Origin of the sequence: Citrobacter sp. Ce119 (genome assembly GCF_030334525.1) — a bacterium.
Lineage (GTDB): Bacteria > Pseudomonadota > Gammaproteobacteria > Enterobacterales > Enterobacteriaceae > Citrobacter > Citrobacter europaeus.
On sequence record NZ_JAOWDR010000057.1, the window covers coordinates 152725 to 210395 of the forward strand.

Annotated in this window: 49 protein-coding genes (1 of these 49 running past the window's edge); 20 read left to right on the plus strand and 29 right to left on the minus strand. The window is 52.2% G+C overall.

Annotated features, from left to right (window positions below):
- The first annotated feature begins 912 nt into the window (after positions 1-912).
- The 9 genes from tdcA to OGV80_RS16440 all read left to right on the plus strand — a co-directional run bounded on the left by tdcA (position 913) and on the right by OGV80_RS16440 (position 12764).
- Positions 913-1851: a transcriptional regulator TdcA gene (gene tdcA, locus OGV80_RS16400; protein ID WP_047408417.1), complete on the plus strand. Its 939-nt coding sequence runs from the start codon at positions 913-915 to the stop codon at positions 1849-1851.
- A 98-nt stretch (positions 1852-1949) separates the two neighbouring features.
- Complete coding sequence (tdcB, locus tag OGV80_RS16405; protein WP_003828594.1) at positions 1950-2939, plus strand: bifunctional threonine ammonia-lyase/L-serine ammonia-lyase TdcB; 990 nt, start codon at positions 1950-1952, stop codon at positions 2937-2939.
- Positions 2940-2961: 22 nt separating this feature from the next.
- Positions 2962-4293 carry a threonine/serine transporter TdcC gene (gene tdcC, locus OGV80_RS16410; protein WP_286515327.1) on the plus strand — a complete coding sequence of 444 codons (1332 nt, stop codon included), beginning with the start codon at positions 2962-2964 and terminating at the stop codon, positions 4291-4293.
- 31 nt (positions 4294-4324) lie between these two features.
- Entirely contained in the window at positions 4325-5533 is a 1209-nt protein-coding gene (gene tdcD, locus OGV80_RS16415) for a propionate kinase (protein ID WP_286515329.1), read from the plus strand.
- A gap of 28 nt (positions 5534-5561) precedes the next feature.
- A complete protein-coding gene (pflB, locus tag OGV80_RS16420) occupies positions 5562-7856 on the plus strand; it encodes a formate C-acetyltransferase (protein ID WP_286515331.1) in 2295 nt (764 codons plus the stop codon).
- A gap of 13 nt (positions 7857-7869) precedes the next feature.
- On the plus strand, positions 7870-8265 hold the full coding sequence (locus OGV80_RS16425; RefSeq protein WP_003828585.1) for an enamine/imine deaminase: 396 nt from the start codon (positions 7870-7872) through the stop codon (positions 8263-8265).
- A gap of 87 nt (positions 8266-8352) precedes the next feature.
- Complete coding sequence (gene tdcG, locus OGV80_RS16430) at positions 8353-9717, plus strand: L-serine ammonia-lyase (RefSeq protein WP_080626060.1); 1365 nt, start codon at positions 8353-8355, stop codon at positions 9715-9717.
- Positions 9718-10097: 380 nt separating this feature from the next.
- Positions 10098-11429 (plus strand): SLC5/6 family protein, encoded by a 1332-nt coding sequence (locus tag OGV80_RS16435; RefSeq protein WP_080626061.1) that lies wholly within the window; start codon positions 10098-10100, stop codon positions 11427-11429.
- A 24-nt stretch (positions 11430-11453) separates the two neighbouring features.
- Entirely contained in the window at positions 11454-12764 is a 1311-nt protein-coding gene (locus OGV80_RS16440) for an L-cysteine desulfidase family protein (protein WP_047408433.1), read from the plus strand.
- A 54-nt stretch (positions 12765-12818) separates the two neighbouring features.
- Here the strand turns inward: OGV80_RS16440 and OGV80_RS16445 are convergent, their stop codons facing one another.
- Together OGV80_RS16445 and OGV80_RS16450 are read right to left on the minus strand one after the other, a co-directional pair.
- A complete protein-coding gene (locus OGV80_RS16445) occupies positions 12819-12968 on the minus strand; it encodes a protein YhaL (protein WP_087052412.1) in 150 nt (49 codons plus the stop codon).
- 26 nt (positions 12969-12994) lie between these two features.
- A complete protein-coding gene (locus OGV80_RS16450) occupies positions 12995-13696 on the minus strand; it encodes a pirin family protein (protein ID WP_043017746.1) in 702 nt (233 codons plus the stop codon).
- Between the two features lie 104 nt (positions 13697-13800).
- Between OGV80_RS16450 and yhaJ the strand changes: the two genes are divergently transcribed.
- A complete protein-coding gene (yhaJ, locus tag OGV80_RS16455; RefSeq protein WP_043017745.1) occupies positions 13801-14697 on the plus strand; it encodes a DNA-binding transcriptional regulator YhaJ in 897 nt (298 codons plus the stop codon).
- 108 nt (positions 14698-14805) lie between these two features.
- On the opposite strand, the gene OGV80_RS16460 is transcribed toward yhaJ, so the two are convergent.
- From OGV80_RS16460 to OGV80_RS16510, 11 genes are all read right to left on the minus strand, one after another.
- Positions 14806-15171 carry a DUF805 domain-containing protein gene (locus OGV80_RS16460; protein WP_043017744.1) on the minus strand — a complete coding sequence of 122 codons (366 nt, stop codon included), beginning with the start codon at positions 15169-15171 and terminating at the stop codon, positions 14806-14808.
- Between the two features lie 406 nt (positions 15172-15577).
- Positions 15578-16564, minus strand: a complete 987-nt coding sequence (gene yqjG / locus OGV80_RS16465) for a glutathionyl-hydroquinone reductase YqjG (RefSeq protein WP_286515338.1) — start codon at positions 16562-16564, stop codon at positions 15578-15580.
- Between the two features lie 68 nt (positions 16565-16632).
- Positions 16633-17025 (minus strand): DoxX family protein, encoded by a 393-nt coding sequence (locus OGV80_RS16470; protein ID WP_047408436.1) that lies wholly within the window; start codon positions 17023-17025, stop codon positions 16633-16635.
- A 174-nt stretch (positions 17026-17199) separates the two neighbouring features.
- Complete coding sequence (locus tag OGV80_RS16475; protein WP_003024845.1) at positions 17200-17499, minus strand: YqjK-like family protein; 300 nt, start codon at positions 17497-17499, stop codon at positions 17200-17202.
- On the minus strand, positions 17499-17894 hold the full coding sequence (locus OGV80_RS16480) for a phage holin family protein (protein ID WP_043017741.1): 396 nt from the start codon (positions 17892-17894) through the stop codon (positions 17499-17501). The genes OGV80_RS16475 and OGV80_RS16480 overlap by 1 nt, the downstream gene beginning before the upstream one ends.
- Positions 17895-17896: 2 nt before the next feature.
- Entirely contained in the window at positions 17897-18202 is a 306-nt protein-coding gene (locus tag OGV80_RS16485) for an ElaB/YgaM/YqjD family protein (RefSeq protein ID WP_003024832.1), read from the minus strand.
- Positions 18203-18235: 33 nt separating this feature from the next.
- Entirely contained in the window at positions 18236-18604 is a 369-nt protein-coding gene (locus tag OGV80_RS16490; protein ID WP_043017740.1) for a DUF1090 domain-containing protein, read from the minus strand.
- A gap of 147 nt (positions 18605-18751) precedes the next feature.
- The gene (gene mzrA / locus OGV80_RS16495; protein ID WP_029139667.1) at positions 18752-19120 is read right to left on the minus strand and encodes an EnvZ/OmpR regulon moderator MzrA; all 369 of its coding nucleotides are present in this window, start codon (positions 19118-19120) and stop codon (positions 18752-18754) included.
- A gap of 18 nt (positions 19121-19138) precedes the next feature.
- On the minus strand, positions 19139-19801 hold the full coding sequence (yqjA, locus tag OGV80_RS16500) for a DedA family general envelope maintenance protein YqjA (RefSeq protein ID WP_003024820.1): 663 nt from the start codon (positions 19799-19801) through the stop codon (positions 19139-19141).
- A 348-nt stretch (positions 19802-20149) separates the two neighbouring features.
- Positions 20150-20926 carry a transcriptional regulator ExuR gene (exuR, locus tag OGV80_RS16505; protein WP_006687952.1) on the minus strand — a complete coding sequence of 259 codons (777 nt, stop codon included), beginning with the start codon at positions 20924-20926 and terminating at the stop codon, positions 20150-20152.
- Between the two features lie 134 nt (positions 20927-21060).
- Positions 21061-22362, minus strand: a complete 1302-nt coding sequence (locus OGV80_RS16510) for an MFS transporter (protein ID WP_047408439.1) — start codon at positions 22360-22362, stop codon at positions 21061-21063.
- Positions 22363-22835: 473 nt separating this feature from the next.
- Here OGV80_RS16510 and uxaC point away from each other — a divergent pair, with 473 nt between their 5' ends.
- From uxaC to OGV80_RS16525, 3 genes are all read left to right on the plus strand, one after another.
- On the plus strand, positions 22836-24248 hold the full coding sequence (gene uxaC, locus OGV80_RS16515) for a glucuronate isomerase (RefSeq protein WP_047408441.1): 1413 nt from the start codon (positions 22836-22838) through the stop codon (positions 24246-24248).
- Between the two features lie 161 nt (positions 24249-24409).
- Entirely contained in the window at positions 24410-25897 is a 1488-nt protein-coding gene (locus OGV80_RS16520; protein ID WP_047408444.1) for a UxaA family hydrolase, read from the plus strand.
- A gap of 108 nt (positions 25898-26005) precedes the next feature.
- Positions 26006-26560, plus strand: coding sequence for a YgjV family protein (locus OGV80_RS16525; protein WP_043017735.1), 555 nt, complete (start codon positions 26006-26008; stop codon positions 26558-26560).
- 16 nt (positions 26561-26576) lie between these two features.
- Here OGV80_RS16525 and sstT read toward each other — a convergent pair whose 3' ends face one another.
- The 4 genes from sstT to OGV80_RS16545 all read right to left on the minus strand — a co-directional run bounded on the left by sstT (position 26577) and on the right by OGV80_RS16545 (position 30874).
- Positions 26577-27821: a serine/threonine transporter SstT gene (gene sstT, locus OGV80_RS16530; RefSeq protein WP_080626064.1), complete on the minus strand. Its 1245-nt coding sequence runs from the start codon at positions 27819-27821 to the stop codon at positions 26577-26579.
- Positions 27822-28062: 241 nt separating this feature from the next.
- Complete coding sequence (locus OGV80_RS16535) at positions 28063-29031, minus strand: TerC family protein (protein WP_043018010.1); 969 nt, start codon at positions 29029-29031, stop codon at positions 28063-28065.
- A gap of 271 nt (positions 29032-29302) precedes the next feature.
- Positions 29303-30301 (minus strand): Gfo/Idh/MocA family protein, encoded by a 999-nt coding sequence (locus OGV80_RS16540; RefSeq protein ID WP_087052414.1) that lies wholly within the window; start codon positions 30299-30301, stop codon positions 29303-29305.
- 72 nt (positions 30302-30373) lie between these two features.
- Positions 30374-30874, minus strand: a complete 501-nt coding sequence (locus tag OGV80_RS16545; RefSeq protein WP_016154609.1) for a M48 metallopeptidase family protein — start codon at positions 30872-30874, stop codon at positions 30374-30376.
- 202 nt (positions 30875-31076) lie between these two features.
- On the opposite strand from OGV80_RS16545, the gene rlmG reads away from it, so the two are divergent.
- The gene (gene rlmG / locus OGV80_RS16550; RefSeq protein WP_043017732.1) at positions 31077-32213 is read left to right on the plus strand and encodes a 23S rRNA (guanine(1835)-N(2))-methyltransferase RlmG; all 1137 of its coding nucleotides are present in this window, start codon (positions 31077-31079) and stop codon (positions 32211-32213) included.
- A gap of 53 nt (positions 32214-32266) precedes the next feature.
- On the opposite strand, the gene OGV80_RS16555 is transcribed toward rlmG, so the two are convergent.
- The 7 genes from OGV80_RS16555 to ebgR all read right to left on the minus strand — a co-directional run bounded on the left by OGV80_RS16555 (position 32267) and on the right by ebgR (position 44380).
- Positions 32267-34285: an oxidoreductase gene (locus OGV80_RS16555; protein WP_043017731.1), complete on the minus strand. Its 2019-nt coding sequence runs from the start codon at positions 34283-34285 to the stop codon at positions 32267-32269.
- A gap of 228 nt (positions 34286-34513) precedes the next feature.
- On the minus strand, positions 34514-36865 hold the full coding sequence (gene ygjK / locus OGV80_RS16560; protein ID WP_087052415.1) for an alpha-glucosidase: 2352 nt from the start codon (positions 36863-36865) through the stop codon (positions 34514-34516).
- A gap of 16 nt (positions 36866-36881) precedes the next feature.
- Positions 36882-37943, minus strand: a complete 1062-nt coding sequence (gene ygjJ, locus OGV80_RS16565) for a protein YgjJ (protein ID WP_087052416.1) — start codon at positions 37941-37943, stop codon at positions 36882-36884.
- A 208-nt stretch (positions 37944-38151) separates the two neighbouring features.
- Positions 38152-39585, minus strand: coding sequence for an amino acid permease (locus OGV80_RS16570; RefSeq protein ID WP_043017728.1), 1434 nt, complete (start codon positions 39583-39585; stop codon positions 38152-38154).
- Between the two features lie 65 nt (positions 39586-39650).
- Positions 39651-40100, minus strand: coding sequence for a beta-galactosidase subunit beta (locus tag OGV80_RS16575; RefSeq protein ID WP_003828536.1), 450 nt, complete (start codon positions 40098-40100; stop codon positions 39651-39653).
- On the minus strand, positions 40097-43189 hold the full coding sequence (gene ebgA, locus OGV80_RS16580; protein ID WP_087052417.1) for a beta-galactosidase subunit alpha: 3093 nt from the start codon (positions 43187-43189) through the stop codon (positions 40097-40099). The genes OGV80_RS16575 and ebgA overlap by 4 nt, the downstream gene beginning before the upstream one ends.
- A gap of 207 nt (positions 43190-43396) precedes the next feature.
- Positions 43397-44380 carry a transcriptional regulator EbgR gene (ebgR, locus tag OGV80_RS16585; RefSeq protein ID WP_043017726.1) on the minus strand — a complete coding sequence of 328 codons (984 nt, stop codon included), beginning with the start codon at positions 44378-44380 and terminating at the stop codon, positions 43397-43399.
- Positions 44381-44589: 209 nt separating this feature from the next.
- Between ebgR and OGV80_RS16590 the strand changes: the two genes are divergently transcribed.
- Positions 44590-44922 carry a tRNA-binding protein gene (locus tag OGV80_RS16590; RefSeq protein ID WP_043017725.1) on the plus strand — a complete coding sequence of 111 codons (333 nt, stop codon included), beginning with the start codon at positions 44590-44592 and terminating at the stop codon, positions 44920-44922.
- Between the two features lie 77 nt (positions 44923-44999).
- Here the strand turns inward: OGV80_RS16590 and ygjG are convergent, their stop codons facing one another.
- A complete protein-coding gene (ygjG, locus tag OGV80_RS16595; RefSeq protein ID WP_167373420.1) occupies positions 45000-46379 on the minus strand; it encodes a putrescine aminotransferase in 1380 nt (459 codons plus the stop codon).
- Between the two features lie 430 nt (positions 46380-46809).
- Between ygjG and OGV80_RS16600 the strand changes: the two genes are divergently transcribed.
- Positions 46810-48330 carry a methyl-accepting chemotaxis protein gene (locus OGV80_RS16600; protein WP_087052418.1) on the plus strand — a complete coding sequence of 507 codons (1521 nt, stop codon included), beginning with the start codon at positions 46810-46812 and terminating at the stop codon, positions 48328-48330.
- 53 nt (positions 48331-48383) lie between these two features.
- On the opposite strand, the gene OGV80_RS16605 is transcribed toward OGV80_RS16600, so the two are convergent.
- Complete coding sequence (locus tag OGV80_RS16605) at positions 48384-49055, minus strand: PadR family transcriptional regulator (RefSeq protein WP_167373421.1); 672 nt, start codon at positions 49053-49055, stop codon at positions 48384-48386.
- Between the two features lie 236 nt (positions 49056-49291).
- Here OGV80_RS16605 and OGV80_RS16610 point away from each other — a divergent pair, with 236 nt between their 5' ends.
- Positions 49292-50065 carry a siderophore-interacting protein gene (locus OGV80_RS16610; RefSeq protein ID WP_043017721.1) on the plus strand — a complete coding sequence of 258 codons (774 nt, stop codon included), beginning with the start codon at positions 49292-49294 and terminating at the stop codon, positions 50063-50065.
- On the opposite strand, the gene OGV80_RS16615 is transcribed toward OGV80_RS16610, so the two are convergent.
- Positions 50066-50914, minus strand: a complete 849-nt coding sequence (locus OGV80_RS16615; protein WP_043017720.1) for a helix-turn-helix domain-containing protein — start codon at positions 50912-50914, stop codon at positions 50066-50068.
- A gap of 67 nt (positions 50915-50981) precedes the next feature.
- On the opposite strand from OGV80_RS16615, the gene cfa reads away from it, so the two are divergent.
- Positions 50982-52136 (plus strand): cyclopropane fatty acyl phospholipid synthase, encoded by a 1155-nt coding sequence (gene cfa / locus OGV80_RS16620; RefSeq protein ID WP_043017719.1) that lies wholly within the window; start codon positions 50982-50984, stop codon positions 52134-52136.
- Between the two features lie 93 nt (positions 52137-52229).
- On the opposite strand, the gene OGV80_RS16625 is transcribed toward cfa, so the two are convergent.
- Positions 52230-53888 carry a glycerone kinase gene (locus tag OGV80_RS16625; protein WP_075145604.1) on the minus strand — a complete coding sequence of 553 codons (1659 nt, stop codon included), beginning with the start codon at positions 53886-53888 and terminating at the stop codon, positions 52230-52232.
- 562 nt (positions 53889-54450) lie between these two features.
- Between OGV80_RS16625 and OGV80_RS16630 the strand changes: the two genes are divergently transcribed.
- A complete protein-coding gene (locus OGV80_RS16630) occupies positions 54451-55548 on the plus strand; it encodes a glycerol dehydrogenase (protein WP_047408484.1) in 1098 nt (365 codons plus the stop codon).
- A gap of 91 nt (positions 55549-55639) precedes the next feature.
- Positions 55640-57565 carry a dihydroxyacetone kinase operon transcriptional regulator DhaR gene (dhaR, locus tag OGV80_RS16635; protein ID WP_286515345.1) on the plus strand — a complete coding sequence of 642 codons (1926 nt, stop codon included), beginning with the start codon at positions 55640-55642 and terminating at the stop codon, positions 57563-57565.
- On the opposite strand, the gene OGV80_RS16640 is transcribed toward dhaR, so the two are convergent.
- Positions 57543-57671, minus strand: partial view of a cob(I)yrinic acid a,c-diamide adenosyltransferase gene (locus OGV80_RS16640; protein WP_087052421.1) — the final stretch only. 402 nt of this gene lie beyond the right edge of the window; the window shows 129 of its 531 coding nt (coding positions 403-531); its start codon lies off the right edge, out of view; it ends in the stop codon at positions 57543-57545. The two genes, dhaR and OGV80_RS16640, sit on opposite strands and share 23 nt — an antisense overlap.

The window sequence follows — 57671 nt, forward strand, 5'->3', positions numbered from 1 at the left end:
TGTCCACGACGCTATGCTCAAAAGAACGCGGCTTATCGATCAGCTTCACTCTTTATAAAACCCCGCTTCGGCGGGTTTTTTGCTGTATGAGCTGGTTGTCATGCCTGATGGCGCTACGCTTATCAGGCCTACTGGGATGGGTGGAACTGGTTTGGTAGGCCGGATAAGGTGTTTACGCCGCCATCCGGCAAATATTTTCCTGATAGTATTGCGATTGGTTTACCCCGAATCTGGCGTTTTATTTTCCATTCATCTAATCTTTATTTAGTTCTTATTTATGTTGCTGGCTTCTTTTATAAGAGGAAATGTCTCTCGGGATATTTCTTGTTTTGTGATGGACAACACAAAACGCTATGCGATACGTTTTTTCCGAGAATAATCACGCGCAATCGATCGCTATCACAAAATTAGTTGCTGACAAAGTGCGCAAAACAAGTGTTATAATAATGTTACGTATGGTGATGGTTTGTTTTCATTGTTTTAAATATTGATAAATGTAATGTTTCTTTACAAACAAATAAGGTCGAAAAACGTGATGCATAACGTTATTTAATCACTATAAACAATAAAATCAAATTATTTTTGATAAATTGCTTATTAAATTTAAGCACCGTTTTGCCTGATAATTACTCTGTAATTGATTGAAATATAGCCTTTCATGGATTTAAGAAATAGCAGGGAAAATGATGTCGTTATAGCCATAAAAAATCGTTATCCCCCCATCTTTTTTTGATTAAAGTCAGGATAAAGTGAGATCAATATTTCATATCTATATGATTATTAAGTGATTTCAATTTTCATAATAGTCTTACAAAATGTAAGTCAAGGGGATTTGTGAGTGGTAGCACATATCCTTGTTCGCTTAATTTGGTACACTTCCTGCCGTCAACAAAGTAATTAGCGTAGGTCGATATGAATACTATTACACTCCCTAAAACACAGCACTTAGTGGTCTTTCAGGAAGTCATTAGAAGTGGTTCTATCGGCTCAGCTGCAAAAGAATTAGGTTTAACTCAACCGGCTGTCAGCAAAATCATTAATGATGTAGAAGCTTATTTCGGTATTGAGTTAGTTGTACGTAAAAATACTGGTGTGACATTAACTCAGGCAGGTCAGGTGATGCTCTCATGGTCTGAATCTATTACCCGTGAAATGAAAAACATGGTTGATGAGATGAACAGCATGACGAGCAACGCGGTCGTTGATGTGTCGTTTGGCTTTCCTTCACTGATTGCCTTCACCATCATGTCCGGCATGATTAAAAAATTCAAAGAAGTGTTCCCGAAAGCGCAGGTTTCTATGTATGAAGCTCAGCTCTCCTCCTTCTTACCGGCGATTCGTGACGGACGTCTGGACTTCGCCATCGGTACGCTGAGTGATGAGATGAAACTGCACGATCTGCACGTTGAGCCGCTCTTTGAGTCAGACTTTATCCTGGTCGCCAGCAAGTCCCGAACATGCACCGGCATCACCTCGCTGAGCGCGTTGAAAAACGAACAGTGGGTGTTGCCACAAACGAATATGGGTTACTACAGCGAACTTCTTACCACGTTACAGAATAATGGCATCAGCAGTGAAAACATCGTTAATACAGACTCCGTCGTTACGATTTATAATCTTGTTCTCAGTGCTGATTTCTTAACAGTAATTCCCTGCGATATGACCACACCGTTTGGCTCAAACCAGTTTATTACTATCCCGGTAGAAGAAACCTTACCCGTCGCGCGTTATGCCGCCGTATGGTCGAAAAATTATCGAATTAAAAAAGCAGCATCTATTTTGGTGGAATTAGCCAAAGAATATTCATCATATAATTGTCGGAGACGAAGGCAATTAATTGAAATTGATTAAAGATTGAATTTGTTTTAACACGAAATCAACGCCATCTGTCTATATCTGACAATGGTCACGGCTATCTATTTACTTTAATACCCTAGTAAGAGGTTCTAATGCACATTACATACGATCTCCCAGTTGCAATTGAAGATATCCTCGAAGCGAAAAAAAGACTGGCGGGGAAAATTTATAAAACGGGAATGCCTCGCTCTAACTATTTTAGTGAACGTTGCAAAGGGGAAATTTTCCTCAAGTTTGAAAACATGCAGCGTACCGGTTCATTTAAAATCCGTGGCGCGTTTAACAAGCTCAGTTCATTAACCGAAGCTGAAAGATGTAAGGGTGTGGTGGCTTGCTCTGCAGGTAACCATGCGCAAGGCGTTTCTCTCTCCTGCGCTATGCTCGGAATCGACGGCAAAGTGGTGATGCCGAAAGGCGCGCCGAAGTCTAAAGTTGCTGCAACCTGTGATTATTCCGCAGAAGTTGTGCTGCATGGCGACAACTTCAACGACACCATCGCTAAGGTTAGCGAGATTGTGGAAACGGAAGGCCGTATCTTTATTCCGCCATATGATGACCCGAAAGTCATTGCAGGTCAGGGGACTATTGGTCTGGAAATTCTGGAAGATCTGTACGATGTCGATAACGTGATTGTGCCAATTGGCGGTGGCGGACTGATTGCTGGTATTGCGGTGGCAATTAAGTCTATTAACCCGACCATTAAAATTATTGGCGTGCAGTCTGAAAACGTTCACGGCATGGCGGCTTCTTTCCACGCTGGAGAAATAACCACGCACCGAACGACCGGCACCCTGGCGGATGGTTGTGACGTTTCCCGCCCGGGTACTTTAACGTATGAAATTGTTCGTGAGTTGGTGGATGACATTGTCCTGGTCAGCGAAGATGAAATTCGCAACAGCATGGTGGCATTAATTCAGCGAAATAAAGTTGTGACTGAAGGTGCCGGCGCACTGGCATGCGCAGCATTATTAAGCGGGAAATTAGATAGCTATATCCAGAACAGAAAAACAGTCAGCATTATTTCTGGCGGTAATATCGACCTTTCTCGTGTATCTCAAATTACTGGTTTAGTTGACGCTTAATATACTTCGTTGAGGATAGGATATGAGTACTACTGATAGCATTGTATCCAGCCAGACAAAACAGTCGTCCTGGCGCAAATCGGACACCACCTGGACACTGGGTTTATTTGGTACAGCCATCGGCGCAGGGGTGCTGTTCTTCCCTATCCGCGCAGGTTTTGGCGGACTGATCCCCATTCTGATCATGCTGGTGCTGGCATACCCCATTGCCTTCTATTGCCACCGTGCGCTGGCACGCCTGTGTCTTTCCGGTTCTAATCCTTCCGGTAACATCACAGAAACGGTTGAAGAGCACTTTGGTAAAACGGGCGGCGTGGTTATCACGTTCCTCTACTTCTTTGCGATTTGTCCGCTGCTGTGGATTTATGGCGTCACCATTACCAACACCTTTATGACCTTCTGGGAAAACCAGTTGCAGATGCCCGCGTTAAACCGTGGCTTCGTGGCGCTGTTCTTGTTGTTGCTGATGGCATTCGTCATCTGGTTTGGTAAAGATCTGATGGTTAAAGTGATGAGCTACCTGGTATGGCCGTTTATTGCCAGCCTGGTGCTTATTTCTCTGTCTCTGATCCCTTACTGGAACTCTGCGGTTATCGATCAGGTTGATCTCAGCAATATCGCACTGACTGGCCATGACGGCATCCTGGTTACCGTGTGGCTGGGTATTTCCATCATGGTGTTCTCTTTCAACTTCTCGCCAATCGTTTCTTCTTTCGTAGTCTCTAAACGCGAAGAGTATGAGAAAGATTATGGTCGCGAATTCACCGAGCAGAAATGTTCCAAAATCATCTCTCGCGCCAGTATGCTGATGGTTGCGGTGGTAATGTTCTTCGCCTTTAGCTGCCTGTTCACGCTGTCTCCGGCAAACATGGCGGATGCGAAAGCGCAAAACATTCCAGTGCTGTCTTACCTGGCGAACCACTTCGCTTCACTGTCCGGTACGAAGTCTACCTTCGCCACCATTCTGGAATACGGTGCTTCAATCATCGCCCTGGTTGCTATCTTCAAATCTTTCTTCGGCCACTATCTGGGGACGCTGGAAGGTCTGAACGGTCTGGTGCTGAAGTTTGGTTACAAAGGCGATAAAACCAAAGTTTCCATGGGCAAACTCAACACCATCAGCATGATCTTCATTATGGGTTCCACCTGGGTTGTGGCATACGCCAACCCGAACATCCTGGACCTGATTGAAGCAATGGGCGCGCCGATTATTGCCTCTCTGCTTTGCCTGCTGCCGATGTATGCCATCCGTAAAGCGCCATCGCTGGCGAAATACCGTGGCCGTCTGGATAACGTGTTTGTTACCGTGATTGGTCTGCTGACCATCCTGAACATTGTCTACAAACTGTTTTAATCCTTAAGCTCAGGATGAGCGGAGTAGTGAAATGAATGAGTTTCCGGTAGTACTGGTTATTAACTGTGGTTCATCTTCCATTAAATTCTCAGTGCTCGATGCAGCAAACTGTGAAGTTTTAATGGCGGGAATTGCAGACGGTATTAACTCTGAAAATGCGTTCATAGCAATTAATGGAGGAGAGCCAGCTAAGCTGGCTCACCACAGCTACGAAGACGCATTAAAAGCAATTGCCGTTGAACTGGAGAAACGTAATTTAATGGACAGCGTGGCCTTAATTGGCCACCGCATTGCCCACGGCGGAAATATCTTTACCGAATCAGCAATTATTACTGAGGAAGTTATCGACAATATTCGCCGGGTATCGCCATTAGCACCGCTACATAATTATGCGAACCTCAGTGGGATCGAGTCCGCTCAGCACCTTTTCCCAGGCGTGCAGCAGGTCGCGGTATTTGATACCAGCTTCCACCAGACGATGGCTCCTGAGGCCTATCTGTACGGTTTACCGTGGAAGTATTTTGAGGAGTTGGGCGTTCGTCGTTACGGTTTCCACGGCACGTCGCACCGCTATGTTTCTCAGCGAGCGCATGAGCTTCTCGAGCTGCAACACGATGACTCAGGTCTGGTTGTGGCGCACCTGGGGAACGGCGCGTCAATTTGTGCGGTACGTAACGGACAGAGCGTTGATACCTCAATGGGCATGACGCCGCTGGAAGGGCTGATGATGGGCACACGCAGCGGCGACGTCGATTTCGGCGCGATGGCGTGGATTGCCAGCGAAACCAACCAGACGTTGAGCGACCTTGAGCGTGTAGTGAATAAAGAGTCCGGTTTACTGGGTATTTCCGGTTTGTCCTCTGACTTACGTACGTTAGAAAAAGCCTGGCACGAGGGACATGAGCGTGCGCAGTTGGCGATTAAAACGTTTGTGCATCGTATTGCACGTCATATCGCCGGACATGCCGCATCGCTGCATCGTCTTGATGGCATTATTTTCACCGGTGGAATAGGTGAGAACTCGGTATTAATTCGTCGTCTGGTTATTGAACACCTCGCCGTTTTAGGGGTGAATATCGACAGCGAGATGAATAGCCTGCCAAATTCCCATGGCGAAAGAATTATCTCTAATAAAGATGCTCGTGTTATTTGTGCGGTAATTCCCACAAATGAAGAGAAAATGATTGCGCGTGATGCCATTGCGTTAGGCAAAATTAATACACCAGTAGAATTTGCATAATTAATTTTCAGCAGAGAGATTATTTTTCATGAAGGTAAATATCGATACCAGCGATATGCTGTATGCCGAAGCCTGGAATGGCTTTAAAGGTACGGACTGGAAAGAAGAAATTAATGTCCGTGATTTTATTCAGCACAACTATACGCCTTATGAAGGGGATGAATCTTTCCTCGCCGAAGCTACGCCTGCGACCACTGCGTTGTGGGAAAAAGTCATGGCGGGCATCCGTATTGAAAACTCGACGCACGCGCCGGTTGATTTCGATACCAATATTGCCACCACGATAACCGCTCATGATGCGGGTTATATTGAACAAGAACTGGAAAAAATCGTCGGTTTGCAAACGGATAAGCCGCTCAAGCGTGCTCTGCATCCGTTTGGCGGCATCAACATGATCAAAAGCTCTTTTGATGCTTATGGTCGTGAGATGGATGCTAATTTTGAATACCAGTTTACTGAACTGCGTAAAACCCATAACCAGGGCGTATTCGACGCCTACTCTCCGGATATGCTGCGCTGCCGTAAATCCGGCGTGCTGACCGGCCTGCCGGATGGTTACGGTCGTGGTCGTATCATCGGTGATTATCGCCGCGTCGCGCTGTACGGTATCCGCTACCTGGTGCGCGAGCGTGAACTGCAGTTTGCCGATCTCCAGTCTAACCTGGAGTGGGGCCAGAATCTTGAAGCCACGATTCGTCTGCGCGAAGAACTGTCTGAGCACCGCCGCGCTCTGCTGCAAATGCAGGAAATGGCGGCGAAATACGGCTGCGATATCTCCCGTCCGGCGCGTAATGCGCAGGAAGCGGTGCAGTGGGTGTACTTTGCTTACCTGGCTGCGGTGAAATCGCAGAACGGCGGCGCTATGTCGCTGGGCCGTACCGCATCGTTCCTCGACATCTACATTGAGCGCGATTTCAAAGCGGGTATCTTAAACGAGCAGCAGGCGCAGGAGCTGATCGACCACTTCATTATGAAGATCCGTATGGTGCGCTTCCTGCGTACGCCGGAATTCGACACGTTGTTCTCAGGCGACCCTATCTGGGCGACCGAAGTTATCGGCGGCATGGGGCTGGATGGCCGCACGCTGGTGACGAAAAACTCGTTCCGTTACCTGCATACGCTGCACACCATGGGCCCGGCGCCTGAGCCGAACCTGACGGTGCTGTGGTCTGAGCAGCTACCGATTGCCTTCAAAAAGTACGCCGCCCAGGTGTCTATCATCACCTCGTCTTTGCAGTATGAAAACGACGATTTGATGCGCGCCGACTTTGACAGCGATGACTATGCCATTGCCTGCTGCGTCAGCCCGATGGTTATCGGCAAACAAATGCAGTTCTTCGGTGCGCGTGCAAACCTCGCCAAAACGTTGCTGTACGCAATCAACGGCGGCGTGGATGAGAAACTGAAAATCCAGGTCGGCCCGAAAACGGCTCCGCTGATGGATGACGTGCTGGACTACGACACGGTGATGGAGAGCCTGGACCACTTTATGGACTGGCTGGCCGTGCAGTACATCAGCGCGCTGAACATCATCCACTACATGCACGACAAGTACAGCTACGAAGCTTCGCTGATGGCGCTGCACGATCGTGATGTCTATCGCACGATGGCCTGCGGTATGGCGGGTCTGTCCGTGGCGGCGGATTCTCTGTCGGCTATCAAATATGCTCGCGTGAAACCGATTCGCGATGAAAATGGTCTGGCCGTTGATTTCGAAATCGAAGGCGACTATCCGCAATACGGCAACAACGACGAGCGCGTAGACAGTATTGCCTGCGACCTGGTCGAACGCTTTATGAAGAAAATTAAGGTGTTGCCAACCTACCGTAACGCGGTGCCAACGCAGTCTATTCTGACCATCACCTCCAACGTGGTGTACGGACAGAAAACCGGTAACACGCCGGACGGACGTCGCGCTGGTACGCCGTTTGCGCCAGGGGCTAACCCGATGCACGGCCGCGATCGTAAAGGTGCGGTGGCGTCGTTAACGTCGGTCGCCAAACTGCCGTTTACCTATGCCAAAGACGGTATCTCATACACCTTCTCCATTGTGCCGGCTGCACTGGGCAAAGAGGATGGGGTGCGTAAAACCAACCTGGTCGGTCTGCTGGACGGTTACTTCCACCATGAAGCGCATGTGGAAGGCGGGCAGCATCTGAACGTTAACGTTATGAACCGTGAAATGTTGATGGATGCCATTGAGCACCCGGAAAACTATCCGAACCTGACGATCCGCGTGTCTGGCTATGCGGTGCGCTTCAACGCGCTGACCCGCGAACAGCAGCAGGATGTTATTTCACGTACTTTCACCCAGGCGCTCTGACGCCGGAGGGACTATGAGAAAAGTTATTGCAACCGAATGTGCGCCAGGGGCCATAGGGCCTTACGTACAGGGTGTGGATCTGGGCAGTATGGTGTTGACGTCAGGTCAAATCCCGGTATGTCCACAGACCGGTGAAGTGGCAGAAAACGTGGCCGATCAGGCGCGTCAAAGCCTGGAAAACGTGAAAGCGATCGTCGAGTCCGCAGGTTTGAAAGTGAGCGATATCGTGAAGACGACCGTTTTCGTATCCGACCTGAACGATTTCGCCACCATTAACCAGGTGTACCAGCAGTTCTTTGATGAGCATAAGGCAATTTACCCTACGCGCAGCTGCGTACAGGTCGCCCGCTTACCCAAGGATGTGAAGCTCGAGATTGAAGCCATCGCCGTACGTGGCGACACGCTGTAATCCCTTGCGGGGCGATCGCAGGATCGCCCCGATCCTTAATGAGTGTGAAACCTGGTCTTCACTGAACGGCAATCCGAGGGTGTGGATATGATTAGCGCATTCGATATTTTTAAGATTGGCATTGGACCTTCCAGCTCCCATACCGTGGGGCCAATGAACGCAGGTAAAAGCTTTATCGATCTGTTGGTCAGCAGCGGAGAACTTCCCAAAACCACGCATATTGTGGTCGATCTTTATGGATCGCTCTCCCTGACCGGAAAAGGTCATGCGACAGATGTCGCCATCATAATGGGACTGGCCGGAAACAGTCCGCAAAACGTTAATATAGATTCAATCGCTGGCTTTATTCAGGAAGTGGCCCGTACCGGACGTTTACCGGTTGCAGAGGGCACGCATGTTGTCGATTTCACTCCAGATAAAAATATTCTCTTTCATAGCGAAACGCTGCCGCGCCATGAAAATGGCATGCGTATCACCGCGTGGAACGGCACCGAGACGCTGCTAAGCAAAACCTATTACTCCGTCGGCGGTGGTTTTATCGTTGAAGAGGAGCAATTTGGTCAGGCGCATGATGTTGAAGCACACGTGCCCTACAATTTTCATTCCGCCAGCGAACTGCTGAAACTGTGTGAGCGCAACGGGCTGTCTGTTTCCGGCTTGATGATGCAAAACGAACTGGCGATGCGCAGCAAAGAAGAAATCGATGCTGGCTTTGCCGCCATCTGGGACGTCATGCACGCCGGGATCGAGCGCGGTATGAACACCGAAGGCGTCCTGCCGGGCCCGCTTAACGTTCCGCGTCGCGCCGTGGCATTACGTCGGTTGCTGGTTTCCAGTGATAATCTGTCCAGCGACCCGATGAACGTGATTGACTGGATCAACATGTTCGCGCTGGCCGTGAGCGAAGAAAACGCCGCCGGTTGCCGGGTTGTCACGGCACCGACCAACGGCGCATGTGGGATTATCCCTGCTGTCCTGGCCTATTACGACAAGTTCCGTCGTCCGGTGAATGCGAACTCCATTGCCCGCTATTTGCTGGCCGCGGGGGCGATAGGCGCGCTGTATAAGATGAACGCCTCTATTTCTGGTGCTGAGGTGGGCTGTCAGGGTGAGATTGGCGTGGCCTGTTCAATGGCGGCAGCCGGGCTGACAGAGTTGCTTGGCGGTAGCCCGTCGCAGGTTTGTATTGCGGCTGAAATCGCCATGGAGCATAACCTGGGGCTGACCTGCGACCCGGTCGCCGGACAGGTGCAAATACCGTGCATTGAGCGTAATGCGATCAACGCGGTAAAAGCCGTCAACGCCGCGCGTATGGCGCTACGTCGGACGTCAGAGCCACGCGTGTCGCTCGATAAGGTGATCGAGACCATGTATGAAACAGGCAAAGATATGAACGACAAATACCGTGAAACGTCACGCGGTGGCCTGGCGATTAAGGTGGTTTGTACCTGAGGTTAAAAGCCGAGCCTGATGGCGCCCAGCTTTCAGGCCTACGGTTTGCGCGCGTTTGTAGGCCGGATAAGGCGCAAGCGCCGCCATCCGGCCATGAATGAATTAATCAACATAGCAGAATAAAAAGGTGCACTTTAGTGCACCTTTTTTGTTGTGATCGGCTTCAAAATTAGAAATTAAATTCTTTATGTGAGTTTAAAAGAGAAATTATTTCTTAACTTTTAGAAATTACAGGGGTTTGTTTGTGAAGTTTTTCTCTGACCCTGCGCGTATGATTTCCTCATTACTCCAATAGCTCGCCTGCACCTTAGTACTGCGTATCGCATTGAGGCAGTACGAAAAAATATAAAAACCTCTACCTACACATTGAGCGGGAAATTATGGAAACAACAACAAATAACAGCGTAATACTCGACGCGTCTGCTCCGGCTCGCCGGGCGGGAATGACCGAAAGTGAATGGCGCGAAGCCATTAAATTCGACAGCACGGACACCGGCTGGGTCATTATGAGTATCGGTATGGCAATTGGCGCGGGGATTGTTTTTCTTCCTGTCCAGGTAGGGCTGATGGGGCTGTGGGTGTTCTTGCTCTCCTCTATCATCGGCTACCCAGCCATGTATCTGTTCCAGCGGCTGTTTATTAATACACTGGCTGAGTCCCCAGAGTGTAAAGACTACCCGAGCGTGATCAGCGGCTATCTGGGTAAGAACTGGGGCATCCTGTTAGGTGCGTTGTATTTTGTGATGCTGGTTATCTGGATGTTTGTTTATTCCACCGCCATTACCAACGATAGCGCCTCCTACCTGCACACTTTTGGCGTTACTGAAGGTTTGCTGTCCGACAGCCCGTTTTATGGACTGGTGCTGATTTGCATCCTGGTTGCCCTCTCGTCACGCGGTGAACAAATGCTGTTTAAAATCTCCACTGGCATGGTACTGACCAAGCTACTGGTGGTTGCAGCGCTTGGCGTATCAATGGTGGGAATGTGGCATCTGCATAACGCAGGTTCACTGCCGCCGATGGCGTTGCTGATCAAAAATGCGATCATCACGCTGCCGTTCACGCTGACCTCGATTCTGTTTATTCAGACCTTAAGCCCGATGGTTATCTCATACCGTTCTCGCAATAAATCCATTGAAGTGGCGCGCCATAAAGCCCTGCGTGCTATGAACATTGCGTTCGGTATTCTGTTTGTTACCGTCTTTTTCTACGCCGTTTCCTTCACGCTGGCGATGGGCCATGACGAAGCGGTTAAAGCCTACGAGCAGAACATTTCCGCTCTGGCGATTGCCGCGCAGTTTATCAACGGTGCGGGTGCGGGCTGGGTGAAAATTGTTAGCGTTATTCTGAACATTTTCGCCGTTATGACCGCTTTCTTCGGCGTTTACTTAGGTTTCCGTGAAGCCACTCAGGGGATCGTGATGAACATTCTGCGTCGTAAAATGCCAGCAGAGAAAATCAATGAGACCCTGGTTCAGCGCGGCATTATGATTTTTGCCATCCTGCTGGCCTGGAGCGCAATTGTGCTCAATGCGCCGGTACTGAGCTTCACCTCTATTTGTAGCCCTATTTTCGGCATGGTGGGTTGTCTGATCCCGGCCTGGCTGGTCTACAAAGTTCCTGCACTGCACAAATACAAAGGCGCTTCCCTGTATCTGATTATTATCACGGGCCTGCTGCTGTGCATTTCTCCGTTCCTGGCATTTTCCTGAGATATCTGAGCAAAGGTTGTTGTTATGTTTGAGACTACATTGAATCCATTATGGGATAGTTTTATCCGCGCGGTGCAGGAAGAAGTTAAGCCTGCGCTGGGTTGTACGGAACCTATCTCTCTGGCTCTGGCGGCAGCGGTCGCAGCCGCTGAGCTGGGCGGCGCGGTTGAACGCATTGATGCGTGGGTCTCACCGAACCTGATGAAAAACGGCATGGGCGTTACCGTGCCGGGTACCGGAATGGTCGGGTTGCCTGTCGCGGCAGCGCTGGGTGCGCTGGGTGGAAATGCCCACGCCGGTTTAGAGGTACTGAAAGACGCGTCGCCACAAGCGATCGCCGATGCGAAAGCGATGCTGACCGCAGGGAAGGTTGCTGTGATGCTGCAGGAGCCTTGCGAGGACATCCTCTTTTCCCGCGCGAAGGTTTACGGCGCTGAAGGATGGGCGTGCGTAACGATTGTGGGCGGTCATACCAACATTGTGCGCATCGAGACCAATAAAGGCGTGGTGTTCACCACAGAACAGAACGCTGAGGAAGAGGAGCAGGAGTCACCGCTGGCGGTACTGTCTCACACGTCGTTGGAAGAGATTCTGGCGTTCGTGAACGCGGTACCGTTTGAGTCAATCCGCTTCATTCTCGATGCGGCAAAACTGAATGGTGCACTGTCTCAGGAAGGGCTGCGCGGTAACTGGGGCTTGCACATCGGAACCACGCTTGAGAAGCAATGTGCGCGTGGCCTGCTGGCGAACGATCTCTCCACCTCTATTCTGATCCGTACCAGCGCGGCATCGGATGCGCGAATGGGCGGGGCGACGCTGCCGGCCATGAGCAACTCCGGCTCCGGTAATCAGGGGATTACCGCCACCGTTCCGGTCATGGTGGTGGCCGAGCACTTTGGCGCGGATGAAGAGAAACTGGCGCGTGCGCTGATGTTGTCTCACCTGAGTGCTATCTACATCCATCATCAGCTCCCGCGTTTGTCTGCACTGTGTGCGGCAACCACGGCGGCGATGGGCGCCGCGGCGGGGATGGCATGGATCGTTGATGGTCGCTACAACACTATCGCGATGGCGATCAGCAGCATGATTGGCGACGTAAGCGGGATGATTTGTGATGGCGCTTCGAACAGCTGTGCGATGAAAGTCTCAACCAGTGCATCTGCGGCGTGGAAAGCGGTGCTGATGGCGCTGGATGATACCGCTGTAACCGGCAATGAAGGGATTGTGGCGCATAACGTGGAGCAATCTATCAGTAACCTGTGCGCGCTGGCGTGTCGTTCTATGCAGGAAACCGACAAGCAGATCATTGAGATCATGGCCAGTAAAGCGCATTAATCTGTAGGCCGGGTAAGGCGCAGCCGCTACCCGGCATCAGCCTGAGCCGCCTTTTCAGGCGGCTTCTTCGTCTTCCAGCCGTAGCTCGGCATCGGCCACAATCGCTTCCAGCTCCGTCAGCATTTCTTCATAACCGAAGGTAACCGTTTCCTGCTTTTTAGGCTCAGTCTGCGGCTGGCGTTTTTTTGATGATTTCTTGCTCAATAGTCGTACTCCGTTGTTTTCCCTGACTATACGGGCAAATCTATCAGCAAAGCGCGCAGCGGGGTATCAGCGACTAACGTTATGTTAGTTTCGTCACGAATAAATGCGCCATCGCCGCAGGTGAGCGCTTCTTTTTCGGCGCCAGATGTTACCGCATGGAATCTGCCGTGAATCGACTGTAAGTAAGCTCGCGGCCCATGTAACTGAAAACTCAGCGATTCACCCTGTTGCAGTTCAACGTGGTGCACCCAAACCTGTTGGCGCAGATGCAGGCTGCCTTGCTCACCGTCTGGCGAGGCCAACAGCTGATGCTTACCGGCGCTCAACGTGGCTTTCTGTACGCAGGCGTTTTCGCGCTGCGGACAGGCGTCCAGCCAGAGCTGCATTCTGGTTAATGGTTTATCTTTGCTGATATTGTGTTCGCTGTAGCTGATTCCTGGCTGTGTCGCGAGCAGTAAAACTTCTCCCGCTTTGGCCTGAATATGGTTGCCTTCGCTGTCGCGGTACTCCGCTTCCCCTTCAAGGATCAGATTGACGATATCCACCTTCGGATAGGTCCGTGGCTGGAAAGAGGCCCCCGGTGCCAGAACTTCCTGGTTCAGAACACGCAGCGAGGCATAACCCAGCAGTTTAGGATCAAAATAGTGTCCAAAGGAGAAGGTATAACGGGCCTGCAGCCAGCCGTAGTCTGCTTGCCCGCATTGTTTGGCTGTACGGGTAGTAATCATAGTTCTTGACCTCTCTTTACTTCCTTTTATGTTAAATGGCTAGACGCTGCATTGTTAGCCAGATATTCTGCCCGGTATGTTCAAATTTCCTGAATGAGAACGAGATGGCCAAAGAAAGGGCTTTAACGCTTGAAGCGTTACGCGTCATGGACGCAATAGACCGACGCGGCAGCTTTGCCGCAGCGGCGGACGAACTGGGGCGTGTTCCTTCTGCGCTCAGCTATACCATGCAGAAGCTGGAGGAGGAGCTGGACGTGGTGCTGTTTGACCGTTCAGGTCATCGCACAAAATTCACCAACGTCGGGCGTATGCTGCTGGAGCGTGGGCGTGTACTGCTGGAAGCTGCGGATAAACTGACCACCGATGCCGAAGCATTGGCTCGCGGTTGGGAAACGCATCTGACCATCGTCACCGAAGCGCTGGTGCCGACGGCGGCATTTTTCCCGTTGATTGACAGGCTTGCCGGGAAGGCCAATACCCAGCTTTCCGTTATTACCGAAGTTCTGGCCGGGGCGTGGGAGCGTCTGGAGCAGGGGCGGGCGGATATCGTGATTGCGCCGGATATGCATTTTCGCTCATCCTCAGAAATCAACTCGCGTAAGCTGTACTCGCTGATGAACGTCTATGTAGCGGCCCCGGAGCATCCCATCCATCAGGAGCCGGAACCGTTATCGGAAGTCACCCGCGTGAAATACCGCGGGATCGCGGTGGCGGATACCGCCCGTGAACGTCCGGTGCTGACCGTCCAACTGCTGGATAAACAGCCGCGTCTTACGGTGAGTACGATAGAAGATAAACGCCAGGCGCTGTTGGCCGGTCTTGGCGTGGCGACGATGCCGTACCCGCTGGTGGAAGAGGATATTGCGGCTGGTCGGCTGCGGGTAGTTAGCCCGGAATCGACAAGCGAAATTGATATTATTATGGCCTGGCGTCGGGACAGCATGGGCGAGGCGAAATCCTGGTGTCTGCGAGAAATCCCCAAGCTGTTTGCAGGTAAATAGCTGGACTGTTACGCCGGATGTGGTGCTAAGCACCTTATCCGGCCTGGAAGACGGAGTATGTTGTAGGCCTGATAAGCGTAGCACCATCAGGCATCTACATATGCTACGTCAGGATAACTGTTTGGGATCGGGCCCAAAGCGGTTACTCCCCTGAGTCCCGTTTTGACAGTTGAAAATGATGATCACCAACCAGCCTACGATCGGGATCAGCAGCACCAGCAGCCACCAGGCTGAACGATCGGTGTCATGCAAACGCCGGAACTGCACTGCCCACCAGGGGATAAATACCAGAACCCCATAAATCGTCGTTAATATACCTTCTCCCCCGGCGCGCTCCCAGCCAAGCATTCTGTCCAGAATACCCAGCACGAACGTGAAGATGATGTTGACCAACACAAACATCCAGTATTCTTTACGACGCGCGCGGCCACCAAAACCAAAGTAGTTCTTTAATACGTTTAAATACCAATCCATTTTTGCCTCGTTCTGCATTCAATTACTTGTTTTTAAAGCAATCAAATTAAGAATAGCCGTGAATGAAATGATGGTAAATATTTGTGGTGTTAATTATTTGGTCCCCTGATGGGTAATACTTATCAGTGAACGCCTCAGTTTCAGAAAGTATCAACCTGTGTTGGCGGGAGTAATGAATATGCGCTCTCAGAGAAAGGGTTCCGTTCACCTTATGTTCATCGCTTCTCTTAAGCATTGGTTCATGTGAACGTGTAAAGGGCGTTCTCCGCCACGCCCTTGCACGTTCACGGGTAACGGCGTTTCAGAGAAATGACACAGCTGAGGTGAACGGAACCCTGAGCAAAAATCACATGTTCGCCATACATGCTTAACTAATCGGCCTAACCCCAAAGTGGACCCGTGTAAATCATGCGAAACGCTCGTCACGCCCATGAGGTTCGCTGAGGTCCTGCAACGGCCCAACAGAAATAATGCCGGTCGGGTTAATGGTTTTGTGGCTACGGAAGTAGTGATTGCGGATGTGATCGAAATTGACGGTTTCCGCAATACCTGGCATCTGGTAGATATCGCGCAGGAAACCGTAAAGGTTCAGATAGTCGCTAATCCGGTGTTTGTCGCATTTGAAGTGGGTTACATACACGGGATCAAAACGCACCAGCGTGGTCCACAGGCGAATATCGGCCTCGGTTAACTGGTTGCCGGTCAGGTAGCGATGTTGTCCAAGGATTTGTTCCAGTCGCGCCAGCGATTGGAAGACTTTTTCCACTGCGTCGTCGTAGGCTTCCTGACTGGTGGCAAATCCGGCTTTATACACGCCGTTATTGACGTTGTCATAAATCCAGCCGTTCAGCTCATCGATTTTGCTTTGCAAGGCTGGTGGATAGTAATCCCCGGCTTTCGCGCCCAGCGCATCAAACGCAGTATTAAACATGCGGATGATTTCTGCAGATTCATTGCTGACAATGGTGTGGTTCTTTTTATCCCACAGCACCGGAACGGTCACCCGTCCGCTGTAGTGAGGATCGGCGTGTAAATAGAGCTGATAAAGAAAGTCGTGCTGATACAGGGTATCACCGGTTGCCGCCGGGAAGTTATCGTCAAAGGTCCAGCCGTTTTCCAGCATCAACGGATGTACTACGGAAACGGAAATGAACGGTTCCAGCCCTTTAAGTTTTCGCAAAATCAGCGTGCGATGCGCCCACGGACAGGCCAGCGAAACGTACAGATGATAGCGATCTTTTTCGGCAGCAAAGCCAGCCTCACCGGTTGGGCCAGGCGCGCCATCCGCGGTGAGCCAGTTACGGAAAGCCGATGCAGAACGTTGAAATTTTCCCCCGGTTGATTTGGTATCGTACCAGGTGTCATGCCAGACGCCGTCAATCAGTTGTCCCATTATCTCTCTCCCGGATAGCAAAACGAGGAGATATCTCCTCGCTTTTTGATGTGTTCAGTATAGTTTGCTTACCACTTTTTATTCAGTACACGGTCGATGCTGAAGGCGCCCGGACCGGTGATAGCCAGCAGCAGGAAACCGCCTGCGATAGTCAGGTTTTTCATGAACATCAGAGAGTTCACACCTTCCGCAAAGTTGCTGTGGAAGAGGAACGCCGTCAGCAGCGTGAAGCCTGCGGTGAACAGTGCGGTCGTACGGGTCAGGAAACCGAACAGAATTGCCAGACCGCCGCCAAACTCAAGCAGAATCACCAGCGGTAGCATAAATCCTGGTACGCCCATGGCTTCCATGTACTGTTGGGTACCCGCATATCCGGTGATTTTTCCCCAACCTGCGGAAATAAACAGGATTGGCATCAGAATGCGCGCTACCAGTACACCAACATCTTCTAATTTCTTCATCATACTCTCCAGGAAACCACTCAGGCGGCTTATTGTGTTTTTTTGTGCATCGGCGCTGCAAAGCGCGTCGTTGCTGTCGATGGAGAGAATCATAAACGTGCTTAGTGACAATTGTTAGCAAGGAAAACTGTCAATATTTTTCAAAAATTTTGAGGTTAGGGGGAAAGAGGGGTTTTAGCCACGCAGCTGCTGCTGTCTGATGGTGGATTTAACCAGACGCCAGATGCTCCAGACGCTAAAACCGCGTTTGGCCCAGCGTACCAGCAGATTTGGGTTACGAATGGTGCGAACCGCCATAATGCTGCTCCCGACTAACACCCAGCCACGCAGGTTCAACAGCGTTTTCCAGCCACGATCGTAAACTTCGGTGGCTTCCAGCCAGTCGCGGCGAGTGGCAGACAGATCCAGCCGTTGCTGCTGGATCTGTCCAAGCAGTTGCGCCTTACGTTGTTGACGTTCGACTTTACTGCTCATTATGCATCATCCTCCAGGGCACGCCTGTCGTTAGCGAGCTCATTGCGCGTATGGCGCAGCAGCGTTGTTTTACGTGCCTTACGCAGCGTCCATAGCCCGCCGATAAGCGCTAAAAGCAACAGCACAACGGTGGTGGCAATCATGGCGTTCAGACGATATTGTGGATCTATAGCCCAGATGATAAGCACCATCAGGCTCATCAGTCCAAACGCCGCGAACAGCATGGTAAGCCCAAGCATCAGCAGGATCTGGATGAGATTGGATTTTTCCTCTTCCAGCTCAACGACGGCCAGCCGCAGCCGCGTCTCTACGATCTCAACGAGAATCGTCAGGATCCGCTGTCCAATACCCAGTACGCCTTTGCCTGGACCTTGTGCGTGTTGAGAATCTGCCATTGTTAACGGCGCGACAGCAGTACACCAAGCACCACACCGACTGCAGCGCCAATGCCGACGCCTGTCCATGGGTTTTCGCGCACGTAGTTATCGGCTTTAGCCGCTGCCTCACGGGTCTGTTTGGCAATCACATCGCTGGTTTCGCTCAGGCGATGGCGGCTCTCGCGCAAAGCGTGTTCGGCTTTGCTGCGAATTTTACTCATCTCTTCCTTCGACTTATCGCCAGAGGAGCTAAGTACTTCTTCAAGCGTATCCGCAAGAGATTTCAGCTCAGCGCGCAGGTTTTCCGTAGCATTATCTTTCGACATAGTTTTCTCCAGTTGAGTGGCTAGTTACCGTACTTAGTAATCGCGGGTCTCGAGTTCTTTCAGCTCTTTCTGAGCTTCAGCAAGCTTGTGCTCGCGCTTTGCTATCTTATCCGCATCGCCTTTTTGCTTCGCCTCGGCCAAATCACGTTGACGCTCGGCTATCTCGTCTTTCTGCTCAGCAATTTTTTTCTGATGGTCGGCGCGCAGTTTGCTGTCAGTACAGTTAGCCCTAACTTCGCTGAGTGCTTTGTTCAGGCCATTGATGCGGTTTTGATTGTTGTGCTTTTCGGCATAGCTAATCTCCCGCTGAATATCCTGTTCTTTTTCCTGACAGAGGGTGGAGGCGTAACTGCCGGCACTGAGAGCGAAAAGACTAATTGCTAAAGCGATGCGGTATTTCATTCTTGAACCTTCCATTGTGATTCGACCTGGTGGCTAAGGCCGATGCTCCAGAGTAATAAAGCGTTGAGTCATAAACCCAGTTTATTAATCATAGGCGTTAAATGATGAAATCACCAAAGTGAGTGATCTAATTCAGAATCCTGGAGATTAACCAAAACGGTGCGGGGTATCACGTAAGCGGGATAACCACTGTACCGCCTGATTATCATCATCCTGCTGGGCAATAACGAAACCATGCGGTAACGTTCGGTCCAGCACGACCTTTGCGGCTGCGCTCTGCGCGCTGGAATCAAAGGTGATTAGCAGCGCGTCATTTTGCGGAGTAATGCTTTTAAAGCGAATACCGTTGGCGTCCAGGTGATGCCAGATAGAGAAGCCATCAGGCATGGTGGCTCCCTGATTTACTGCACGAATGGCAAGCGTTGACTCCTGCTGGCGGATGACCGACCAGGTCAGGAGCAGCGCGCCAATAAAAAGCATAAAGGTAGTGGTCCAGGCAAGTCGTCGGAGCGTTATGCGTGATTTCAGCATAATTTACCCTCGGTTCCCGTATTTCTTTTTCCAAAGCACAACCAGTGAACCTGCCAGACCAAACACCAGTAACACCACGGGAAGCAGCATCAGGCAAGACATCAGCTGATCTTCATATTTGAGAAACACTGGCGTTTTGCCCAGCAGATAGCCAAGCGTTGTGAGAATCAGAACCCAAAGCAGTCCGCTCATCCAGTTAAAGAACTGAAAGCGCGCATTGTTCAGGCCGGACAATCCTGCGATGGTCGGCAGTAGTGTTCTGACAAACGCGATAAAGCGACCGACCAGCAGCGCAGACAAGCCATGCTTATGGAACAGATGATGCGCACGCTGATGATAATGCGCTGGCAGATGGGACAGCCAGTTTTGTACGGTGCGGGTATTTCCCAGCCATCGCCCCTGGATATAGCTGAGCCAGCAACCGAGGCTGGCTGCGGTGGTAAGCAGCAGTACTGTTTGCGGGAAACCCATCGCGCCTTTGGCGATAAGTACGCCGACCAGTACCAGAAGACTGTCGCCAGGTAAAAAGGCTGCTGGCAGCAGTCCGTTTTCCAGAAACAAAATGGTAAATAGTACGAAATAGAGCATGCCAATCATGGAAGGATTGGCCAGCGTTTCAAAATCCTGAGCCCATAAAGCATTCAGTAATTGAGTCAGTAGTTCCATTCAATATTCCTGGAGAATCGGTTGTCGTCATGCCGGTTTTCTGGAGTTTGTAACGCCGCAATTTAATTGGTGTTTTTTACATGGATCGCGGTCTGACACAAATTCACGGCCTGAACTATTCCCTGTAAAGTTGTGAAGTAAGCAAGCTCTCAAACACAAAAATTCAAATAACAACTAATTGTAACAAAGGTCAACGTTGTCCGTTATAGAAATTACGGTTGTTGAACTGTGATTTTGCTTATCGCAATGGAGGGAGGCGAGAGGATTTACACAGGCTGACACTTTATACCTAACGCTTACCAAGCGTCAGAAACAGGCGCTTTGTCGCGCCTGCATCGCTAAGATTGTTTATTTTGCGCCGTTAGCCGCCGTATCGAGATGAACAACGGGATTTTCAGTAAAAAGATAACGGTCAGCATTGAACTCAAAATCATCGCTGGTTTCGTTAAACAGCATCTGTTTGGTGTTCTCAAGGTGCTGCCACATTGCCAGCTTGGCGGCATGGGGATCTTTGCGAATCAGCGCCCGCAGGATCTGGTCATGGTCGTCACACCAGTTATCTACCGTACGCAGGTCGATGTGGTCGTGTAGTTTCTTCCAGTAGGGGTTGTGAATACGTTGAGTCCACATTTTTTCAACAATCGCGGCCAGAGCGGAGTTCTGCGTTGCCAGCGCGACCTGCACATGGAACTGGAGATCCCACTCGGAGTCACGAAAGCTTTTTTCGTTACGCGACTTCTCCTGAATTTCCATCAGCTTCATGATGTCCTGTTTGGTCACCTGAGTGGCGGCAAACTCGGCAATGTTGCTCTCAATCAACTGGCGAGCCTGGAGCAGCTCAAAAGGACCGTAGCTGGCGAACTCCAGATTTTCATCTGGCGCGACATAATGTTTAGGTTGGTTCGAAATGACGTGGATCCCCGATCCTTTACGCACTTCAACGTAGCCCTCAACCTCGAGCATGATGATCGCTTCACGAACCACGGTGCGGCTGACATTTTTTTCATCGGCGATAAAGCGCTCGGCGGGGAGTTTATCACCCACCAGGTAGACGCCCTGCTCAATGCGTTCTTTCAGATCAGCGGCAAGTTGTTGGTACAAACGTCGTGGTTCGGTGATTTCCATATGCGCTCCAGGCATGATACGGCAGACTATATTTGTTATACCACTTTTGCGAATACGGCTCCACTCGCGGCGACAAAAAAGCCGCCAGATAACTGGCGGCTTCACATTATATACCCTTGATGAATAACATCGGGTTAATTTTGCGTCGCGGGATCGCCGGTTTGTGAACCCGAATCTACCTCGCTGGCCGATTTGTTCTGCAATACCGTCCAGATGACTAACGCGCCGAGTAGGTCGAATACCGCCAGTACGGCGAACAGCGGGCTAAAGCCGATGGTGTCAGCCAGCGCGCCAACGACCAGTGCAAACAGCGTACTTGCAAGCCAGGCGGACATACCGGTCAGACCGTTTGCGGTTGCCACTTCATTACGACCAAATACGTCAGAAGAGAGCGTAATCAGGGCACCAGAAAGCGCCTGGTGAGCAAAGCCGCCGATGCACAGCAGAGCGATAGCAATGTACGGACTGGTGAACAGGCCGATCATCCCTGGGCCAATCATCAGCAATGCGCCCATGGTGACGACCATTTTACGCGAAACGATCAGGTTAACCCCGAACCAGCGCTGGAACAGCGGCGGTAAATAACCCCCTACGATACAACCCAGGTCAGCAAACAGCATTGGCATCCAGGCAAACATCGCAATTTCTTTCAGGTTAAAGCCGTAGACTTTAAACATGAACAGCGGGATCCAGGCGTTGAAAGTACCCCAGGCCGGCTCTGCCAGGAAACGCGGCAGCGCGATACCCCAGAACTGACGGTTACGCAGGATCTGACCGAGGGACATTTTCTTCGCGGTACTGTTTTTATGCTGTGATTCCTGACCATTCAGAATGTAATCACGTTCTTCATCAGACAGTTTTTTCTGGTCGCGTGGGTGTTTGTAGAACACCAGCCAGGACATCGCCCAAATGAAGCTCAGCGCACCGGAAATAATGAATGCCATCTGCCAGCTGTGCATGACGATAGCCCAGACGACCAGCGGCGGAGCAATCATCGCGCCGATAGAAGAACCCACGTTAAAGTAACCTACGGCAATTGAACGCTCTTTAGCCGGGAACCATTCGGAGCTGGCTTTCAGACCTGCGGGGATCATCGCGGCTTCAGCGGCACCTACCGCGCCACGCGCCAGCGCCAGTCCACCCCAACTGCCAGCCAATGCGGTCGCGCCGCAGAAGACGGCCCACAGAACGGCGAACATCGCGTAACCAATTTTAGTGCCGAGCACATCGAGCACATAGCCGGCAACGGGTTGCATTACGGTGTAAGCAGCAGAATACGCTGCGATGATATAGGAATACTGTTGAGTGGAGATGTGTAACTCTTCCATCAGAGTTGGCGCAGCTGCCGCCACAGTGTTACGTGTCAGGTAACCCAGCACGGTGCCAAGCGTCACCAGTGCGATCATGTACCAACGTAACCCTTTAATTTTACGCATGTAAAACCTCATCGTTTTGTTATTTCCGCGAACGAGCGGTCATCTTCCAGTTCAGGGAGGAGGATGTTCTTTTACGAGGGGGTAACCGAAAAAAAAGCCGGCACTCCCCGAACTTTGCCATGTCAATAATTGTGCTAATTCGGTTTCCGTACCGGTCAATCCGATGGTGATACATCGGTAATTTGCATTCCGTCGGCTTATGTATCGCGACGGCCAAAAGATAACTTGTCATACAGCTTTAAAAGGTGAGTGCCATCACAAAAGTGTGAATCTTCGTGTGGTCATTATTTCGATTCAGCAAAGCCAGTACTGGCGCGGCTTGACGCGTAATTTACCTCTTTGAGAGTAATTTTTTTGTCACCATTTGTTGATCTAACTCACGAAAATATCTTCAGTGTATGGAAATTGGTGTGATAACTTTGTCAACATCAAAACATAAGCAATCTGACGCACTCGCTGAGAGGAAGACGATAATGACCCCGTTTATGACTGAAGATTTCCTGCTGGACACCGAATTTGCCCGCCGTCTGTATCATGATTACGCCAAAGACCAGCCGATCTTCGATTACCACTGCCATTTACCACCGCAACAAATCGCTGAAAACTACCGTTTTAATAACCTGTATGACATCTGGCTGAAGGGCGACCACTATAAGTGGCGTGCGATGCGCACCAATGGCGTCGCTGAGCGCCTGTGTACCGGCGATGCGTCCGATCGTGAGAAGTTTGACGCCTGGGCCGCGACCGTACCGCACACCATCGGTAACCCGCTGTACCACTGGACCCACCTCGAACTACGTCGTCCGTTTGGTATTACAGGTAAGCTGCTGTCTCCTGCGACTGCCGACGAAATCTGGAACCAATGCAACGAACTGCTGGCGCAGGATAAATTCTCCGCGCGCGGCATCATGCAGCAGATGAACGTGAAAATGGTTGGTACCACCGATGACCCGATCGACTCTCTGGAGCATCACGCGGCCGTTGCTAAAGACGGAAGCTTTGATGTGAAAGTGCTGCCGAGCTGGCGTCCGGATAAAGCTTTCAACATCGAACTGGCAACCTTTAATGACTATATGGCGAAGCTGGGCGAAGTGTCCGACACCGACATTCGTCGCTTCGTAGACCTGCAGACCGCGCTGACCAAACGTCTGGATCACTTCGCGGCTCACGGCTGTAAAGTCTCTGACCACGCGCTGGACGTGGTGCTGTTTGCTGAATCTAACGAATCTGAACTGGATAGTATTCTGGCGCGCCGCCTGGCGGGTGAAACCCTGAGCGAGCATGAAGTAGCCCAGTTTAAAACTGCCGTACTGGTGTTCCTCGGCGCAGAATACGCGCGTCGCGAATGGGTACAGCAGTACCACATCGGCGCGCTGCGTAATAACAACCTGCGTCAGTTCAAACTGCTGGGCGCGGATGTTGGCTTTGACTCCATCAACGACCGTCCGATGGCCGAAGAGCTGTCCAAACTGCTGAGCAAGCAGAACGAACAGAACCTGCTGCCGAAAACCATTCTGTACTGCCTGAACCCGCGCGATAACGAAGTGCTGGGCACCATGATCGGCAACTTCCAGGGCGAAGGTATGCCGGGCAAAATGCAGTTCGGTTCCGGCTGGTGGTTCAACGATCAGAAAGATGGGATGGAACGTCAGATGACGCAACTGGCCCAGCTTGGCCTGCTGAGCCGTTTTGTCGGCATGCTGACCGATAGCCGTAGCTTCCTGTCATACACGCGCCATGAATACTTCCGTCGTATCCTGTGCCAGATGATTGGCCGTTGGGTTGCTGCAGGTGAAGCACCGGCAGATATCCAGTTGCTGGGCGAAATGGTCAGAAATATTTGCTTTAACAATGCGCGTGATTACTTCGCCATTGAACTGAACTAAGAGCCTATCCATTAGGCTATTTTACTTGCCAGTTTGAACCTGGGCAGTGCTCAAAATCCTCACGTACTACGTGTACGCTCCGGTTTTTGCGCGCTGTCCGTGTCCAAACGGGCTGCGACAATATACGCCTACTGAAATAGGCTCTAAGGTCCGGGATTGATATGCAATACATCAAGATCCATGCGCTGGATAACGTCGTGGTAGCGCTCGCTGATTTGGCTGAAGGAACCGAAGTCACCGTTGATGGGCAGGCGGTAACCCTGCGTCAGGCGGTCTCTCGTGGCCATAAATTCGCTTTGCGCGATATTGCGAAAGGCGAAAACGTCATTAAATACGGTTTGCCAATTGGCCATACGCTGGTGGACGTTGCGGCGGGTGAGCATATTCATGCCCACAACACGCGCACGAATCTGAGCGACCTGGACACGTATAGCTACCACCCTGATTTTCAGGCGGAAGTTGCCCAACCGGCGGATCGCGATGTACAGATTTATCGCCGCGCGAACGGTGATGTCGGGGTACGTAACGAACTGTGGATCCTACCGACGGTAGGCTGCGTCAACGCCATGGCGCGTCAGATGCAGAACCGTTTTCTGAAAGAGACCAACGATGCCGAAGGTATTGACGGCGTGCATCTCTTCAGCCACACCTACGGCTGTTCGCAACTGGGCGACGACCACATTAACACCCGCACGATGCTGCAAAACATGGTGCGTCACCCGAATGCGGGTGCGGTGCTGGTGGTGGGCCTTGGTTGTGAAAACAACCAGGTTGATGCCTTCCGTGAAACCTTAGGTGGGTACGATCCTGAGCGCGTTCACTTCATGGTCTGCCAACATCAGGAAGACGAAGTGGAAGCGGGGATTGAACATCTTCATCAGTTGTACAACGTGATGCGTAACGACAAGCGTGAGCCAGGTAAACTGGGCGAGCTGAAGTTTGGTCTGGAATGCGGCGGCTCTGACGGCCTGTCCGGTATTACCGCCAACCCGATGCTGGGCCGTTTTTCGGACTACGTGATTGCCAACGGCGGTACCACCGTGCTGACCGAAGTGCCGGAAATGTTCGGCGCCGAGCAGTTGCTGATGGACCACTGCCGTGACGAAGAAACGTTTGGCAAGCTGGTTACCATGGTCAATGACTTCAAGCAGTACTTCATTGCCCACGACCAACCGATTTACGAGAATCCATCCCCGGGCAACAAAGCGGGCGGTATCACCACGCTGGAAGACAAATCTCTGGGCTGCACGCAAAAAGCGGGATCCAGCCAGGTGGTGGACGTACTGCGCTATGGCGAACGCCTGAAGACGCACGGCCTGAACCTGCTGAGCGCGCCGGGCAACGATGCTGTCGCGACCAGTGCCCTCGCGGGCGCGGGATGTCATATGGTGCTGTTCAGTACCGGTCGCGGTACGCCGTACGGCGGTTTTGTGCCGACGGTGAAAATTGCCACCAACAGCGAACTGGCAGCGAAGAAAAAGCACTGGATCGATTTTGACGCCGGACAGCTGATCCACGGCAAAGCGATGCCGCAGTTACTGGAAGAATTTGTCGATACCATCGTCGATTTCGCTAACGGCAAGCAAACCTGCAACGAGCGGAATGATTTTAGAGAGTTAGCGATATTTAAAAGCGGCGTAACACTTTAATTGTAAAGACGTAGGCCTGATAAGCGCAGCGCCATCAGGCACAAACCGTTGCCGGATGGTGGCGAACTCGCCTTATCCGGCCTACGAGATAGAATTGGGGTTGCTTGCATGACCGCGTATTGGCTGGCCCAGGGCGTAGGTGTCATCGCCTTTCTGATCGGCATTACCACCTTTTTCAATCGCGATGAGCGCCGGTTCCGGCTGCAACTCGCCGTCTATAGCGCCACCATTGGCGTGCATTTTTTCCTGATGGGCGCCTGGCCTGCAGGAATGAGTGCCGAGCTTAACACCATCCGCACACTCGTCTCGATGCATACCCGCAAACTGTGGGTAATGACCGTTTTTATTATCCTCACCCTGGTTCTCGGGCTGGCGAAATTACAGCATGCGATGGAACTGTTGCCGATAATCGGCACGCTGGCCAGCACCTGGGCGCTGTTTCGCTGCCAGGGGTTAACCGTGCGCTGCGTAATGTGGTGCGCAACCGCCTGCTGGGTTATCCATAATTTTTGGTTAGGGTCGATTGGCGGGACGATGATCGAAGGTAGCTTTCTGGTGATGAACGGCCTGAACATTATTCGCTTCCGGCGGATGCAAAAACGCGGCATTGATCCATTCAAAATAGAAAAAAGCGTACAAGAAGAGAACCCCTCCGCCCGATGACGGAGGGGAGCGGAGATTAGCCGCGCAGGGCGTTATTTGCCAGACGCTCGTCTTCAGCCTGGCAGGCCGCAGCGGTAAACAGGACGTCTGTCGAAGAGTTCAGCGCCGTTTCACAGGAATCCTGCAATACGCCGATGATAAAGCCAACGGCAACAACCTGCATGGCGATGTCGTTCGGGATACCGAACATATTACACGCCAGTGGGATCAGAAGCAGAGAACCCCCCGCCACGCCCGATGCGCCGCAGGCGCACAGCGAAGCCACCACGCTCAGTAACAGCGCCGTCGGTAAATCGACCGGAATACCCAGCGTATTCACCGCCGCCAGCGTCAGCACGGTAATGGTGATCGCCGCGCCTGCCATATTGATGGTGGCGCCCAACGGGATAGAGACCGAATAGGTATCACGATCCAGATTCAGCTTCTCACACAGCGCCATATTCACCGGAATATTTGCCGCGGAACTGCGGGTAAAGAAAGCGTACACGCCGCTTTCGCGCAGACAAGCCAGCACCAGCGGATACGGGTTACGGCGAATTTTCCAGAATACCAGCAGCGGGTTGATTACCAACGCCACCAGCAGCATACAACCTACCAGCACGGCCAGCAGTTGAGCGTAGCCCCAAAGCGTGGCAAAACCGGTGGTTGCCAGCGTGGAGGAAACCAGGCCGAAGATCCCGATCGGCGCGAAACGAATCACCAGCCTTACCATAAAGGTGACGGCGTTGGACATATCATTAACCAGGTTTTTGGTCGTTTCATTGCCGTGGCGCAGCGCAAAGCCCAAACCGACGGCCCATACCAGAATACCGATATAGTTGGCGTTAAGCAGGGCATCAATTGGGTTAGAAACCATGCTCATCAGCAGGCTGCGCATCACTTCGACGATACCAGACGGCGGCACAATATCACCGGCGCTACTGGAAAGATGCAGTGTGGATGGGAAGGCGAAACTGAAGACAACGGCTGCTAACGCTGCGGAAAATGTTCCGAGCAGATAGAGGAACAGGATTGGGCGGATATTAGTTTTTTGCCCGTGCTGGTGGTTGGCGATAGAAGCCATCACCAGCATCAAAACCAGAATTGGCGCGACAGCTTTTAATGCGCCGACGAACAGCGTACCCAGCAAACCAACGGCTTCTGCCGCAGGTTTTGACACCAGTGCCAGTAAAATCCCCAGTACCAAACCGATCAAAATTTGTTTAACCAGGCTCCCTTGCGCCAAACGCGAGAGTAGCCCCGATGAACGTTGCGTAGTCATGTAGTGATCCTTTCATTGTGTTGTTGCCTTACCTTTGTGCGTTCTGTAGACGCATCTTTCAGGATGGGCAAATGTTTGCATGGCTGAGTATAAGGAAAGTACGGGGTTCGGGAAGATAAATATCCTGGATTCCGCGTTGAGATCATATTTTATAACTTTGGATTAACATTATTTTGACATGATAAACAAAAAGCCCGACGCACGCAGTGTGCTGTCGGGCTTTTCAGCTAGCAGATGAAACTTACTGAATTTGCTGCTTTTTATCGTGCTGGTGGTTGACCCACGCATTCACAATCAGCGTCACAAACAGAATGCCAAATACTACGCCTAACGAGATAGCGATCGGGATATGGTAGAAATCGACGATCAGCATCTTAATACCGATAAATACCAGAATGACCGACAAACCGTACTTCAGCATGGAGAAACGCTCCGCCACGCCTGCCAGCAGGAAGTACATCGCGCGCAGACCCAAAATAGCAAACAGGTTCGAGGTCAACACGATGAACGGGTCGGTGGTGACGGCAAAGATAGCCGGGATACTGTCGACGGCAAAAATAACGTCGCTCAGTTCAACCAGAATCAACACCAGCATCAGCGGCGTGACAAACAGCAGGCCGTTTTTACGCACAAAGAATTTTTCATCTTCGATGGTATCGGTCATGCGTAAATGGCCGCGCAGCCAGCGTACTAACGGTCTGTCGCCAATACCGGAGGCATCTTCTTTCGCCAGCGCCATCTTCACGCCGGTAAACAACAGGAATGCGCCGAACACGTACAACAACCACTCAAACTGGGTGATAAGCCAACTGCCGGCGAAGATCATGATCGTACGCAGAACAATCGCGCCCAACACGCCATACACCAGCACCCGACGCTGCAACGCAGGCGGTACGGAGAAGTAGCTGAACAGCATTAACCAGACAAAGACGTTATCTACCGCCAGCGATTTTTCGATCAAATAGCCGGTAAGGAACGCCAGCGCCTGCGGGTCGGCAACGGCGCGGCCCTGGGTTTGGGCCAGGTACCACCAGAAGGCGGCGTTAAACAGTAACGACAGCGTTACCCAGACGATTGACCAGGCCGCAGCCTGCTTCATCGACATCGTATGCGCGCCACGACGACCCTGTAACAGCAGGTCGATGGCCAGCATAATAACCACCACGACAGCGAAGCCACCCCATAACAACGGTGTGCCGACAGTATTCATTGTATTTCCCCATGCATAAAAAAAACGGCCAACGCCGAATGGCATTAGCCGCTGCTTTTTATGCATAGACCTTGCCATTCGGCAAGGTCTCACTTACAACAACAAAGGAATACGATGGCGTATTCCTTTGTTATCGCCCGGCGACCGGATGTGGTTTTTCACACATCGTAATGACGATCAACCGACAACGAAGTTACTCCCCTTTGCGGGTTACAAAATATTACAGGCCATGCATTCAGTCAATGGCCTGCAACATTCGTTTTACACACCTTTACGCAGTCAGCGATGCTACCGCTTCGTCTGCCGGAAAAATCACGCCGGTCTGGCGGCGAATCTCCGTTTGCAGTTTGGCGGTGATACGACTGACGGTCAGTGCCGGGTGATCCACTTCGCCGGATTCAACCAAATGAGCAAAAGCCTCTGCCTCATACAGCATAGTATTGATGTGTTGAGGCGTCGTCAGATCCTGCGTTTTCCCCCCGCGAGGAACGAAACACACTTTCTGACACTCGGAGATATGCTCGATGACCAACGATCCCGACTCGCCCTGAATTTCACTGGCTAATACCGAGTCGCTTACTTTTGAGTGCTGGAGCGTAACGCTGAAATCACCGTAATTCAGCACCACCACGCCGTGAGCGTCCACGCCGCTTTCCAGCAGGCTGGCGCTGGCCTGAACGCTCTGCGGCTCGCCCCACAGCGCAACCGCCGAGGCCAGGCAGTAAAAACCGATATCCATAATCGAGCCATTGGAGAATGCCAGATTAAACGTGTTCGGATTTTCACCGTCCAGATAGCGCTGGTAACGCGAGGAGTACTGGCAGTAATTGATAAACGCTTTCCTGATTCTTCCAACTTTGGGGAGCGATTGCTGCAACAGCAGGAAGTTAGGCAGGCTGGCGGTCTTAAACGCTTCAAACAGTACAACCTGATTTTCGCGCGCGCAGGCGATAGCGGCTTCGGCTTGCGTCAGGTTTGAGGCCAGCGGCTTTTCGCAAATAACATGTTTTTTATGCCGCAAAAACAGCTCGGTCTGCGGGAAGTGCAGGGAGTTTGGGCTGGCGATGTAGACAGCGTCGATTGCCTCGCTTTGCGCCATCGCTTCCAGCGAAGTAAACAGATGTTCGACGGGGTAATCGTTGGCGAAGGTCTGCGCCTGCTCAAGGCTACGGGAATAAACTGCGGTTAACTTATATTTGCCGGTTTCATGGGCGGCATCGACAAACTGGCGAGTGATCCAGTTTGTGCCAATTACTGCAAAACGTATCATAAAGGCCTTCAGGCTGCGAAAAGGGATTCTTTCGTCAATTTAGCATGCCCTGAAGACAAAGCCAGTGCGCGACTACGCAGTTTGCTTTAACGATTGTTGCGTTAACCACAGGCGGGTATCGAACTCCAGTTGATGGTACTGAGGTTCCATATGACAGCACAGCTGGTAAAACGCTTTGTCGTGCTCTTTTTCTTTCAGATGCGCCAGTTCATGAACGACGATCATACGCAAAAAGGGTTCCGGGGCATTGCGAAAGACGGTGGCGACGCGGATCTCCGCTTTGGCTTTGAGCTTACCGCCCTGCACGCGAGAAACGGCGGTATGCAGCCCCAACGCATTCTTCAGAACGTGGATCTTGCTGTCATACATGACTTTATTCAGCGGCGGGGCATTGCGCAGAAACTGATTTTTCAGATCCTGCGTATATTGCCAGAGCGCTTTGTCGGTGGCGAAATCGTGGGTGCCCGGATAGCGTTTTTCCAGCACTGCGCCCAGGCGCTGTTCAGCTATCAGCGTTCTCACCTGAGAAAGCAAATGTTCCGGATAGCCCTGGAGGTAAGTTAGTTGGTTCATTCATGTCCCATCCACTTCATCCTTCAAGCTGCCTCTGTGTTGGCTGCGTTCGCGCACCCCAGTCACGTACTAAATGTACGCTCCCGGGGATTCACTCACTTGCCGCCTTGATGCAACTTGAATGATTTTGTGTATTCAAAATGTTGTATACTCACGCACCCTTTTCAGGGATACGCCGAAATTTTACCATTCAGGAGGGCCGATGAGCCACACAGACAACGGTTTCCGTTCACTGACACTTAAACGTTTCCCGGAAACGGACGACGTTAACCCGCTGCTGGCGTGGGAAGCGGCGGATGAATATCTGCTGCAACAGCTGGACGATACCGAGATTAGCGGCCCGGTGCTGATCCTGAATGATACCTTCGGCGCGCTGGGCTGTGCGCTGGCGGAACATACGCCGTACAGCATTGGCGACTCCTATCTCAGCGAGCTTGCCACACGCGAGAACCTGCGCCACAACGATATTGCCGAGTCGAGCGTCAAATTCCTCGACAGCACCGCGGAGTATCCGCAGGCGCCGGGCGTGGTGCTGATAAAGCTGCCAAAAACCATGGCGCTGCTGGAGCAGCAACTGCGCGCGCTGCGCGAAGTGGTAACGCCGCAAACGCGCATTATCGCCGGGGCAAAAGCGCGTGATGTGCATACCTCGACGCTGGAACTGTTTGAAAAAGTGCTGGGTCCAACCACCACGACGCTGGCGTGGAAAAAAGCGCGTCTAATCAACTGTACGTTCAGCAAACCTGAGCTGGCCGCTGCCTCGCAAACGCTGAGCTGGAAGCTGGAAGGTACCGACTGGACTATCCATAACCACGCTAACGTCTTCTCCCGTACCGGGCTGGATATCGGCGCGCGCTTTTTTATCGAGCATCTGCCGGAAAACCTCGAGGGGGAGATTGTGGATCTCGGCTGCGGTAACGGCGTTATCGGTATGACGCTGCTGGCGAAGAACCCGGAAGCCAGCGTGGTATTTGTTGATGAATCGCCGATGGCGGTGGCTTCAAGCCGTTTGAACGTGGAAAGTAACATGCCTGAAGCGCTGGATCGCTGCGAGTTTATGATCAACAACGCGCTGTCTGGCGTCGAACCGTTCCGCTTTAACGCCGTGCTGTGCAACCCTCCGTTCCATCAAAAGCACGCGCTGACGGATAACATTGCCTGGGAGATGTTCCACCACGCCCGCCGCTGCCTGAAAATCAACGGTGAGCTGTACATTGTGGCTAACCGTCACCTCGACTACTTCCACAAGCTGAAGAAGATTTTCGGCAACTGCGTAACCATTGCCACCAATAATAAATTTGTGGTGCTGAAGGCGGTTAAAACCGGTCGTCGTCGCTAACAGGGATGCCGGATGGCGGCTAACGCCTTATCCGGCCTACGAATTACATCCTGTTAAATTTCCAGCGCCAGTCGGGTGCCTTGCGCAATAGCACGTCGGGCATCCAGTTCCATCGCCACATCGCAGCCGCCGATCAGATGCACCGTTTTACCTGCCGCATGGAGCGGATCGACCAGCTCACGGCGCGGCTCTTGTCCGGCGCAAATCACCACGTTATCCACGTTAAAGATCACCGGTTCACCGTTCAGCACGACGTGTAACCCATCATCATCAATCTTCTGATAACTGACTGCAGGGATCATTTTTACGCCGCGTGAGAGCAGGGTGGTGCGATGGATCCACCCCGTCGTTTTACCTAAACCTTGTCCCGGTTTGCTGGCTTTGCGCTGCAGCATCACTATCTGGCGCGGGCTGCGGGATAAGTGCGGACCTTCCGGGCGTAAACCGCCAGGCTGTTGCAGGCTGGTGTCGATCCCCCATTCCACGCAGAACTCCGCAATGTTCTGGCTGGTGGGATCGCCGGGCTGGCTCAGATACATGGCAGTATCGAAACCGATCCCGCCGCATCCAACGATTGCCACGCGTTTGCCCACTGGCGTTTTATCGCGCAGGACGTCGAGATAGCTCAGCACTTTAGGATGTTCGATTCCCTCGATCGGCGGCATGCGCGGCTCGATCCCGCTGGCAAGGATCACTTCGTCGAAGGTGTGCAGATCGCGTGCGCTGACAAAGTGATTCAGCTTTAGCGTCACGCCAGTCACGTCGATCATCCGGCGGTAGTAGCGCAGGGTTTCATAGAATTCTTCTTTGCCGGGGATCTGTTTGGCGATATTAAACTGCCCGCCAATCTCGCCATGCGCGTCAAACAGCGTGACGTGATGTCCGCGTGCAGCAGCATTAATAGCGAAGGCGAGGCCGGCAGGGCCTGCGCCGACAACCGCCAGATTTTTCTGCACAGTTGCCGCAACGATCGGCATTTTGGTTTCATGGCAGGCTCGCGGATTCACCAGACAAGAGGTGACTTTGCCGACGAAGATCTGATCGAGACAGGCCTGGTTACAGCCGATACAGGTGTTGATCTCATCTGCTCGTCCGGTCTGCGCTTTTGACAGCAGTTCGGCATCGGCGAGGAACGGACGGGCCATCGACACCATATCGGCGTCGCCACGGGCCAGAATGTCATCGGCGACCTGGGGGTCGTTAATGCGGTTGGTGGTGACCAGTGGGATCGTCACATGCCCTTTCAGCTTACGCGTCACCCAACTAAACGCGCCGCGCGGTACCGGGGTAGCGATAGTGGGAATACGCGCCTCATGCCAGCCAATACCGGTGTTAATAATGGTGGCCCCGGCGGCTTCTATAGCCTGCGCCAACTGGACGGTTTCGTCGAAGGTTCCACCGTTTTCCACCAGATCGAGCATCGACAGGCGGAAGATAATAATAAAGTCATTCCCGGCACGCTGGCGTACCGCTCGCACCACCTCAACGGCAAAACGCATGCGGTTGGCATACTCACCGCCCCATTGGTCATCGCGCTGGTTGGTACGCAGAGTCAGGAATTCGTTGATGAGATACCCTTCCGAACCCATCACTTCTACGCCATCGTAGCCCGCTTCCCGTGCCAGCTGTGCGCAGTGGGCAAAATCTTCAATCAACTGCAGCACTTCGTCGTGCGTCAGTTCATGCGGCGTAAAGCGGTTGATTGGCGCCTGAATGGCAGAAGGCGCCACCAGATGCGGCTGGTAGCTGTAACGCCCGGTATGCAGAATTTGCAGGGCGATTTTGCCGCCTTCATCATGCACGGCGTCGGTAATGACACGATGGTGTGCAAGCTGGCTGGTGTCGTTGAGCATCGCGCCACCTTCCATCCCTACGCCGGAAAGCGCAGGCGCAATGCCTCCGCTCACAATCAGAGCCACACCGTGACGAGCGCGTTCGGCGTAGAACGCGGCCAGCCGTTGGGCGCCGTCGGGATACTCCTCCAGCCCGGTATGCATTGAACCCATCAGCACGCGGTTTTTAAGCGTGGTGAAGCCTAAATCGAGCGGGGCGAACAGCGACGGATAGCTCATAAAGGTGTCCAGTATGTAAAATTATTGTTATGTGGTCGGATGAGTTAATAATTTAGCCGTCACCGCGTAAAAGGGAAAAGGGGAATGCCGTGATTGTGATGGGATTCAAAAAAGGAGTGGGAGCAGAGAATGAATTTGCCGAATGTCGGTGCAAGCACCTAACCCGGCCGGTGAAAATGTGTCTTTTGGGCCGGATGAGCGAAACGTCATCCGGCAAAATGCTACCGATTACTGTTTTTTAAGAAAATCGTTATACAGCATATAGAGATGCGCCGCGCTCCAGGAGAAGTTCGGTGCGCCCTGTTGTGCGCCGGTCAATGGGTTATAGTTTTCCTGAATCGGACCGTCTGCGGTCAGGCCTTTGGCGTGGCTGAAGAAGGTATCCGCCAGTTTTAACGCTTCATCGCGATAGCCGTAACGCTCCATCCCTTTTAGCCCGAACCAGAACTGATCCACCCAGACGCGCCCGCGCCAGTATATATCCGCGCCGAAAGCCGGGTTGGTCAACGCCGCCGTGCCAAGCGGGACAAAGGTGTTGAACTCTTTGGGGTCGAGCATCACCTTAACCACCGCATCCGCATGGGTCTGCGTCGCCGCACCGTTAAACAGCGGCGACCAGCCTTCCGGCCCTTTGCCGCGTTCGACGATCGGTTTACCTGCACAGCCGTTTGCCAGCGGGGTATCTTCGATCCTGACGTCATAGAAGAATTGGGTGTCAGGGTCGAACATACAGGTATTGATGTAATCCGCGAGATTTTGCGCCAACTGGCGGTAGCGCTGCGCCTCCTGGTGTTTACCTAGCAGGGTCGCCATCTGCGCCAGATAATGGTTGTCGCTGTACATGTAGCTGGCCTGATCCACCGACTCCTGCATTAGCGAGTAACCCAGCAACTTACCGTCTTTACTGCGGTTTTCGGCAAATTTCACCACCCAGTCGCTGCGTTTTCCACCGCTCGCGACATATTTATCCAGTTGATCTTTATCGATAAAACCGAATACTGCCGCATCATCACGACCGGACTCCCACGAGGCGGCAACCTGTGCCGGGATCTCCAGGCTGTCATACTGGCCTTTATCGATCACGGCGGCGTAGTTGTTCAGTCCAAAGAGGGTTTCTTCCTTGTCGCCTTTTTTCACCGTAAACAGCATTTCACCGCTGTCGGTATTGTGGGCTTTATCGCGCGTAGCGCCGTATTCCGGCACGCCGTTGCCGTTGTGATCGCGGTTACGCAGCCACCAGTCGTGATACGCCACCAGTTTTGGATACATCTCTTCGAGCCAGGCCTTGTCTTTGGTGACGTTGTAAACCTCCATCACCGACCAGGCCGCCAGGCTGGGTTTGGTGTTGCGCTCGTTCCAGTTACCGCCGTCGCCGCCGCGTTCCGGGCTGAGATTCCAGGCAATCAGGTCGGGAAGGAATCCGGCATCCTGCGCACGAACCGGATCGCCAGGTTTAACCTGCCATGAAAAGACGGCGCGAATGTTCTCTTTGGCGATATCCGGGTTAAAGTGCGCCATGGCGAAGGCCTGCTTCCAGGTGTCCCACGGCCAGGTTTGGTTGCCGGAGAACCAGCGGCCGGTGACCGAAGGCGTCACGGTATTGTGTTTTACCGCCCCGCCTGGCGAGCGCCAGTTGCCGTTCAGCGTTTCAATAGCTTTAACCGCGACCCGGGTTTGTTCCGTTGTGGCATCCGGGTTGGTTAAGCCTTTTTGCAGATAATCTGCCCAGCGCTTTTGCGATGCCGCAAGATACCAGGCCGGGCGAGCCAGAATATCGCGGATCTGCGGCTGCTCTTTCGCCACATCCTCGGCGGTAAGCAGATGAGAATAGGTGGTGTAGAAAGTGGTTGAACCTTTGATATGGGCCTTCCCCATGAAGCGATGACCGTTAACCATCGTTTTCATGGCGACAGATTTATGCACCTGATACTCCGACTCACCGGAGGTGAGCAGATCCCAGGTTGAGCGCACTTTGCCGAAGGTGACTTTCAGGCCATCGTGTGTGGCGGTGATTTTGCGCTGATAGCCAGGGAATTCGCCATCAATGGTTTTATCTGACAGCGCTTTTCCCTCTTTGGCTTCCAGCTTCGATAGCAGGTCGCCGTCCCACACCAGATCCAGCGGCGTGTCGCTGGTGATTTTGGTTTCCAGCAGCGAGGTGCGGGGACTGGCAAAACGCAGCGTCATCTCTATTTGCACATGCTTAGATGACAGCTTTTGCACCAGCGCGCCCGGAATGCTGTAGGCCTCAGGTGCGAAATCGACCTTTTTACCGTGCTGGTACACCGTCAGACGGTCAAAATTATTGGCCATAAAATTGATGTATTCTTCGGTCAGCAATGCCACGCCCGGAAAGCCGCCCATCGTGGCGGGACCGTCCGGCAGCAAATGACCGTGCCAGGCGCCAAGATCGAAAAAGGGATTAAAGCGCTGGTGGTCGTCGTGATCGTAGTCATGCATGTAGCCCGGCGCACCGGTGCGATTAATGATGTTTTTAAAGTCGTCAGCAGTGGCGGCATGCGCGGAGACGTTCATCAGCAGGATGCAGGCCAGCGGCGTAAGAAGAGGTTTCATGTTCATGGTGTTCCGGTCCTTGTTACCAATAGAAATATTGCATCAGGAAGATTTGGTCGCTCGGGTCGCCAGATGCATTCTGCATATAGAACCGGCTGTCGAAGGCGGTAGCGAAACGTCCGCCGCCGTATTCATACCAGATACCGAACTGCATAAAGGAAGTGGTTTCGTCCTCATAGCTATCCGGTCGGTGTTTGGCGTAACTATAAGCGGTGGAGAGGTAAACGCCTTTTAGTGCTTCATACATCGCGCTGACCATAAAGCCGGTCTCGGTGCCGGGCACATCCAGCCCGTCGGCGCGGCCCGTGTGGTGCCAGGCGCGGGCGGCGAAGTTGGGCGAGAGGATACCGGTCAGGAACAACTGTCCGGTACCATCCGTTATCTCCAGGCCGTTCATCCAGGTTACGCCTTCGATCAGATCGTACTGGATGTAGCCGTTCATCATGGCCGGATAGGTATATTTATCGTCGTAGCGATCGTATTTACCAAAGTGCAGCCAGGCTTTGCTCTCGTCGTGGTGTCCGGCGGGCGTCGCGGTCACGCTGTAGCGCAAAGGACCGGTCAGGTTTTGCACTTTAATGGCGGTCATGATGTCGCGGGTATTAGGAATGACGTAGCCCAGGTCTGGAGTGAAATCCCCCCACCATTGCAGGTCATCCAGCGAAGAGTCCTGGCGCAGGCTGAGCATCAGCTCCGTGCCATCATCGGTGCGGTAACCACCGTAAAAGCGGTTGATCCCGCCTTCGAATCCGCCCCAGCTATGGTCAGGAACCCAGGCATTGCCCTGATGGTCCGCTTGTACGGTCCAGCCCTCGCCGTAGATCAGACCAAACCACGAGCCGTGTTTTATCTCCAGGCCACCTTCTATATAGGTACCATCGCTGTACTTATGTTTATCTTTTCCTTCTAAATCCATATATCCACCCATGCCCAATTCGCCATAAAAACGAAATGACGGGGAAGATATTTCGGGCGTTTTCGTGTCGTCGTGTTCTGCAGGGCGAACTTCTTCTGCACCCAGAGAGGAGATGCAGAAAAAGGGCAGGGCAAGAATTGCCCTGCAACAGAGGCTAATGTTTTTCATGCTTCGATCCTAAGCCAAATAAAAGATAATTTTTATTGTTATATACCCGTCATACTTCAAGCTGCATGTGCGTTAGCTACGTTCGTTCACCCCAGTCACATAGTTATCTATGCTCCTGGGAATTCACTCACTTGCCGCCTTCATGCAACTCGAATTATTTTGGTTATAGCCTTGGCGAATATTGTTTATTGTTATTCTGTTTTAGTCATTAATTGATATCTGAAGCAGGGGCCGCCTCAATAGCTTTTTCTTCTTTGGTCAGCCCTTTGATGTATTTACTGTATTTCCACCAGGCGAAGCCGAGGAAAATAACAATGCCACCAACGTTATAGAAAATAATGGTTATGATGTTACCGCCGGTCGGGAAGGTAGAGGCGATAAATCCGATGGTGAAAAGAACAATCAGCATCGAGACCACAATAATGCCGGTTTTTTGTGAACCCATACGGAAGTCACGCGGTAAGTGATCCAGTTTTGCGCGCAGATTCAGGTAAGCCAGCATAATAAACAGCGGCGGCAGCATCGATGCGGCGGCTGTCATGTTGATGATGGTGTTCATTAAATCCTGCACGGTATTGGAGCCGAGGGTTGGGATAATCATCAGCGGGATAACGATCAGGAACTGGATCCACGCTGCGCGGGCCGGAACGCCATTTTCATTCAGTTCGACGGTTTTTTTACCGAAAATACCCGCCGGAATTTCAGAGAAGAAGATCTTCACCGGCGTGGCGGTCCACATCAGCAGAGAGCCGAACATCGCGGTAAAGGAGACCAGGCCGACAAAGCGGTTCACGACCAGTTCCGGCAGGCCGAAATATGCCGCCAGGCCGTGGAATACCTGCACCGAACCACCGGTAAACTTCAGCTCTTTGCTGCTGACAAAGACGTTGATCAGCACCGAGGAGATGGAATAGAGCACGCCGATAAAAATCCCGGCAATGATAATGACCTTCACGAATGATTTGGAACCACCCTTGACGTCATTGACGTACACCGCCACCGACTCTGCGCCGCCTGCAGCCATAAAGATCCAGGTGGTGATACCCAGGAAGGCCCAGTTAAAATTCGGGATCATTGCGTCTACGGTGATAGGGTCAGCAGGCTGTACGCCGCCAACCAGCGCAGTACCCGCCAGTAAGATATAGGATAGCGTCAGCAGCAGCATCAACGTGGAGGTGACTGAGGTAATTGGTCCTAACATTTTTGCGCCGTTGGTCGAAACCCAGGTGGAGAAGGCAAACAGCACCATACTTAACACGGTAGTCGCGAACGGCGTCAGAATGTATTCGTAGCCTAAAAAAGCATATGAGGCGTAGGCGATAACGCGGGGCAAAAGCGAGGTAAAAAAGAACAGATTAACGAACCAGTAGGTGTAGGCGGTAATAAATGCCCAACGTCCGCCCAGCGAACTTTTTACCCATGCGTAGACACCGGCTTCGGAGTTTTTATTCAGCGAAACAAATTCGGCGATGATTAAACAGAATGGAATAAAGTAGAAAATCGTCGCGAGGAAAAACATCGGTGCGGATGCCAGACCAAGCTCAATATTATTATTGATTACGTTATTAAAACTATAAACCGCGGCAAAAGTGAGTGAAAGTAAGCCGAACTTGCCGATGGTATTGCGTTTGGTATCAGACATAGCACATCTCCGATTCCTGATTATTATAGGGTACTGGCGGCGCAACGTCGGCGCCGCCTGTGTTTTTATTTATTATGAAAATAACCATCTTCGATGGTGACTTTGAGTACGACTTTTTTCACTGCGTTATTACAAATAAAACGATAGGCCTCATGGTTGTCACAAATAACCATTTGTCCTTCGTGCACTTCTACGGTTTTTCCACAACCTTTCAGATATTCGCGATCGGTTTCATCGCGATAGTATTCAACCACCTGGAGATCCTCTTTGGCGGCATACTCTATTTTTTGCTGTCCTTGCAGGTAGTAATGGATCTCAAAATAACGACGATGGCCGGTAAACAGCGCATCGGTCGCGGAGTCTGTTTCCACGCGGTAGCTCAGGGAATCACCGATCGAGTGGGCGACGCCTGGCTGAATATTGTCAATATTTTCAATAGCCTCGACGCAGCGTTGCCATTTCCGACCCGAAGCATAGCGTTGCTGGAACTGCTCTAAGTTGTCGATGATCCTCATTTTGTATTCTCGCTGTGCAAATTCGTGGAAAAGAATCCGGTGCCAAAGGCGCGGTTGGCGGTGGTTTGAGCGCCAGACTCGCTGCCGGAAAACGGCAACAACGTGAAGCCGTAGCTGAATGATGTAAACCAGACGCGCCAGGAATCGAGCACCTCACTTCCCCACGAATTGGAACCTAGTCCCAACAACTGGTGGTCCAGATTCAGGGTGATGTCATCGCTACGCTGTAGCGCGTTGCAGTGCTGTGCGGCGAAGATATTTTCTGGCGTATAGCGCCAGGAGCTCAGGTTGACAGGGCGCTGCCCAACCACCAGAAGACCGTTGCCGTGGCGGTTGGTTAGCGTTGCCCAGCGCACGTCCTGACGATTGCCGTTGTTTTGCGGGAACGGATAATTTTCGAACATCTCATCCACGCTGCTGCGCCAGATGTCGATGATGTTGGCCTGCTGGCTATCGGCATAGTTTTCACCGGGACCACGTCCGTAATATGCCACCTGGCCCAAATCACCGTTGATGCCTATCGTGAAGCCGATGCACGGAATGATGTCCCGGTACTCTCCGTAAGGCTGGCCGGAAAGCTCTACGTTCAACTGACCGTCCGCGGCAATGCGCCAGCGATAGGTGCAGCGCATACCGAAATCGAATACCGGCGGGGCGATAATGGTCTGGCTGGTTATCAGCAGCGCATCATCGGTTTGCTCAAGGGTAAATTCGCGCAGATGCTCCTGCATAATCTGTAAATGATTCGGCTGCCAGAGGCCTTCGAACTCTTGCTTGTGGTTATCAATGGTCGGTTTGAAGAAATTAATCTTCGGCTCGCGGGTAATCAGCTCTTCGCCATTGACGTTCCAGGCGATCGGCTTACCGGTCAGCTTTGAGAAGGTCAGATGGAAGTTATAACCGCGAACGGTGAAGCTCTGGCGGCTGTCTTCCAGCGTCAGAGGGGTGGAGTTTTGCAGTCTAAACGGTACAGTAGCCGCCGTTCTGGCTTTCAGCGGAAACTGATACGTCGCGATGTGATGCCCGGCTTCGCTGTATAGCGTGCGGGAATCTTTCGTCACGCTGACGTTAAGGAACGCTTCGCGCGCATCCAGCTCCGGCAGTGCGCATTGCAGGAGCGCATCGCTGTTGGGAGGAACGTCACGTAGTTTTATCTGCTGAACAGAGAGCGTATCTCCTTCGGCGCGAACCTCAATATGCAAGGTGTAGTCGTCAAGCGTGGTGAACCACAGTTTGTTTTCTACCCGCAGTTCGCCGCGAGCCAGATCCTGTGCGCGTACTTTCACTGGCGCAATTACCTGCTTGTACTCTTGCAGTCCTGGTCCTGGGGTTTGATCGGAATAAATCAGGCCATCAAGGCAGAAGTTGTAGTTGTTCGGATAGTCGCCGTAGTCGCCGCCATAGTTGTACCAGACGTTGCCGTCGTCATCTTTGGCCTGAATCCCGTGATCGCACCACTCCCAGACATAGTGCCCCTGAATGCAATCATGCTGATAGAAGACGTTCTGATATTCCGTTAGCCCGCCGGGACCGTTACCCATGGCGTGCGCATACTCGCAGATGATGCGTGGCTTAGGATGCGGATATTCACCAAACTCATTCATCAGCGGCACGCGGGTGTACATGGTGGAGATGATATCCACCACTTCGGCGTCACGATCTTCTTCGTAATGGATCAAACGCGTGTCATCCAGCGCTTTTGCAGCGTGATACATGGCGCGGATGTTACAGCCGTATCCGGATTCGTTGCCGAGTGACCAGATGACGATCGACGGGTGGTTTTTCTGCGCATGGACGTGGCGCACGATGCGCTCAACGTAGACATTTTCCCATAGCGGATCGTCGGTTATCCGGCTGATATCGCCGATATTAGCGAAGCCGTGAGATTCAACGTCGGTTTCGGCCATCACGAACAGACCGTAGATATCGCACAATTCATAGAAGCGCGGATCGTTCGGGTAATGGGCGGTGCGTACGGAGTTGATATTGTGCTGCTTCATTAACAGCAGATCTTTTTCAACGCGATCCATACCGACCGCGCGGCCCTTAAGATGATCGTTATCGTGGCGGTTAACGCCATGCAGCATCACGTAGCGATTATTGATGTAAAACAGACCGTCGCGAACTTTAATATCGCGGAATCCGACGCGCTGTGGCACGACTTCAAGGATGTTGCCGCTGGCATCTTTCAGCGTCATCACCAGATGGTAGAGATACGGCGATTCCGCCGACCACTGCTGCGGCGCGCTGACCTTGAAATTAAACGCGGTCTGCGTTTGTTTATCCACCTTCAGGGTATTAATCACGCCGCTATGCAGCACCTGCTCAGCGTCAAACAAGGTGTATTCGAGCGACGCTATCGCCGGCGTGGCGGCCAGGTTTTCCAGCGCAATGTCGCAAGAGAGGGTGGCGTCGCGATAGTCATCATCGAACTCGGTGCGAACGGTAAAATCCTGAATATGGGTCGCCTGTTTGCCTACCAGATAGACGTCGCGGAAAATTCCCGCCGACCACCACATGTCCTGGTCTTCAACGTAGGTGGAATCAGCCCATTGCATTACGCGAACGCACAGCAGGTTGTCACCGGTGCGCACCATTGCGCTGATATCAAATTCGGCCGTCAGGCGGCTGCCTTTGCTGAAGCCAACGTACTGACCATTCACGTAAACTTCGAAGTAGGTTTCTACGCCATCAAACTTTATCAGCGTCTGTTTGCCCTGCCAGCCTTCGCTGAGGGAGAAAATGCGCTGGTAGGCTCCGGTGGGGTTATTGGTCGGAACGTAGGGGACGTCAATCGGGAAAGGAAAACCTTCGTCGGTATACTGCAGCTTACCGTGTCCTTCCATCTGCCACATGCCAGGGACGGTGATGCTGCCCCAGTCGTTCATAAATTGCGACGTAAAGGCTTCCGGCACCTGTAGCGGATGCTCAAAGAACTGAAAATTCCACTGACCGCTTAACAGCTGAAAGAGGCTGCTGGTTTCGCGGGCAAACGAGCGAGCCTGCGCAACGGAGTCATAAGAGAAAAAATATGCGCGTGGCGCTAGTCGATTTTCGTGGGTGAGCTGAATGTTTTCCCAGCGATTCATAAGGCCTCCCGGTGGAGAAAAATCGGAACCATTCATTGTAATGGTGAGTAAGTGTAATTGATGGTGATTTTAGTAAAAGTTTTACTAAAATATAGCGAATGAAGTGATTTACTTTAACTGGATCACGAAAATAATTCGGACGCAGAAAAGAATGCATGACAATGCGCGCCCGGCATCAGAAGAAACCGGGCGGGTTAACGGGGGATTTTAGCGGGTGGTGCCGCGCAGTTTCAGCTTGCTGGGAACAAAAACCAGCAGGGGAAGCGCACGCCCGTCGCGGGCTTTCTCGAAAAGCAGGTTGACGCCCTGACTGCCCATCATTTCAGAATGAATGCGAACGGTGGAAAGCGGAGGAAAGGTGAAACGCGCCGTTGGAATATCATTAACGCTTATCAGCGAAATATCCTGTGGAATGTTCAGACCACGCTCGTGGATGGCGCGCAGAACGCCAATAGCAATCGAATCTGAAGCCACAAACAGGGCGCTGGGATAGTCGGGTTTTGCCAGCATTTCTTTAGCCAGTTCATAGCCTGATGAACTGGAGAAACCGCCGCGATAGATGTCCTGTTCAGAAACGACCTGCTGGAGACGACCGTATTCGACAAACGCGGCTTCGCGGATATCGGCCTTGCCCGGCTGGTCTTCACCACCGATGAAGCCAATGCGGGTGACGCCCTGGGCAATGAAAAAGTCGATGCTCTCTTTGCTGATGCGGGCCAGATCGATATCGACGGCGTCATATTCGCTGCCGGGTTCATGGAAATCGATAAAGCAGATGTTGTCGGTAAGCGCTGTTGCCGCCTCGCGCAGAGCGGGAGAAGGCTTGCCGACAATAAGAATGCCGGTAATGTGTTTGCTCTCCGGCAGTCCACTGTGCTCATAGCAGTTGGTCAGTTCGATCCCGAGTTTCTCACACTGGGTTTCAATCCCATGGCGGATCGCGAGGTAGTAAGGATCGTTGATTTCCAAATCCTGCTGATAGCTGTAGAGCGCCAGAATATGCTGGGGGCCGAGCGCATTGGTCTGGTTCTTACGGGCGCTGCTGGTTTTGTACTCCAGCTTTTCCGCGATCTCCAGAATGCGATGCTTAGTCTCTTCTTTTACATTCAGCGTGGGGTCATCGTTTAAAACCCGGGACACTGTCGCCAGGGACACGCCAGCTTCGATTGCGATGTCTTTAAGTGTTGCCATGTTTGCCTTTTCCCTGAGTTACCTGCGCATTGTAAATGAAGTGCTTATCTATTCATCTGTTTTCAGTAAAAAAAGCATGTTTAATTGACATGCTCGGGGTAAAACCGGGCTTTCAGAGTGTGATGAGTACGTCATTTTCCCGCTTTTGAGAACAATGCCTGGAAAATATTTTGCTAGTATTTAGTAAAATTTTACCAGAGGAGAAAACAATGGATATCGTCGCATTTGCTGATTTTGCCCGAATGGAAATACGTGTTGGAAAAATCGCACAGGTAAAGCGCCATGACAATGCCGATAAGCTGTATATCGTACAGGTAGATGTTGGAGAGCGTACGCTGCAAACCGTGACCAGCCTGGTTCCTTATTACAGCGAAGAGGAGCTAATGGGGAAAACGGTAGTGGTGCTGTGTAACCTGCAAAAGGCCAAAATGCGCGGTGAAACATCTGAGTGTATGCTGCTGTGCGCTGAGACGGATGATGGCAGCGAAAGCGTGCTGTTAACGCCAGAACGGGTGATGCCTGTGGGTGTGCGGATTGTTTGAGTTAGGCTAATTGCCGGATGGCGGCTACGCCTTATCCGGCCTACAAAAGGGTATCTTTTATAGGCCGGGTAAGGTTGTTACACCTGCTCCACGCTCACCCGTAATGCTGCCAGGGCTTTGCGCGTTGCTCGCAATACCAGATCGCATTGCTCGATCGTTAACGTCAACGGCGGTTCGATACGGATCGTCTTTGCATTGTTCAGCGTGCCGGCTACCAGCACCCGCTGGCGGAACATCTCACTGGCAAAGTTATAGCCGATTTCATTATCAACAAACTCAATCGCCATCAGCATGCCCTTACCGCGTACATCATGTACCAGGTCCGGGTATTCCCGCGCAAGCTGGCGGAAACCATCCAGCAACATATCGCCTTTCTGCTCCGCCTGAGCCGGTAAATTTTGCTCCAGCAGGACGTTAATGGTGGCCAGCGCAGCCGCGCAAGCAAGCGGGTTGCCGCCAAACGTGGTGGTATGCAGGAAAGGATTGTCGAACAGGACGGAGAATACCTCTTCGGTGGCAATGGTTGCGCCAATGGGCATCACGCCGCCGCCCAGCGCTTTAGCCAGGCACATAATGTCGGGCTGCACGTTTTCGTGTTCGCAGGCGAACATTTTGCCAGTACGACCCATGCCGGTCTGCACTTCGTCAAGGATCATTAGCGCGCCAAACTCATCGCAAAGTTTACGAACGGCGGTTAAATAACCTTGCGGCGGCAGGATCACGCCTCCTTCACCCTGGATCGGTTCGAGGATCACGGCAGCGACGTCGTCACCGGTTTTTTTACACTCGCTGAGCACGGTGCGCATCGCGTTAATATCGCCAAACGGTACATGGCGGAAACCCGGCAGCAGCGGCATAAAGGGTTTGCGGAAGGTGGATTTAGCCGTGGCGGACAGCGCGCCCAGCGATTTACCGTGGAATGCGCCGCTGGTGGCAATAAACGTAAATTTACCGCGCGGTGATTGATACGCTTTCGCCAGCTTCAGAGCGGCTTCAACCGACTCGGTCCCGCTGTTACAGAAAAAACTGTATTTCAGCTTACCTGGGGCCAGTGCGGCGAGGGTTTTTGCCAGCATGGCCCGCAGAGGGTCGAGTAGCTCCTGGCTATGCAGAGGTTGTTTCGCGAGTTGATTCTGTACGGCGGAAACCACGACTGGATTACGGTGCCCCACGTTGAAAATTCCAAAACCACCCAGGCAATCGACGAACTCCTGCCCCTGGGTGTCGACAAGCGTATTCAGGCTTCCCGCTTGCCACTCTACGGCTCCGTAATCCCCGCCTGCTGTTACAGATTTTCGATACTCTAAGAACCCCGGATTGACATGCTCCTTGAAGTATTCAATCACCTCTCGGTTTAATGATTTCATTTCCTCATGATCAAGCGTGCGCTTTTCGATGAGATTCAGTGCGTGTGCGCTGCAGGCCAGGGCCGATGCGCTGGAAGGTAACCTGTTCAAAATATGCTCCCGGAGCTCGCGTATCACATGATACTGATTTAAGTATTGCAGGGATTGCGCCATTCCGGCGCGCTTAGCAAAAATCGGGATAAACACCAGGAAACATCTCATTTACGCAATATTTAATGCCAGCGCTTAACATTTGCTGGCATTTTGCCCATGTTCAGACTGAGAAAACAGATCGGAAAACCCCTTTTCTGCGCTAAAAATGAGCAATATTCGCCCTGTGACGGTGCATTGGTAGAAGTGAAATTGAATAGTTTCTGATTGAAAGTATTTTAAATCAATGGATTAGAATGCGTACAAATTTTGAGGTTTAATCGCAAATTGCGATCTAAATCAAATTTAACAACTAAAGATAAAAAAATTATCGCCGAAATAACATAAGCCGAAAGAGTTAACAACCAGATAACCTGCACAGGACGCAATCATGTCTTCTCATCCCTACGTTAGTCAGCAAAATACACCGCTGGATGATGATATCACCCTCATGTCGACTACCGATTTACAAAGCTATATCACCCATGCGAACGATACCTTTGTCCAGGTCAGTGGCTATCAACTAAATGAATTGCTCGAAAAACCGCACAACCTGGTTCGTCATCCGGACATGCCAAAAGCGGCGTTTGCGGATATGTGGTACACCCTGAAGCAGGGTGAGCCATGGAGCGGGATTGTGAAAAACCGGCGTAAGAATGGCGATCACTACTGGGTAAGGGCCAATGCGGTGCCGATGGTGCGGGAAGGGCGTGTAACCGGGTATATGTCGATCCGTACCCGGGCAACTGACGAGGAGATTGCGGCGGTAGAGCCTTTATATAAAGCGCTGAATGAAGGGCGTTGCAATCGACGAATTCATAAAGGCCTGGTGGTACGCAAAGGCTGGTTGGGTAAATTCCCGGCGCTGCCGATTCGCTGGCGAGTGCGCAGCGTAATGGCGTTTATGTTTATTTTACTGGCGGCCGCATTGCAGCAAATGGGCGCCGAATGGCCGTTACTGCTGACGAGCGTGTTGGTGATGCTTTTAGGAACGGCTATTTTCGAATGGCAGATTGTGCGTCCTATTGAGAATGTCGCCCGTCAGGCGCTTAAAGTGGCGACCGGTGAGCGGAACAGCGTGTCGCATCTTAACCGCAGTGATGAGCTGGGCCTGATGCTGCGAGCGGTCGGGCAACTGGGGCTAATGTGCCGTTGGCTCATCCATGATGTCTCCAGCCAGGTGAGTTGTGTACGCAGCGACAGTGAAACGCTGGCGAAAGGCAGTGATGATTTAAACAAGCATACGCAGCAGACCGTAGAGAATGTGCAGGAAACGGTGACCACCATGAATCAGATGGCGGCATCGGTAAAACAAAACTCTGAGACCGCCGCCGCAGCCGATAAACTCTCCATCGCCGCCAGCAGCGCGGCAACGCACGGCGGTGAGGCGATGGATACCGTCATCAAAACCATGGACGATATCGCCAACAGCACCCAGAGGATCGGCACCATTACGACGCTGATTAACGATATTGCTTTCCAGACCAACATTCTGGCTTTGAACGCCGCCGTTGAAGCTGCACGGGCAGGTGAGCAAGGGAAAGGGTTCGCCGTGGTGGCGGGAGAAGTGCGTCATCTTGCCAGTCGCAGCGCCAGTGCGGCCAATGATATCCGCAAGCTGATTGATGCCAGCGCCGATAAAGTGCAGTCCGGCTCCGATCAGGTTCACGCTGCAGGGCGCACGATGGACGATATTGTGGCGCAGGTGCAAAACGTCACTCAGCTGATCGCCCAAATCAGCCACTCAACGCTGGAGCAGTCAGATGGCCTTTCCAGCCTGACTCGGGCAGTGGATGAACTGAGCAATATTACGCAGAAAAACGCCGAACTGGTTGAAGAGAGCGCCCAGATTTCTGCGATGGTGAAGCATCGCGCTGGTCGACTGGAAGATGCTGTCACGGTGCTACATTAATATAAACCCTACAGGCGGAACGGCGGGCAAACGGGTCCCGCCTGCAGTGTAAATTAATCCAGCTGAGTAATATCCAGCGCAGCGCGATCGATAATACCGATGATTTTTTTGATCTGCGCATCGCTGGTATCACCATGATTAACCCGTAGGTCCAGCACGGCTTTGAAGTTTTCCAGCGCGCGTTTCATCTGCGGATTCTTGCGTAATTCAAAACCCACGCAGCGGGCTTTAATACGTTCGTGGATATGTTCCAGATGCTCACGGTTTTCATCCAGCCATTGCTGGCCCTGAGTCGTGATCGCAATCTGTTTACGCCCACCTTCCTCGTCGCTGATGGTGATCAGTGCCTGATCCTGCAAGAAATCCAGCGTCGGATAGATAACGCCCGGGCTCGGGGTATAGTTACCCTGAGTCAGGGTTTCAATTGCTTTAATCAGCTCATAGCCGTGGCTGGCGTCGCGGGTCAGGATATCCAGAATGACCAGGCGTAATTCTCCGTGACCGAAGAAGCGTTGGCGACGACCACCGCCCCCGCGACGGTGCCCACAACCCTGTTCGTGGTGATGTTCTTTGTTACAGCCTTCATGGCGATGTTCTTCACCTTTGCAGCAACCTGCATGGTGCTCGTTGTGGCGGCCTTCGTGGTGATGTCCTTCACCCTTGCAGCAGCCTTCGTGTTGGTGCTCAGTATGTTTGCAGCAACCTTCATGATGGTTTTGCATCATCGTCTCCTGATGTTGTTTAGATATATCTAATTTATATCTAAAAATTGTCATCTTGCAAGTCTACAAATTATATTTTGTTTAATATGATGATTATTAACAGTTTATATTGGTTGGTGCTGTCAGTCTAATCTGACGGTGACTATATCAAAAAAGTGCTTGCAATCCTCTTGATTAGCAATCATTATCATTTAAAAATGTATTTAGATATATCGTATTATCTTCACAAGGCGAAAAAAATGACAAAAAACACCTCACGCTACCCCCAGCGCGTTCGTAATGAACTGCGCTTTCGGGAACTTACCGTCCTGCGCGTAGAACGTATTAGCGCGGGCTTTCAGCGCATTGTACTGGGCGGGGACGCTCTGGACGGTTTTAGCTCACACGGGTTTGACGACCATACCAAGGTCTTTTTCCCTGAACCGGGCAGCCATTTTGTGCCGCCTGTCGTCACCGATGAAGGCATTGTCTGGGCTGACGGCGTACGTCCGTTATCCCGTGATTACACGCCGTTGTATGACGAAGCGCGCCATGAGCTGGCGCTGGATTTTTATATCCATGACGGTGGCGTGGCAAGTACGTGGGCGATGAATGCCCGTGAGGGGGACAAGCTGACAATTGGCGGACCGCGCGGTTCTTTGGTGGTGCCAGAGGATTATGCGTATCAGGTTTATGTGTGTGATGAATCGGGAATGCCCGCGCTGCGCCGACGCCTGGAGTCGCTCAGTCGTTTAGCGGTACGTCCGCACGTCACGGCGCTGGTCAGCGTGCAAGATGCAGCATACCAGGACTATTTTGCCCACCTCGACGGGTTTACTATTCAGTGGTTTATCGGTCATGACGAGCAGGCGGTGAATGAACACTTATCGCGGCTAAGCGTGCCAGCAGACGATTATTACATCTGGATCACTGGTGAAGGGAAGGTGGTCAAAAACCTGAGTGCTCGCTTTGAAACCGAGGCATTCGATCAGCAACGGGTTCGCGCAGCGGCTTACTGGCATCAACGCCGTTAATCAGTAATTAGACGGCGGAACGCCAAACGCCTGGCGGAATGCGTAGCTAAATGCCGCGGTGCTTGAATACCCCACGTCGAGCGCCACGGCGGTTACGCTTTTATTTTTCTTCAGCATTAATACGGATTCCAGAATACGCATTTTTTGCTTCCAGACGCTGAAAGGCAATCCGGTTTCTTTTTTGAAATGGCGTGAAAAGGTACGGGCAGACATACCCAGATGCTGCGACCAGTATTCAACCGAATGCTCCAGTGCGGGAGATTCTTGTATGGTTCGGCAAACTTTGTTTAATTCGCGATCCTGCGGCCAGGGTAATACAAAAGCGACTTCCGGGAGCTGCAGAATAATGTCGACCAGGACGCTGACCAGCTTGCCCTCTTTTGACTGGCTATCATAATGGCCTGAAATTGAATTCGTGGCGTAATGAATAAACTCTCTGGCGAAATCACTGATTGCCACCACTTTACATTCATTAATGCTCTCTTCAAGAAAGCCCGGATTAATATCCAGATTTTCTAAATACACATCATCCAGTGCCCAAACCGTATGCTCCGTATTATTCGGGATCCAGATGCCATAATGTGCCGGAATTATCCAGCACTTGCCGGCAACATCAATACGCATACTGCCTTTACGGGCGAAATGAAACTGTATAAAAGAGTGTGAATGCTGTGGAACATGATGGTTAGCTTCCAGGACATAAGAGCGAAAGTACACGTCCTGCGGCAGTTCCGTCATGGAGTTATCCGGGTAGAAGTTCCACTGCTTTTGCGCGAGAGTTTCCATAAATGAATCGTCAATGATCCCGATGATGTGTCTGCTACTCGATAGATCTTGTCCGCAGATCATAATACATACACCCTTTTTTCCATAATAATCTTGTGTAAGAATTTTTAGCCCACTTTTGGTAAATACCATGAATTCGCTTTGTTCAGATGCTGTGATCGTCAATGAAATAAATGATAACTGGACCCGAATGGGAAAAGAGCTGCTTTCGCAAGCGGATATCAGAATTAATGGCTCGCGAGCGTGGGACATTCAACTTCATCACACCGGTTTCTTTAAACGGGTATTGCAACAAGGCTCATTAGGACTTGGTGAAAGCTATATGGAAGGCTGGTGGGACTGTGAGCGGCTCGATATTCTGTTCTGCAAAATCCTCAAAGCAAAACTCGACCAGCAGATGCCGGGAAATCTGAAAGATATTTTACGCATTGCCAGCGCGCGCCTGTTTAATTTGCAGTCGCGGAGCCGGGCATGGATAGTCGGCAAAGAACATTATGATATTGGTAACGATCTCTTTGCGCTGATGCTTGATCCGCATATGCAATATTCCTGTGGTTACTGGAAAGATGCGACCACATTAGAAGATGCGCAAAATGCCAAATTAAAAATGATCTGCGAGAAGCTGCAGCTTAAACCGGGTATGCGTTTACTCGATATCGGTTGTGGCTGGGGCGGGCTGGCGGAGTATGCGGCACGTCATTATGGCGCGGTGGTAGAAGGCGTTACCATTTCCAAAGAGCAGCAGAAAATGGCGCAGCAGCGCTGTGAAGGTCTGGACGTTAACATTCTGCTGCAGGATTATCGCGACCTTGATAAACACTACGATCGCATTGTCTCCGTGGGGATGTTTGAACACGTCGGGCCGAAAAACTACGATACCTATTTCAGCATCGCCGACCGTTGTTTAAAACCGGACGGGCTCTTCCTGCTGCATACCATCGGTAGCAATAAAAAAGGGATGAGCGTCGATCCATGGATCAATAAATACATTTTCCCGAACGGTTGCTTACCGTCGATTTCCCATATTGCCGAGGCCAGCGAATCACGGTTTGTGATGGAGGACTGGCATAACTTTGGCAGCGATTACGATAAAACGCTGATGGCCTGGCACGAGCGCTTTAATCAGGCCTGGCCGGAGCTGTCGTCACGTTATTCCGCCACCTTCAGAAGAATGTTTAATTACTATTTATGCGCCTGCGCCGGGGCTTTCCGCGCCAGAGATATCGAGCTTTGGCAGGTACTGTTTAGCCGTGGCGTAGAGGGCGGGATCCGCGTTTATCGTTAACGTTCTGCCGGATGGCGGCGTAAACGCCTTATCCGGCCTACATAGGTTTGTACTCGTAGGCCTGATAAGCGAAGCGCATCAGGCATTTATGGCTTAGCTCAATTCACTCTCTGCCAGCGCTTTAAATACCATTGCGACGGCATGCGCGCCGGGGTCCATATTACCCAACAAGCTTTCGCTGCTCAGATACGATGCGCGACCGGCATTGGCTTTACTCGACAAACAGGTTCGTTCGGCTCCCGCTTGCGCGGCGTCGAATGCGGCCTGCAAATTTTGCGGCTGCGCGAGCAGTGAAGTCAGGGCCGGTTGCAGCGCGTCAATCATGGTGCGATCGCCTTCGTCTGCGCCGCCGTAGAACTTCATCTGCGCCAGGCCCGTATTTAATGCTTCGACAATATTTGCTCCCTGTTCCAGTTTTTGTCCGGCTGAGGTAAAGAAGATCGACATCAGCACACCGCTGGAACCGCCCATCACCACGGTCAGGCGTTCGCCAATCAACGCGAACAGCGTAGCAAGGTTATCCAGCGGCAACTGCTGGCGATGCAGCAGGCTGGCAATTTCGCGTGCGCCAGCGGCGAAGGTTGAACCGGTATCGCCATCGCCGACTTTGGCATCCAGCGCATTAAGATGGGACTCCAGATCGGAAAGGGTTGCGGTGACAAGTTCCACAATCCCGGCCACCAGGGCGTTTGCCGAGGGATGGAATTCCACGCGTGCGCTACGCTGAGATGACGGAACACAACTGATTTCACGCGGTGGGACCGGCGTCGGCCAGTTGCTGGTTTCCACTTCGGTGAGGAGCGCTTTTTCGATGCTCTCTTCCAGCACGATGGCCGTGAGAGAAAAGCCTTTCATATCCAGCGCGGTGACCAGCGAGGCCGGGCCAATCAGCCAGTCGATACGCGAGTGCAGCGGGCTGCTGGCCAGCTCGCGGGTAATGATGGCCATTTCGGCAACAGAAACACCGCCAAGATTGTTAATCATCACCGCCAGACGGCCGGTTTCAGGCAGGGCGGCCAGCAGTTTATCCACCATCAGGTTCACCACCTGCGCACTGTTCTGAGTGTCGATAACCGAAGCACCTGGCTCGCCGTGAATGCCCATCCCTAGCTCCGCGTGACCCGGATGATGACGCGGGGTCGCGTCGGTTTCTTGCGGCAGATGACAACTGGAAAGCGCAACGCCCAGGCTGAAGGTGTTGTGGGCTGCGTACTGCGCTTCACGCAGAACGGTGGCGAGGTTGTAGCCGCGTTCGGCAAAGTAACCCGCGATTTTATGCACCAGGATGGTTCCCGCAATGCCGCGTGGGTGTTTGTTATCCGGCAGAGAGATGTCGTCGCCAACAATCAGCATTTCAACGTTATAGCCAAGGCGACGCGCTTTCTCGGCGGCGAGACCGAAATTAAGACGGTCACCGGTGTAATTTTTCACGATCAACAAACAGCCCGCTTCACCGGTTACCGCCTGAATGGCGGTCAGTACCGCATCCACGCTCGGGGAGGCGAAAACGTCGCCGCAGACCGCAGCGGTTAGCATGCCTTTACCGATAAATCCAACGTGCGCGGGTTCGTGTCCCGAACCGCCGCCGGAAATGACCGCCACGTTATTTTTATCGAGATCACGACGGACTACGATACGAATGGCCGGATCGCTTTCCAGACGCGCCAGGTTATTCCACGGGCTGGCGATAATCGTACCGTCGATGACATCGCTCACGAGATGGGGGCGTTGATTAAAAAAGAATTGAGACATAACGGCTCCTCGAGGTTGAGTGAAAGACAAACCCCCGAATGCTTAGGTCATGGTGCGGAGGCGATGAAGAGATTCTGGCGAAGTCAGCGCGGAAAAAAACAACCTTAAAATGAGTTTCATTACGGAACGTGATTGTTGTTTTTTGTTCCGAAATGAAACTGAAAAAAGCAAGGAACGATCACAATGCGAGCTCGCTCGACTTTTTTCACCGGCGAACGGCGCTGGTTATCCGGCACCGTCAGCCTTTTTGTGCGGATTTTAAGACAAGCGAGTGGGTAAAAGAGAAAGTGAGATTCATGTGTGCTGGATATTTGGCGGTAAATGAACGGATCAGGATCGCAAACCTTATATTTTTTATGGATAAGCGTTCCAATATGAAACGTAGTCCGTTTTTATCTGTTTCATATCAGAACAAAAAGACGAAAGATCTTTTTGTGCACGCCTCGCCATACAGTTATTGCATCGCTCCGGTACCTCCCGTTTTCGCCATCAGCATCAGGCCAAACAGGTTAACGCCAGGGCTCACCATGTAAAAACATGTACTTATTTGAGGATGAAAGGAATGCTAAAAGTTATTCAATCTCCAGCCAAATATCTCCAGGGTCCTGACGCTTCCACCATGTTTGGTCAATACGCTAAAAATCTGGCGGACAGCTTTTTCGTGATCGCGGATGACTTCGTGATGAAGCTGGCGGGAGAGAAAGTACTCAACGGCCTGCACAACCACGACATTAGCTGCCACGCGGAACGCTTCAACGGCGAATGCAGCCATGCTGAAATTAATCGTCTGATTGCCATTTTGAAACAGCACGGTTGCCGCGGTGTGGTTGGGATTGGCGGCGGGAAAACGCTGGATACCGCCAAAGCGATTGGCTACTACCAGAAGCTGCCGGTGGTGGTGATCCCGACTATCGCGTCTACCGATGCGCCAACCAGTGCGCTGTCCGTAATCTATACCGAAGCCGGTGAGTTTGAAGAGTATCTGATCTACCCGAAAAACCCGGATATGGTGGTGATGGATACCGCAATCATTGCTAAAGCGCCGGTACGTCTGCTGGTGGCCGGGATGGGCGATGCGCTCTCGACCTGGTTTGAAGCGAAAGCCTGTTATGACGCCAGAGCGACCAGCATGGCGGGCGGACAGTCCACCGTGGCGGCGCTGAGCCTGGCGCGCCTGTGCTATGATACCCTGCTGGCGGAAGGCGAGAAGGCACGCTTTGCCGCGCAGGCTGGCGTGGTGACCGATGCGCTGGAGCGTATTGTCGAAGCTAACACTTACCTCAGCGGCATCGGCTTTGAAAGCAGCGGTCTTGCAGGGGCGCATGCGATCCACAACGGCTTTACGATTCTGGAAGAGTGCCACCATTTGTACCACGGTGAAAAAGTCGCCTTTGGTACGCTGGCGCAGCTGGTGTTGCAAAACAGCCCGATGGAAGAGATCGAAACCGTGCTGAATTTCTGTCAGAAAGTAGGCCTGCCGGTAACGTTAGCGGAAATGGGCGTGAAAGAAGACGTTGACGGCAAGATCATGGCCGTAGCAAAAGCGACCTGTGCAGAAGGTGAAACCATCCACAATATGCCGTTCCCGGTAACGCCTGAAAGCGTACATGCCGCTATTTTGACGGCAGACCTGCTGGGACAGCAGTGGCTGGAGCGTTAATCAGTCGTCGGTAGGTTTTTATCCGGCATCTTCTCCCCCTCTGACAGTCTCTGCCGGAGGGGTTGTCTATGGTTAAACAGCGGAAAGGGATATGACGGCGCACACTCATAGCATCGGGAAGGAAGTCTCTTTGGTCATTGCCCAGTCATGGCATCGTTGCAGCAAGTTTATGCAGCGGGAAACCTGGCAGGCGCCGCATCAGGCGCAAGGGCTGACCTTTGAGTCGATTTGTCGTCGCAAGACGGCGCTGCTGACGATTGCCCAGGCCGCGCTGGAAGATGCCTGGGAGTTTATGGATGGCCGTCCGTGCGCGCTGCTGATTCTGGATGAGTCAGCCTGTATTCTCAGCCGTTGCGGCGATCCGCAGACGGTTGAACAGCTGGCGGAGCTTGGGTTTCGCGACGGCAGTTACTGTGCCGAAAGCATTATTGGCAGCTGTGCGCTTTCTCTGGCGACGATGCCGGGGCAGCCGACAAAAACTTCTGGCGATCAGCACTTTAAACAGGCGCTGCATCCCTGGTCGTTCTGCTCGACGCCGGTCTTCGATAACCATGGTCGACTGTTCGGCTCCATCTCGCTGTGCTGTCTGGTGGAACATGAGTGCGTTTCTGATTTATCCCTGACGCTGGCGATTGCCAGAGAAGTCGGCAACTCTTTGCTGACCGACAGCCTGCTGGCTGAATCTAATCGACATTTGAACCAAATGTACGGCCTGCTGGAGAGCATGGATGATGGCGTAATGGCCTGGAACGAACAGGGCGTTTTGCAGTTCCTCAATGCGCGCGCGGCGCTGCTTTTGCATCTTGACGCGCAGGCCAGTCAGGGGAAAAACATTCACGACCTGCTCAATCTACCCATGCTGCTGCGCCGGGCGATCAAACATGCCCGCGGTCTGAACCACGTTGAAGTCACTTTTGAAAGCCAGCATCAATTTGTTGATGCCGTCATTACCCTGAAACCGATTGTTGAGGAGCAGGGCAACAGCTTTATCCTGCTGCTGCATCCGGTGGAGCAAATGCGCCAGTTGATGACCAGCCAGCTCGGCAAGGTGAGCCACACCTTTGAGCAGATGTCGACAGACGATCCTGAAACCCGCCGCTTGATCCATTTTGGGCGCCAGGCGGCGAGAGGAAGTTTCCCGATCCTGCTGTGTGGAGAAGAGGGGGTTGGTAAAGAGCTGCTGAGTCAGGCTATTCACAACGAAAGCGAGCGTGCCAGCGGACCATATATTGCCGTGAACTGTCAGTTGTATGCCAACAGCGTGCTGGGGCAGGATTTTATGGGCAGCGCGCCCACCGATGATGAAAACGGTCGGCTGAGCCGTCTTGAACTGGCGAACGGCGGCACGCTGTTTCTGGAAAAAATTGAATATCTGGCGCCGGAGCTGCAATCCGCGTTGTTACAGGTGATTAAGCAGGGGGTACTCACCCGCCTGGATGCCCGCCGGCTGATCCCGGTGGATGTCAAAGTGATCGCCACCACCACGGTTGATCTCGCCAATCTGGTGGAGCAGAACCGCTTTAGCCGCCAGCTGTATTATGCGCTGCACTCTTTTGAGATAGTGATCCCACCGCTGCGGGCGCGGCGTAACAGTATTCCCTCGCTGATTTATACGCGGCTGAACAGCCTGAAAAAACGCTTTTCATCCAGTCTGAAGATCGACGACGACGCGCTGGCACAGCTGGTGGCCTATTCGTGGCCGGGCAATGACTTTGAATTGAACAGTATTATCGAAAACATCGCCATCAGCAGTGATAACGGCCATATTCGGCTGAGCAATCTACCGGATTATTTGTTTGCCGAACGTCCGGGTCTGGAGACGGCGTCTTCACTGCTGCCTGCCAGCCTGACGTTTACCGCTATCGAAAAAGAGGCGATTATCCATGCCGCTCGCGTCACCAGTGGGCGCGTGCAGGAGATGTCGCAGCTGCTGAACATTGGTCGCACCACCCTGTGGCGCAAGATGAAGCAATACGACATTGATGCCAGCCAGTTTAAGCGCAAACATCTGGAGTAGTTTCTTCAATTCTCGCCATCGAGAACAGCGCATCCGACAGTCGGTTGATATAACGCCTGGGTTCATCGCGTAACGTCAGCGTTCTGCTCATCGCGATGAGGACCCG

What these genes read in the sequence shown, in the direction of transcription:
- ebgR (WP_043017726.1), bottom strand. Translation starts at nt 44,380, where the DNA reads ATGGCAACACTTAAAGACATCGCAATCGAAGCTGGCGTGTCCCTGGCG.
- OGV80_RS16485 (WP_003024832.1), bottom strand. Translation starts at nt 18,202, where the DNA reads ATGTCGAAAGATAATGCTACGGAAAACCTGCGCGCTGAGCTGAAATCT.
- ebgA (WP_087052417.1), bottom strand. Translation starts at nt 43,189, where the DNA reads ATGAATCGCTGGGAAAACATTCAGCTCACCCACGAAAATCGACTAGCG.
- OGV80_RS16460 (WP_043017744.1), bottom strand. Translation starts at nt 15,171, where the DNA reads ATGGATTGGTATTTAAACGTATTAAAGAACTACTTTGGTTTTGGTGGC.
- OGV80_RS16435 (WP_080626061.1), top strand. Translation starts at nt 10,098, where the DNA reads ATGGAAACAACAACAAATAACAGCGTAATACTCGACGCGTCTGCTCCG.
- rlmG (WP_043017732.1), top strand. Translation starts at nt 31,077, where the DNA reads ATGAGCCACACAGACAACGGTTTCCGTTCACTGACACTTAAACGTTTC.
- exuR (WP_006687952.1), bottom strand. Translation starts at nt 20,926, where the DNA reads ATGGAAATCACCGAACCACGACGTTTGTACCAACAACTTGCCGCTGAT.
- OGV80_RS16520 (WP_047408444.1), top strand. Translation starts at nt 24,410, where the DNA reads ATGCAATACATCAAGATCCATGCGCTGGATAACGTCGTGGTAGCGCTC.
- ygjK (WP_087052415.1), bottom strand. Translation starts at nt 36,865, where the DNA reads ATGAACATGAAACCTCTTCTTACGCCGCTGGCCTGCATCCTGCTGATG.
- OGV80_RS16615 (WP_043017720.1), bottom strand. Translation starts at nt 50,914, where the DNA reads ATGATCTGCGGACAAGATCTATCGAGTAGCAGACACATCATCGGGATC.
- OGV80_RS16525 (WP_043017735.1), top strand. Translation starts at nt 26,006, where the DNA reads ATGACCGCGTATTGGCTGGCCCAGGGCGTAGGTGTCATCGCCTTTCTG.
- yhaJ (WP_043017745.1), top strand. Translation starts at nt 13,801, where the DNA reads ATGGCCAAAGAAAGGGCTTTAACGCTTGAAGCGTTACGCGTCATGGAC.
- OGV80_RS16490 (WP_043017740.1), bottom strand. Translation starts at nt 18,604, where the DNA reads ATGAAATACCGCATCGCTTTAGCAATTAGTCTTTTCGCTCTCAGTGCC.
- OGV80_RS16540 (WP_087052414.1), bottom strand. Translation starts at nt 30,301, where the DNA reads ATGATACGTTTTGCAGTAATTGGCACAAACTGGATCACTCGCCAGTTT.
- OGV80_RS16545 (WP_016154609.1), bottom strand. Translation starts at nt 30,874, where the DNA reads ATGAACCAACTAACTTACCTCCAGGGCTATCCGGAACATTTGCTTTCT.
- cfa (WP_043017719.1), top strand. Translation starts at nt 50,982, where the DNA reads ATGAATTCGCTTTGTTCAGATGCTGTGATCGTCAATGAAATAAATGAT.
- dhaR (WP_286515345.1), top strand. Translation starts at nt 55,640, where the DNA reads ATGACGGCGCACACTCATAGCATCGGGAAGGAAGTCTCTTTGGTCATT.
- tdcA (WP_047408417.1), top strand. Translation starts at nt 913, where the DNA reads ATGAATACTATTACACTCCCTAAAACACAGCACTTAGTGGTCTTTCAG.
- tdcC (WP_286515327.1), top strand. Translation starts at nt 2,962, where the DNA reads ATGAGTACTACTGATAGCATTGTATCCAGCCAGACAAAACAGTCGTCC.
- yqjG (WP_286515338.1), bottom strand. Translation starts at nt 16,564, where the DNA reads ATGGGACAACTGATTGACGGCGTCTGGCATGACACCTGGTACGATACC.
- tdcD (WP_286515329.1), top strand. Translation starts at nt 4,325, where the DNA reads ATGAATGAGTTTCCGGTAGTACTGGTTATTAACTGTGGTTCATCTTCC.
- OGV80_RS16590 (WP_043017725.1), top strand. Translation starts at nt 44,590, where the DNA reads ATGGATATCGTCGCATTTGCTGATTTTGCCCGAATGGAAATACGTGTT.
- ygjJ (WP_087052416.1), bottom strand. Translation starts at nt 37,943, where the DNA reads ATGAAAAACATTAGCCTCTGTTGCAGGGCAATTCTTGCCCTGCCCTTT.
- OGV80_RS16425 (WP_003828585.1), top strand. Translation starts at nt 7,870, where the DNA reads ATGAGAAAAGTTATTGCAACCGAATGTGCGCCAGGGGCCATAGGGCCT.
- OGV80_RS16535 (WP_043018010.1), bottom strand. Translation starts at nt 29,031, where the DNA reads ATGAATACTGTCGGCACACCGTTGTTATGGGGTGGCTTCGCTGTCGTG.
- OGV80_RS16470 (WP_047408436.1), bottom strand. Translation starts at nt 17,025, where the DNA reads ATGAAGAAATTAGAAGATGTTGGTGTACTGGTAGCGCGCATTCTGATG.
- OGV80_RS16575 (WP_003828536.1), bottom strand. Translation starts at nt 40,100, where the DNA reads ATGAGGATCATCGACAACTTAGAGCAGTTCCAGCAACGCTATGCTTCG.
- sstT (WP_080626064.1), bottom strand. Translation starts at nt 27,821, where the DNA reads ATGACTACGCAACGTTCATCGGGGCTACTCTCGCGTTTGGCGCAAGGG.
- OGV80_RS16625 (WP_075145604.1), bottom strand. Translation starts at nt 53,888, where the DNA reads ATGTCTCAATTCTTTTTTAATCAACGCCCCCATCTCGTGAGCGATGTC.
- pflB (WP_286515331.1), top strand. Translation starts at nt 5,562, where the DNA reads ATGAAGGTAAATATCGATACCAGCGATATGCTGTATGCCGAAGCCTGG.
- OGV80_RS16605 (WP_167373421.1), bottom strand. Translation starts at nt 49,055, where the DNA reads ATGATGCAAAACCATCATGAAGGTTGCTGCAAACATACTGAGCACCAA.
- OGV80_RS16555 (WP_043017731.1), bottom strand. Translation starts at nt 34,285, where the DNA reads ATGAGCTATCCGTCGCTGTTCGCCCCGCTCGATTTAGGCTTCACCACG.
- OGV80_RS16610 (WP_043017721.1), top strand. Translation starts at nt 49,292, where the DNA reads ATGACAAAAAACACCTCACGCTACCCCCAGCGCGTTCGTAATGAACTG.
- OGV80_RS16630 (WP_047408484.1), top strand. Translation starts at nt 54,451, where the DNA reads ATGCTAAAAGTTATTCAATCTCCAGCCAAATATCTCCAGGGTCCTGAC.
- tdcB (WP_003828594.1), top strand. Translation starts at nt 1,950, where the DNA reads ATGCACATTACATACGATCTCCCAGTTGCAATTGAAGATATCCTCGAA.
- uxaC (WP_047408441.1), top strand. Translation starts at nt 22,836, where the DNA reads ATGACCCCGTTTATGACTGAAGATTTCCTGCTGGACACCGAATTTGCC.
- yqjA (WP_003024820.1), bottom strand. Translation starts at nt 19,801, where the DNA reads ATGGAACTACTGACTCAATTACTGAATGCTTTATGGGCTCAGGATTTT.
- OGV80_RS16475 (WP_003024845.1), bottom strand. Translation starts at nt 17,499, where the DNA reads ATGAGCAGTAAAGTCGAACGTCAACAACGTAAGGCGCAACTGCTTGGA.
- OGV80_RS16480 (WP_043017741.1), bottom strand. Translation starts at nt 17,894, where the DNA reads ATGGCAGATTCTCAACACGCACAAGGTCCAGGCAAAGGCGTACTGGGT.
- OGV80_RS16450 (WP_043017746.1), bottom strand. Translation starts at nt 13,696, where the DNA reads ATGATTACTACCCGTACAGCCAAACAATGCGGGCAAGCAGACTACGGC.
- OGV80_RS16600 (WP_087052418.1), top strand. Translation starts at nt 46,810, where the DNA reads ATGTCTTCTCATCCCTACGTTAGTCAGCAAAATACACCGCTGGATGAT.
- OGV80_RS16440 (WP_047408433.1), top strand. Translation starts at nt 11,454, where the DNA reads ATGTTTGAGACTACATTGAATCCATTATGGGATAGTTTTATCCGCGCG.
- OGV80_RS16510 (WP_047408439.1), bottom strand. Translation starts at nt 22,362, where the DNA reads ATGCGTAAAATTAAAGGGTTACGTTGGTACATGATCGCACTGGTGACG.
- tdcG (WP_080626060.1), top strand. Translation starts at nt 8,353, where the DNA reads ATGATTAGCGCATTCGATATTTTTAAGATTGGCATTGGACCTTCCAGC.
- OGV80_RS16570 (WP_043017728.1), bottom strand. Translation starts at nt 39,585, where the DNA reads ATGTCTGATACCAAACGCAATACCATCGGCAAGTTCGGCTTACTTTCA.